Raw genomic sequence first — 56235 nt, 5'->3', positions numbered from 1 at the left:
ATCAGCATTACCACGCGCGCGGCGCTGAGCATGCCTGGCAGCAGCACGGCCGACAGCTGGTGGAGCGATACCCTGGGCAAGCTGGAAAACCAGCGCGCACTGGAAGACCGCGGCGCCTATTATTATGGTTTCGTGCCGAAAATGTCCTCCACGCGCGCCGCCGGCCTGGCCTACATCAACCAGCGCAGCAGCGGCAACGACTTCACGTCGGCCATCGGCCTGGACGCCAGGTTCAACAGCATTGCCTCCGTCGATCCATTCGGCAATCAATGGCCTGAATGGCTGACTACGCTGGTGCATGAGCTGGGTCACAACCACTCGTTGCAGCACGTTGCCTGTGGCGGTCCGTCCGGCGCCGCTGCCGACTACCCGTATGCGAATGGCGATCTGGGTCCGCAACCGCTGTACAACAGCAGCTATGCGGGCAGCATTGGCCAGTTGAGCAAAGCAGTCTATGGCAGCACGCCGATGAAAGACGTGATGAGCTATTGCAGCGGCGCCTGGTTCTCCGACTACAGCTATGTGCGCGTACAGCAATTCCTGGAGAAGCGCAGCACGCAGGTTACTGGCAGCAATGTGGTGGCCGCCAGCATGTCCGTGGCCGAGAATGGCTATCTGACGATTTCCGGCCGTATCACGCCATCTGGCGTGGGGCTGCGTCCCGCGGTTGCCTCGTCGGTGCGCATCGGCGCAGCGGCCAGCGGCAGCGGCCATGCTTATACCTTGCGTGTGCTGACGGCGTTGGGACAGACTATCGACTTGCCCTTCGATGCCGTCTCCGTGGCCGACCATGGCGGCAACGCCATGAGCCATTTCCGCGTCAGCTTCGCCAACCCGGGCGACATCAGCGACGTGCAAGTGCTGGCAAATGGCAAGGCTTTGGCCAAGCTGGAGCGCCCGGCGCGCCGCAGCAAGGTCGCCGCCAACGATGCCACGTTCGATGCGGTACAAAGCGGCGGCAAGCTGGCGCTGGTCTGGAATGCCGAGGCGGAACCGTACGCCGCCGTGCTGCACGTCGCCGCCGATGGCCGCAAGACGGTGGTCGCCAGTGACTTGACCGGTGGCAAAGCCAGCGTCGACGTCAGCGCCTTGCCGGCCGGTGGCCGCTTCGAGGTCAGCCTGTCGTCGTCCGTGGGCGCACGCCTGATGAAGGTGCAGCGCCGCTAAGCAAGGGCGGTCGATGCAACAAGGGCTTGCCGCGGCAAGCCCTTTTTTTATGCGCGCAGGCATTGGTGCATAAACTGCACAGATCCTGTGCCTGGCGGGGGCTGCCGTTTTATCTCCCGCCTGCCTAGAATGGGGCTTCATCCACTTGCGGAGCATCCCATGCCCATCCTGAACCTGCGTTTATCCACGCCACCCAAGGCGGGCCAGTCGGCCGCCATCGCCGCCACCCTGAGTCAATTGACGGCGCAACTGTTGCACAAGGCGCCCGAGCTGACGTCGGTGGCGATCAGCCATCTTGACGCAGCGCACTGGTTTGTCGGCGGGCCCTCGTTGCAAGCGCAAGGCAAGGCCAGCTTTTTCCTCGATATCCTGATCAGCGATGAAACGAATACGGCGGCGGAAAAGGCCGCGTATATCGCCGCCGTGTTTGCCGCCATGCACGAGTATCTCGGCGCCTTGCACGACGTCAGCTACATCCATGTGCACGATGCGCGCCAGGCGGCCTGGGGCTACGGCGGCTTGACGCAGCAGTTCCGCGCCGTGCGCAAGGCGCTGCAGCAGGCCTGATCAATCCCAGCGGCGATTTTGATAGTGTTGCACGGCGAAATCGATGAAGGCCCTGACCTTCGGCGACAACTGTCTGCTGTGCGGATACAGCGCGTACAAGGTGCGTGGACGCAAGGTGTAGCCGGGCAAGACTTCCACCAGCTGGCCGCTGCGCAGCGCATCGCGCACGATGAAGCCGGCCGCGGCGGCAATCCCCATGCCGCCCACGGCCGCTTCACGCAGGGCCACGCTCGTATTGGCTTGCAGGCTGCCGCGTACGGCCACCTTGTGGGCGGCGCCGTCACCATCGGTGAACGACCACTCCGCCGGCTTCTCGCCAGAGGTGTACATCAGGCAATTGTGCTGGACCAGGTCTTGCGGCGTGGCCGGATGGCCATGGCGGGCCAGGTAGGCGGGCGAGGCGACGGCCACCGTGCGGCTGCTGGCCAGCTGGCGCGCCACCAGGGTGGAGTCGGGCAAGCCGCGCGCCAGGCGCAGCGCCACGTCGAAGCCATCGTCGATCAGGTCGACGATGCGGTCATTGCAGACGAGATCGATGTGGATGTGCGGATATTGGCGGCTGAAATCGGGCAGCCAGGCAGCCAGTTCCAGGGTGCCGAAAGCCATCGGCGCATTGATGCGCAAGCTGCCGGACGGTTGCGCCTGGTGCATGGCGACGGCGCGGTCGGCCGCGTCAAGGGCGTCGAGGATATCGCGGCTGGCCAGGTAGTATTCCTGGCCAGCGGCCGTCAGGGCGAAGCGGCGCGTGGTGCGGTTGAGTAACTGGGCGCCCAGCTGGCTTTCCAGCTGGCGCACCTGGCGCGAGACGATGGAGTGGGAAATGCCCAGCGCGGCGCCGGCGGCCGTGAAGCTGCCCAGTTCCACGACGCGGCGCAGGGCGCGCAGGGCGGTCAGCTGGTCCATGGGCGCGTGCCGGTTTAAACGAAGCGCTTGCCTTCGAGGGGGAAGCCCTTGATGAACTCGGCCGCAGGCAGGCGCTTGCCGCCCGGCTTTTGCAGTTCCGTCAGGCGCAGCGAGCCATTGCCGCAAGCCACGACGATGCCGTGCTGGGCGTCGGCCGCCAGCACCTGGCCAGGCGCTTCCTTGCTGTCCGCTTCGATTACCTCGGCGGCCCAGATCTTGATGGTGACGCCGTCGACCTGGCCGCAGGCGCCGGGAAACGGATTGAAGGCGCGGATTTTCAGGCCCAGTTCCAGCGCCGGCAGGCTGAAGTCGAGCGCCGCTTCTTCCTTGGCGATTTTCGCCGCATAGGTGACGCCCGCTTCCGGCTGCGGCACGGCTTCGAGCGGCTGCTGCTGCATCTTGCGCAGGGTTTCGACGATCATCTTGCCGCCCAGGGTGGCCAGCTTGTCGTGCAAGGTGGCAGTGGAGTCGCCCGCCTCGATGGGCGTGCGCTCGATGGCCAGCATGGGGCCCGTATCGAGGCCTTCTTCCATCTGCATGATGGTCACGCCCGTTTCATCGTCGCCCGCTTCGATGGCGCGGTGGATCGGTGCGGCACCGCGCCAGCGCGGCAGCAGGGAACCGTGGATATTGATGCAGGGTTTGATGTCGAGGGTGCTGCGCGGCAAGATCAAGCCGTAGGCCGCCACCACCATCACGTCGTAGTCCGTCGCCAGCAGGCGCTCGTGGGCCGCTTTCGCTTCGGCGGCGCGCTGCGGGTCCTTGCTGTCCATGCGCAAGGACAACGGTTGCAGCACCTCGATGCCGTGCTGCTGGGCATATTGCTTGACGGCCGAGGCGTGCAGTTGCATGCCGCGTCCGGCAGGGCGGTCAGGCTGGGTCAGCACCAGCGGAATCTCGAAGCCCGCTTCATGCAAGTCTTTCAGGGCCGTGGCGGCGAATTCAGGCGTGCCTGCGAAGATCACTTTCATATGGTTCCTTGACGTGAGGTGCGCAGGCCCGCGCCGAAGGCGCCAGGCTGGCGTGGTGTAACGACTACTGTTGCTTAGTTTATCAGCTGTACTGCAAAAACTCCTTGAACACCTTACAAAACCGTAGCGAGCGGAAGCGAATTGTGGCTGAGAAGCGGAACTGTGCTTGAGCACAGTGAGCATCGCAGGCCGCAAGTCGCGACGCGCAGTAGGTTTGGTCAGGTGTTTTCAGAAACGGCGGTTCTGCGCACGCAGACTCGCTTCGCGCTCGAGACCACGGATTTCCTTGATCATCTTGGTCTTGATGCGGTTGCGCTTGAGCGGCGACAGGTATTCGACGAATACCTTGCCCAGCAAGTGATCCATCTCATGCTGGATGCAGACGGCCAGCAAGCCATCGGCTTCCAGTTCGTACTGCTTGCCGTGGCGGTCCATGGCGCGCACCTTGATGCGGGCCGGGCGCTCGACGCCATCGTAGACGCCAGGCACGGACAGACAGCCTTCGTCGTAGACCTGCTTTTCTTCGCTGGCCCAGGTGATTTCCGGGTTGATGAAGACTTGCAGCTGGTTTTTTTCTTCGGTGGTGTCGATCACCATCATCTGGATATGCTCGTCCACTTGCGACGCGGCCAGGCCGACGCCAGGGGCGTCGTACATGGTTTCGGCCATGTCGTCGATCAGGGTTTGCAGGCGCGCGTCAAATTCGGTGACGGGCTTGGCGATCGTGTGCAGGCGAGGATCGGGGTAACGCAGGATATTTAATATGGACATACGGATTCGACTGGTTAAGGTGGGCGCCGGTGCGCCGGATTATTCATGCCTGGGCCATGCGAACGATGGCAGGGCTATTTTATTTTTGAGTACGCTACGGTTGGGCGCGTGTGGCGCAACGGCGCGGCAGATGCGTTTGCCAGTGCGCTATTCGTTTGCTGCAAAGGGAAATTTTATCACAGACACCCATGGCCCTGTGGGCGGCGGGCCGTTTTGCAGCGCCATTGCACGCATTGTTGCGCGCGTCGGTATCGCGTCCGTGCCATGGCGCTAGCATGGGATGGCACAGTACACAGCGAGGTTGTCATGCATGCAATTGCAACGACGGCAGACACGGCCACGGAACTGGCGGGCTGGCTGCGCCTGCAGCACCTGCCCGGCGTGGGGCCGGTGGCGGCGCGCGCCCTGCTGGCCCGCTTCGGCCTGCCGCCGCAAATCTTTGCCACGCCATTCGAGGCCTTGCGCGAGGTGGTGCCGGCCAGCGTGGCGCGCGCCATCGTGCAGCCGTCCAAGCCGGTGGCCAACAGCCAGCTGGCGCTTACCTTGCAGTGGCTGGAGCGGCCCGGCAATGCCGTGCTGACCCTGGCCGATGCCGCGTATCCGCCGCTGCTGCTGGAAATCGCCGATCCGCCGCTCTTGTTATATGTGCGGGGACGGGCGGAACTGCTGTCGCGTCCCGGCGTGGCCATCATCGGCAGCCGCAATGCCAGCGCGCAAGGCATGCAGAATGCGGCCGCCTTCGCGCAAGCCCTCAGTGCGGCAGGTCTGACCATCATTTCCGGGCTGGCGCTGGGCATCGACACGCACGCGCACGAGGGCGGCTTGCGCGGCGCTGGCGCCACCCTCGCCGTGATCGGCACGGGCGCCGATCTGGTGTATCCACGCCGCAACCTGGATCTGGCGCAAAGAATCGCCGAACAAGGCTGCATCGTCAGCGAGTACGCGCTGGGCTTGCCGGCCATGCCCGGTAACTTTCCGCGCCGCAACCGCCTGATCAGCGGTCTGGCGCGCGGCGTGCTGGTGATCGAGGCGGCGGCCCAGTCGGGTTCATTGATCACGGCGCGCCTGGCCGGCGAGCAGGGCCGCGACGTGTATGCCTTGCCCGGTTCCATCCACGCCACGCTGGCCAAGGGCTGCCATGCGCTGATCAAGCAGGGCGCCAAGCTGGTCGAGTCTGCCGACGACGTGCTGCAAGAGCTGCAGTGGCTGGGTAGCGCCCCCGGCGTGCCGGCGGCGGTGGAAGACGAGACGCCGCTGCTGGCCGCGCTGGGCCACGATCCCGTCGATGCCGATACCCTGGCCGCGCGCAGCGGCCTGGCCATGGGCGCGCTGATGGGCGAATTGCTGGCGCTGGAGCTGGCGGGCCGGGTCGAACGCTTGCCGGGAGGACTGTTTCAACGCTGCAAATGACAGCTTGTCACTTGTGTGGCGGCCTTGCCGCACGGGCGCGCTTTGTCTGTGCGCACCCTTGTGTCTTAGCGAGCTTAGCTGCTAGAGTAGAGCCATGTTCGATATCCTGGTGTACCTCTACGAGACTTATTATCGCCCCGATGCCTGCCCCGAGCCGGCAGTCCTGGCGCGCAAACTGTCGGCCGTCGGTTTCGACGACGTGGAGATTTCCGAAGCGCTCGTGTGGCTGACGGACTTGAACGCCATGGCCGGCGTCGAACAGACCCTGACGGCCAGTTCCACGGGCACGCGCTTCTATGTGCAGCAGGAAAGCGACGTGCTGGGCACGGCCGCCATCGGTTTCATCCAGTTCCTCGAAAGCGCCAAGGTGCTTTCGCCGCTGCAACGCGAAATCGTCATCGAACGGGCGCTGGCGCTCGACGAGGCTCCCGTGTCGCTGGGCAAGCTGAAAGTCATCGTGCTGATGCTGCTGTGGAGCCAGGGCAAGGAACCGGATGCGCTGATGTTCGACGACCTGTTCGTCGACGATGAAGACCTCCCGCCGCGCTTGCTGCACTAATATATACCCATATTCTTCGCTGCCTGTCCGACCCTGGCGCCGCCGCCGCGCCATCCCCTTTACTATGTGCTGCGGCACCGCACACGCCAGGCCCATGTGTTTGCGCCTGCGCATTCTTGCTTGCAGATAACTTGCCGAATTCTTCAATAGGCGCTTATCATTGGCCGCTTGACAAGACCACAAGTCACTGTGCCTTGCGCAGACAAAAGCGTCGGCGCCTGGCAATGCACTGTATGATGCGCATGCTGAAACTATCCTAGAGCATTTTTCGAGACTAAAAAATATGACAAAAACCCTCATCATCGCCGAGAAGCCTTCTGTCGCGAACGATATCGCGAAGACGCTTGGCGGCTTTACCAAGCACGATGAGTACTTTGAATCGGATGAATACGTCCTGTCGTCGGCGGTCGGCCACCTGCTGGAGATCGCCGTACCGGAAGAATTCGACGTGAAGCGCGGCAAATGGAGTTTCGCGCACTTGCCGATGATTCCACCGTATTTCGCGCTGAACCCGATCGCCAAGACGGAAGCGCGCCTCAAAGTATTAAACAAGCTGATCAAACGCAAAGACGTCACCACCCTCATCAACGCATGCGATGCGGGGCGCGAAGGCGAGCTGATTTTCCGCCTGATCGCGCAAAACGCAAAAGCCAAGCAACCGGTCAAGCGCCTGTGGCTGCAGTCGATGACGCCCGGCGCCATTCGCGATGGTTTCTCGCACCTTCGCAGCGACGAAGAAATGCTGCCGCTGGCCGACGCGGCCCGCTGCCGTTCGGAAGCCGACTGGCTGATCGGTATCAATGGCACGCGCGCCATGACGGCGTTCAATTCGAAAGAAGGCGGCTTCTATCTGACGACCGTGGGCCGCGTGCAGACGCCGACCCTGTCCATCGTCGTCGAACGCGAAGACAAGATCAAAAAATTCGTACCGCGCGACTTCTGGGAAGTGCGCGCCGAATTCGTCTGCGCGGCCGGTATCTATGAAGGCCGCTGGCTCGACACGAAGTTCAAGAAGGACGAGAACGACCCCGAGAAGCGCGCCGAGCGCCTGTGGAGCAAGACGGCTGCCGACTCGATCGCCACCGCCTGCCGCGGCCGCCAAGGCATCGTCACGGAAGAATCGAAACCGACCACCTCGATGGCGCCGGGCCTGTTCGACCTGACCAGCCTGCAGCGCGAAGCAAACTCGCGTTTCGGCTTCTCCGCCAAGAATACCCTGGGCCTGGCCCAGGCGCTGTACGAAAAGCACAAGGTGCTCACGTATCCGCGTACCGATTCGCGCCACCTGCCGGAAGACTACATGCCGACCGTGCTGCAGGCGCTGGAAACGGTCAAGGAAAACAGCAACTACCACCAGTTCGCCAAGCAGATCATCGACAAGGGCTGGGTCAAGCCGAACAAGCGCATCTTCGACAACACCAAGATCTCGGATCACTTCGCGATCATCCCGACGACGATCGCGCCGAAGAATCTGTCCGAGCCGGAACAAAAATTGTACGACCTCGTCACGCGCCGCTTCATGGCCGTGTTCTTCCCGCCTGCGGAATTCCAGGTCACCACGCGCTACACGGAAGTGTCCGGCCATCAGTTCAAGACTGAAGGCAAGGTCATGACCAATCCGGGCTGGCTGGCCATCTACGGCAAGGAAGCATCGACGGACGCTGACAAGGAAAGCAATGGCAACGGCAACCTGGTGCCCGTCGCCAAGGGCGAGAAAGTGCAGACGGAAAGCGTCAGCGCCAACGGCCTGGTGACGAAACCGCCCGCGCGCTTCACGGAGGCGACGTTGCTGTCGGCCATGGAAGGCGCCGGCAAGCTGATCGACGACGACGAGCTGCGCGATGCAATGGCCGGCAAGGGCCTCGGCACGCCAGCGACGCGCGCGGCTACCATCGAGGGCTTGCTGACGGAACGCTATCTGATCCGCGAAGGCCGCGAACTGATTCCAACGGCCAAGGCGTCGCAGCTGATGACTTTGCTCAAAGGCCTGGGCGTCAATGAATTGACGGCGCCGGAGCTGACGGGCGAGTGGGAATACAAGCTGTCGCAGATGGAAAAAGGCAAGATTTCGCGTGAAGAGTTCATGCGCGAAATCGCGCAGATGACGCAAATCATCGTCAAGCGCGCCAAGGAATACGACAACGACACGATCCCCGGCGACTACGCGACGCTGGAAACGCCATGCCCGAATTGCGGCGGCGTGGTGAAGGAAAACTACCGCCGTTTCGCCTGTACCAAGTGCGAATTTTCGATGAGCAAGACGCCGGGCTCGCGCCAGTTTGAAATCGCCGAAGTGGAGCAATTGCTGAAGGACCGCACCATCGGCCCGCTGCAAGGCTTCCGTTCGAAGATGGGCCGTCCGTTCGCTGCCATCCTGCGCATCGTGCGCGATGAAGAGATCAAGAATTTCAAGCTGGAATTCGATTTCGGCCAGAACGACGAGAGCGAAGATGGCGAAGGCGTCGATTTCACGGGCCAGACGCCCGTGGGTCCTTGCCCCAAGTGCAACGCCGGCGTGTACGAAATGGGCCTGGCCTATGTGTGCGAGCACAGCGTCGCCAAGCCGAAGACGTGCGACTTCCGCAGCGGCCGCATCATCTTGCAGCAGGAAATCTTGCCGGAACAAATGGCAAAACTGCTCAACGATGGCAAGACGGACCTGTTGCCTGGGTTCGTATCCCAGCGCACGCGCCGCCCGTTCAAGGCATTCCTCGTGCGCGGCAAGGATGGCAAGGTGAGCTTCGAGTTTGAAGAGCGCAAGGCCAAGCCGGGCGCCAAGACGAAGGCGGCAGCCGCCGAGGTCGAAGGCGAAGAAGGCGCGGCGCCAGCGAAGAAAACGGCCGTCAAGAAAGCGGCAGCCGTGAAAAAGGCGCCAGCGAAGAAAGCTGCAGCCGTGAAAAAGCCGGCCGCCAAGAGGGCGCCGGCGAAGAAAGCGGCAGCGGCCGAGTAATCGGGCGCCAGCCAAACAAAAGCCAGGGATGTCCCTGGCTTTTTTTACGTCCCGATTTTCTTGGCGTTCGTCTGACGCTTAGTCGAGGTAGTCGGAATACTCGCGCTGCGCATAGTTCTGCAAATTCGCCCATGGCTGCGCCTTGCTGACGGTTGGCTGCAGCTTGACGTCGACCCGGCGGTAGAAGGTATTCGCGCGGTCGCCGCTTTCGATGATCAGCGGAATCTGCTTTTGCTCATCCCACAGAATGCGCTGGAACACGCCATTCTTTTCCACTTCGCGCCAGCGCGCGCCCGTCACGTTCGACGCCTGTTTCGACAGCGGCATGGCGGCCACCAGTTTCGGGTCCAGCAGATAAAAACTGTTTTCCCAGGAGCCGTCGAAATTGACGTTTTCGTACTCGGCTTTCGGGATGGAAACGACGATCTTGTCATGCGCATCAATGTATTCCACGCGCACGGTGTTCTTTTCCAGCATCACGTGGCGGGGGATCAGCACGGGATTGAAGTGCTTGTGCTCATGCTGCGTGGCCTTCAGTGCTACTTTCTTGTTCTCGCCGTGGTTGTGGCCCGCATGCGCGTCCGTCGACGGCGCCAGCACGCGCTCGACCCACACGTGGCCGGGGCGGCGCAGCATCTTTTCTTCGTAGCGGCTCTCGCGCGTCACGCCTTCCGGCGTCAGGACGCGGCTGTAATAGGTGATGCCCAGGTCCAGGTCGGCAGGAGCGGAAGGAGGAGCGGCTTGCGCGCTGGCGGCAAAGCCGGCGGCGAGGAGGACGGCGATCAGGGACGATTTCATGGTGTTGCCTTTACGTGCAGAGGGGCGGAGGGCCTACGCCATCCGCCCCGGTGGGGTTACCGTGTTGATGTGGATCAGAAACCGAACGCCGCCTTCAGCAAGTCAAACACCTTGGTGTTGTCCAGGGTGCCCTTGAAGGTCTTCGCGCCGGCGCCCGTGGCCAGCAGCTTGACGTCGCCGCCGCCGTGGGTTTCGCTGGCCAGGCGCACACCCGTTTCTTGCAGGTAGTTGTCTTTCAGGGCCGTGGCGCTGTCGACGTTGCTGCGCAGGGCAGGGCGGTTCGGGCCATTGCCGAACACCAGGGTGGTGTAGGTATTGCCATCGGCATCCTTGCTCGGCTGGTTATCCTTGTAGCCGCGATTGATGTCGAGGATATTGTTGCCGCGCTTGCCATAGCCGTTGAAGGCCAGGGTGTGGTCATGGTCGGCCGTGACGACGATCAGGGTATTGGCCAGGGTCGGATCGGTTTCCTTGATCTTGGCGATGGCGGCCTTGATGGCGTCGTCGAAGGCGACGGTGTCCGTCAGCGCGCGCTTGGCGTTGATGCCGTGCAAGGCGTGATCGATGCGGCCGCCTTCGACCATCAGGAAATAGCCGTTCGTGTTTTTCGACAGCAAGTCGATGGCCTTGAGGGTCATTTCCGACAGGCTAGGCTGGGTCGCGCCTTCACCCAGCGGTGGCGTGGCCGTACGGTCCAGTTCATATTCCAGGTGGCTGCGGGTGCTGTACAGGCCGATGAATTTCTTGCCGCTTGGCGCCGCCGCCATTTCCGCTTTCGTCGCGGCCACGGTGTAGCCCTTGGCGGCAAATTCTGTCAGCAGGTTGCGGCCGTCGACGCGGCCGTATTTGTTGCTGGTCGACCAAGGGGTGAAGTGGTTGCGGCCACCACCCATCAGCACGTCGACGCCATCGCCCAGGGCCGCGTTGTAGCCCGCGCCGCCTGGCGTCGCTTGCGCGGCGATCGCGTATTGCGCATTGCGGTTGCAGATGTGCGAGAACGTCGTCGCCGGCGTGGCGTGCGTCAGTTCCGTGGTGGTGATGGCGCCCACGGCCTTGCCCTTGGCTTTCGCCAGTTCCAGAATGGTCGGCACGCTCTTGCCGCCGGCCGGGCAATTGTCCACGCCCAGGTTGCCATTGGCGTCGCGGCCGGGTTCCTTGGCGATCGTGTCCTGGGCCATCGAGATGACTTCATTGTTCATCTTGACGCCGGTCATGTAGGCGGCCATCGATGGCGCGCTGTCCGTCGTTTGCGCATCGTTCGAGAACGTCTTGATGCGCGCCGTGCGCTCCAGCGTGTCCATCGTCAGGCTGCCGTCTTCGCCGTATTTGTAGATGCGCGACGCCGTCACGACGGACGGGCCCATGCCGTCGCCGAGGAAGAAGATGACGTTCTTGGCGTCGGCGGCGTAGGCGCTGGCAACGCTGGCGGCCACGAGCGTGGTCAGCAAGGAGAGTTTAAATGCAAGTTTCATGTGCTTGTCCAATGTTGATGTCTTGGGGATTACAGACCGCCGGCCGTCTTGACCAGGCCGAATACTTTGGTGTTGTCGATGGTGCCCAGGAAGGTTTCCGAACCCTTGCCGATGGCGCCCAGGAAGACGTCGGTGCCGCCGTGGGTTTCATTGCCGGCCGCCGTGCGGATTACCGCTTCCTGGTGGTAGGTGTTGGCGCTGGTGACGGTTTCATCGAGGCTGGCCATGGCGGCGCGGCTCGACTGGGTGCGGTTTTCGCCATTGCCGAAGCCGATGATCGAATACGGTGCGCCGTCCAGGTCTTTCTCGACCGCGCCGGTCACGTAGTTCTTCACTACGCCCAGTACGCCAGGGTTGCCGGCAGCCGTCTTGCCCGTGCGCTTGGCGTAGCCGTTCAGCACCAGGGTGTGGTCATGGTCGGCCGTGACGACGATCAGGGTATTGGCCAGGGTCGGGTCGGTGAGCTTGGCTTTGTCGATGGCGGCCTTGATGGCGTTGTCGAACGCGACGGTGTCTTGCAGCGCTTTCTTGGCTGTCGTTTCGTGCAGCGCATGGTCGATGCGGCCGCCTTCGACCATCAGGAAATAACCTTTCTTGTTCTTGGCCAGCACGTCCATGGCCTTGGTGGTCATGTCCGCCAGGCTAGGTTCCTTGGCCGCATCGCGGTCCAGGTCGTAGCTCATGTGGCTGGACGTGAACACGCCGAACAGGCGCTCCGTCTTGGCCGCATCGACGGCCTTGAAGTCGGTGGCGGTGTTGGCGACGGTGTAGCTTTTCGCTTTCAGTTCGGCCAGCAGGTCGCGCCCGTCGGAGCGCTTGCCGCCATCCTTGAACGGCTTGAAGAATTGCGCGCCGCCGCCGAGGACGACGTCCAGGCCAGCCGTGCCCAGCGCGCTGTTGTAGCCGGTGCCACCCGGCACCAGGGCCGCGGCGATATCGTTTTCCAGATCGCGGTGGCAGATGTGCGAATAGGTCGCGGCCGGCGTGGCGTGCGTCACGCGCGCCGTGCTGACGACGCCGGCGGCAAAGCCCTTGGCCTTGGCCAGTTCCAGCAAGGTGGTGGCGGGCGTGCCGTTGCCGGTGCCGCATTTGTTGACCAGCTTGTTGCCGTTCGCATCCGTGCCCGGATCGATGGCGACCGTGTTGGCCGACATCGAGATGACTTCATTGTTCATCTTGACGCCGGTCATGTAGGCGGCCATCGATGGCGCGCTGTCGGTCACTTGCGCGTCGTTCGAGAACGTCTTGACGAAGGCCGTTTCCGGCAGGGTGTCCATGGTCAGCGCACCTTCTTCGCCCACGGAATAGATGCGCGCGGCCGTCATGGTGGTCAGGCCCATGCCGTCGCCGAGGAAGAAGATGACGTTTTTCGGCGGGGCTTCAGCCACTGCCTCTTCTTTTTTTGCATCGCTGCCGCAGGCGGCCAGCATCAGGGTGATGGCGACGCTGCAGCCAGCGACGGAAATTTTTCTGCGTGTCATGTGGTTCATCCGGCTAGGTTTGAAAGAGCTAGCAAGATAACAATCCAATGTGACGCCATCATGACGCTGTGACACATTTGACACGTGGATGCGTGTCCGCCCGGCGTGTTGTTTTAGCGCACGTCCTCGGTGGAAAAGTACACCGTGCCGCGCAAGCGGGCCGTTTTTCCCGGTTGTGCGCGCAAGGCAGCTTGCAAGCTGGCGGCAGGAGTTTCCTGCACGCCGGTTTTCGCCACGACGACGTCGTCGTGCGGCGCATCCTGGGGGCTGGTCCAGGCGACGATATGCTCGAAATCGGGGCGGCTGTCGATACGCTTGACGAGGAAGCGCTGCGTGCCGTCGCCCACCTGCAGGTAGCGCGCGCTGGCGTGCGTGGCGGGGGCCGGCGACAGCTGGCGCATCAGCAGGACGCGCTCGACGATGATGGCGGCAGCGCCGTAGCCGGGTTCGGCTTTTCCATCCTTCTCGAAGTGTCCGCGCACCACCGTCGCCTGGAACTGGCGCAGCGGCAGCGGCGCGGCCGGCAGCAAGCGCGCCAGCTCGAAGTGTTCCGGTTCGAGGGTCCATAGTGCCGTATCGCCATCGAGCTGCTGGCGCAGCCGCGCATCGAGGACGGGGTCGGCCAGCCGCACTTGCAGCACCGCCTGGTAATCGTGCGGCGCATGGAACATCGGCAGGTGCGAGGCATACAGCCCTTGCTTGCCGCCAAACAGCACCATGCCATGCAAGCCCCAGGTCAGGGGCGCGGCGTGGGCGAGGCCGGAGGCGAGCAGGAACAGAGAAAGGAAGAGGGTGCGCAGCATGGGTTTCATCGATGAGTTGGAATGCAACGATGATAGGGGCGGTATCATGGACAGTACAGCAACCATTTTTCACTTTTTGTGTCCTGTCTGGAAATCATCATGAACATGAGCCTTGCCGACCTGCGCGTGTTTTGCAGCGCCGCGCGCCAGCCAACCCTGGGCGCGGCGGCGCTGGAATTACACCTGACGCCATCGGCCGTGTCGAAAGCCTTGCGCCGTCTGGAGGGGGACATGGGCGCGCCCCTGTTTGACCGGAGCGGCAAGCAATTGCTGCTCAACGACAGCGGCCGTTTGCTGCTCGAGCGTGCGCGCACCTTGCTGGCGCTGGCCGAACAGGCGCGCCTGGACGTGATGGGCGAGCGGGGCGCCATCGATGGCCGCATCGCCGGCCCCGCCCTGCTGCTGTGGCGCCACGCGGATACCCTGGCGGCGGCGCTGGACGCCTATCCGCAGGCCAGCGTGCGTTTGCAACCGGCTTTCGAGGATGCGGCGCTGGCGGCCCTGGCGCGTGGCGATTGCCATGCGGCACTGGTAACGCAGGACGCCATCGCCCAGCGCGGCGCCGACTGGCCCGCCACCTGGCACAGCACGGCGCTGGGCAGCATGCGCATGCTGCTGGCGGCCGGGCGCGGCCATGTGCTGGCGCGCGGCGTGCCGGCAGCCTGCGCCTCCGTGCGCTGCGGCATGCGGGACGTCTTGCCGCACGCCTTCGCCAGCCCGACGCACTCTTTGCTGTGCGGCGAGGAGCGTGGCCGCCATGCCGATGGCTGGCGCGGCGTGGCCGGGCGCACCATCCGCTACTGGAGCGACGATGTGCAGTTGCTGATGGGCTATGTGCAGTCCGGCCGGGCGCTGGCCTACCTGCCCGACTTCGCCGTGCGCGCGCACGATTTGCTGCAGGTCGAACTGGCTGGCAGCGTCGATTGCAGCGAACAAATCCTGCTCGTGTGGGATGGCGCGCTGGCGGGGCAGTGGCTGCACGCCTTGGCGCGGCAGTTGTCAATTCATCCGAATTGAGCAACAAACTATTGCGCTTTAACGGGTTTTTCTACCGAATCAAGCAACGTAAGATGCAGTCATCCCAATCATCTTGTGAAGGCAGATCATGTTCTCCAAAACCATCAGCAGCGTTCTTGTTTCCACCGTGTTTGCCGCCGGCGCCGCCTCGGCCGCCGCCAGCGCACCCCTGACCCTGGAAGTATTCAACCCGGGCGAAGAGGCCATCTTCCCCGTCGCTTCCGTATTGGTCGCGGGCAAGCATGACGCCGTGCTGATCGATGCGCAATTCTCGCGCGCCGAAGCGCAAAAGCTGGTGGAGAAGATCCGCGCCAGCGGCAAGAAACTGACGACCGTGTACATCAGCCACAGCGATCCCGATTTCTACTTTGGCCTCGACGTGATCAAGGCCGCGTTCCCGCAGGCGAAAATCGTTGCCACGCCGGAAACGGTCGCCGAGATCCGCCGCAAGGCTGACGCCAAGGTCGCCTACTGGGGCCCGATCCTGAAAGACAATGCGCCGAAAAGCATCGTCATTCCGGAAGCGTTGAAAGGCAAGCACATCGCCCTGGAAGGCCAGTCGCTGGACATCGCCGGCCCGACGCCAGCGCGCACCTATGTGTGGATTCCATCGATCAAGGCCGTCGTCGGCGGCGTAGTGCTGTTTGGTAACTTGCACGTGTGGACGGCCGATACGCAAAGCGCGCAATCGCGCCAGGATTGGCTCAAGACCCTGGACGGCATCGCCGCCCTGAAACCCGTCACCGTCGTGCCTGGCCACTTCAAGGTCGGCTCGCCCCTGACGCCGGACAGCATCGGTTTTACGCGCGACTACCTGGTGACGTTTGAAGAAGAAACGGCCAAGGCCGCCAATTCGGCCGCCCTGATCGAGGCGATGAAAATGCGCTATCCGAAGCTGGGCCTCGATGGCGCTTTAGAAACCAGCGCGAAGGTAGCCAAAGGCGAAATGAAATGGTAAGCGGCAACAAGGAGGCTCTCATGCCCACACTGCACTACATTTTCGACCCGCTGTGCGGCTGGTGTTACGGCGCCGCGCCGCTGGTCGAGGCGGCGCGCGCCGTGCCTGGCCTGACGGTGGCGTTCCACGGCGGCGGCATGATGACGGGCAGTAATCGCCGCCAGATCACGCCCGAATGGCGCGGCTATGTGCTGCCGCATGACCGGCGCATCGAGCAAATGTCTGGCCAGCCTTTCGGCGACGCCTACGTCAACGGTTTGCTGAACGACACGACGGCCATGATGGATTCCGAACCGCCGATCACGGCCATCCTGGCGGCTGAAGTCCTGGCCGGCAAGGGCTTGGACATGCTGCAGCGCGTGCAGCGCGCCCATTACGTGGACGGCTTGCGTATCGCCGACCTGCCCGTGCTGGTGACCTTGGCGCAAGAGCTGGGCATGGACGGGGCGGCATTCCAGGCCGAGTATGCGCGGCAGGCGGGCGCCGCCACGCAGCGGCATATCGATGCCAGCCGCGCCTTGCTGGCGCAGGTGGGCGGGCAGGGCTTTCCCACGTTCGTGCTCGACGATGGCAGCGGCAAGCTGTCCGTGATCGATATCGGCGGCTTCCTGGGCCAACCGGAGAAATTGCAGGCGCAACTGGGCGGCGTGTGCGATGCACAAGGGTGTGCATTGTAAATAGCTATCGATTCGATAAAATCAATTAGCTTTTCCTTTGTTGTTGACCTCGTTACACTGCTTCCATTAGTCAACAACGAAGGAAAAGCAGCCATGAGCCAACAGCCGCCATTCAGTACCGCCTCGGGCATCCCCGTCGCCGACAACCAGAATTCCATCAGCGCCGGCCCCCGCGGCCCGCTGCTGCTGCAAGACTTCCACCTGATCGAAAAACTCCAGCATTTCAACCGCGAGCGCATTCCCGAGCGCGTCGTGCACGCGAAAGGTTCGGGCGCCTACGGCACCTTTACCGTCACGCACGACATCTCGCGCTACACCAAGGCCAAATTGTTTGCCGAAGTAGGCAAGCAGACGGCCACCTTCGCGCGCTTTTCCACGGTCGGCGGCGAACGCGGCAGTGCCGACACGGAACGCGACCCGCGCGGTTTCGCCGTACGTTTCTACACGGAAGAAGGTAACTGGGATTTGGTTGGCAACAACACGCCGATGTTCTTCATCAAGGACCCGATCAAGTTCCCCGATTTCGTCCACACGCAAAAACGCGATCCGCAAAGCAATTTGAAATCGGCCGAAATGATGTTCGACTTCTGGAGCCATGCGCCGGAAAGCTTGCACCAGGTCACCATGCTGTTCTCGGACCGGGGCACGCCGGATGGCTACCGCCACATGGATGGCTTCGGCAGTCACACGTATAGTCTGATCAATGCCGACGGCCAGCGCGTGTACGTGAAATGGCATTTCAAGACGCGCCAGGGCATCAAGAATCTGCCTGCCGGGGAAGCGGGCCGCCTGGCCGGCGCTGACCCAGACTACGCGCAGCGCGACCTGTTCGGCGCCATCGCACGCGGCGATTTCCCTCAGTGGGAAGTCAAGCTGCAGGTGGCGACGCAGGAGCAACTTGATGCATGGGAACAGCGCACGGGCTGGAACCCGTTCGACCTGACGAAAGTGTGGCCGCACGCGGACTTCCCGCTGCTGCCGGTCGGTATTTTCGAGCTGAACCGCAACCCGGACAATTACCACGCGGAAGTCGAGCAAGCGGCGTTTTCGCCAGCCAATGCCGTGCCGGGCATGGGCTACTCGCCGGACAAGATGCTGCAAGGCCGGCTGTTCGCCTACCACGACGCCCAGCTGTACCGCGTCGGCACGAACCACCAGCATCTGCCCGTGAACGCTGCCCGCTGCCCCTTCCATAACCAGCAGCGCGACGGCGGCATGGCGATCCGCAATGGCGGCGCCACGCAGAATTACGCGAACGTGGCGGCGGCAGGCAGCGCGCCGCAAGGGCTGGGCCATGGCGAGGGGGCGCTGGCGCTCGACGGCGGTGCGGCGCGCTACGATGGGCGCGGCGTGGAAGATGACTTTACGCAAGCCGGCAATCTGTTCCGTCTGATGTCCGCGCAGGCGAAGCAAAACCTGTTCGACAATCTGGCCGGTCCCTTGAGTCTGGTGCGGCCGGAAACCTTGCAGCGTCAGCTGGGTCACTTCGACCGGGCCGATGCCGCCTACGGCGCCGGCGTGCGGGCCGCCTTGCAGGCGCGCGGCGTGGCGTTATAAGCGTGTGGCAGGCGGAACAAGCTTGTTCCGCCTGTTGTTGATGCAGCACAAATTAGAGACGGATACTAAATATTGCCGTATGGACATACTTGCCGTCCATGCGTAGACTTGTCGGTCTGATCTGACTAGAAAGTCTTGCAATATGAATATCGCGAAGCTGTCTGTGCATGGGGACGACCCCACGCTCAAATCCATCCTCGAAGTCTTGCCCACCGATCCGGAACGGCAATGGCGCAAGGGCGAGGCGAAGGGCGCGAATCGCGTGCATCTCGATTCCGGCTTTGAGGTGCTGATCGCGCAGGCGCCCAAATCGCAAGTGTTGCCCTCGCGCATACGCAGCTACCTGGCCGAATGCCGTTCGCGCGGCGTGACGTTCACGATGCCGCGCATCGTGGCCGAGCTGCAACTGGAGCTGAACGGCGACGACACGGTCGATGCGCCGCTCGACCTGTCGCTGGCCGACATGCAGCACCTGACGGAAATGGGCATCAGCCTGAGCCTGGTGACGCGCTCCGCCGCAGCCTGACTCCCCTGTGATACCGAAGTGGCCGCCTGTATGCACGGGCGGCCATTGTTCGTCACGGCTCTTCAAGCTCGACGGTGACCATATTGTCGTCCGGCTTGCGGTCGATCAGCTTGTTGTCGGGATCGATGCCCGCCTTGCCGGGGCGGCTGCCGACGATGACGGTGTAGCTCGCCTGGCGGGCCGTCATGCGCAGGCGCTCGCGCAGCAGCGGATGGCCATTCGCATCGTCGACGCCGATCTCGATCCAGTCGTGCAGCGGCGCGTCGTGTTCCTCTCCCTGTTCGCCGGCCGTCAATTTGCCCGCCTGCACCTTGATGGTGACGGCGTACTTGCCATCGCCGCGTTTGGTGGCCGTGGCCGACAGGGCGCGGTTGTCGAACAGTACGATTTTCTCGAACAGGTCGTCGATCAGATAAGCCTGTTCGGGTGGCGTGACCTGGCGCAAGCCGGCAATCAGGGCAGTCACGCTCGCATACGGCGGGCCTTTCTGGCCATGGGTTCTGAGCAGGTCGCGCAGTACGCCGTTGACCTTGTCTTCGCCGATGATATCTTGCAGCAAGTACATGGCCAGGCTGCCCTTGTGGTAGTGGATGTAGGCCTGGTTTTCATTCTCGGCCAGCGGCAATTCTTTCTTGCGCTCTTCGCTGCGCCCCATCAGGTATTGATTCAGGTCATAGCGCAGGAAGCGGCGCATCTTGGCCGGCCCCGCGGTTTTCTTCATCACCATCAGCGCCGAGTATTCGGCCAGGGTTTCGCTGAGCACGGTGGCGCCGCGCGTGTTGCCACCCACCAATTGATGCGCCCACCACTGGTGCGCCACTTCATGCGCCGTGACGTAGAACGGATAGTCGATGTCTTTCGGGTTCTTGTCGTCCACCTTGGCGATGAAACCGAGGCCTTCCGAGTACGGAATCGTGTTCGGGAACGATTGCGCGAACGTGGCGTAGCGGGGGAACTCGACGATGCGCAGGATCTTGTGCTGGTAGGGGCCGAAGTTCTTCGTGTAGTACTCGAGCGCTTCCTTGCTGCCGCGCACGAAACGATCGAGGTTGTATTCATGTCCCGGGTGGTAATACACGTCGATGGCCACGTCTTGCCAGCGCTCATGCTTGACGGCGTAGCGGGCCGACTGGAACGCGTAGAAATTCAGGATGGGCTGGTCCATCGTGTAGTGGAAGTAATGGCGGCCCTTGGCGATCCAGTCGTTGTCCAGCATGCCCGGCGCGATGGCCGTCTGGCCGTCGACGGTGCTGACGGTGGCGTCAAAGTTGATGCGGTCGGCGTCGTTGCTGACGTAATTGTCGGCCAAGCCCTTCGCATCGTCGCGCGGCAAGGCCCGTTCGCGCGCCGGCAAACCGTGTTTCTTGCGGTCGCGCGGGTCCGTCAATTCCTGCTGCGGCTGGTAGCCGATGTGCGGCAGCACGGCGTTCGTGAAGAAGGTGCCGTTGGCGACCACGGGTGTGTCCTGGCCCAGGCCGAAGATGCCGCGCGGCGCATAGCGGATGTCGAAATCGAGGCCCAGGGTGGCGCCCGGCGCCAGCGGCGCGGCCAGGCGGTAGCTGTAGAAGCCCAGCTTGCCGTCGTCGAGGCCGGGATGCACGCGCGCGTCAAAACGCAGGCGCATGGTGGCGGTCGGGTCTTGCTGCACAAAAATGTGGCTGATTGGCAGGCTGGTCTTGTTTTGCAACAGATAGCGGCCCGTGACGATGAGGCTGCGCTGTGCCGGGTAGATGGCCACGTCGAGTTTCACGTCGGTGATTCTCGGCTGCGGCGTGGCGGCAAACTTGCGGTACTGGCGTTCGATGCTGGCGCGGTCCGCATCGCGGGAAAACTCGGACTGGTAGTCGTTGGCCACGTGGAAAACATAGAACAGCACGCCGCCGGCGAAGACGAAGATCAGGGCGCCGCCGGCAAAGCTGGCCAGCACGCCATGCGTGAGGCCGTGGCGCGCCAGGCGCAGGCGGATGCGCCAGCTGTCCTGCGCGCCGCGGGGCCAGAACAGCAGCGACAGCACCGTCAGCATGACGGCCGCGCCGCTCCAGTACAGCAGGTACCAGCGCTCGCGCAACACAAAGTGGCCGGCGCCGTTCATGGCCGAATACACGACTTCCGGCGTGCTGCCGTACAGCAGCAGCGGGTCGCCCAGGCCCAGCGAAGAAAAACTGATGCTGGCGATGTGGTACAGAATCATGGCGAAATACGCGAGGTATTTCTGATTGATCAGCACCTGCACGAAGATGGCCAGCACGGCCACCAGCGCATAGTAGGGCAGGTGCGACAGGAACAGCGATTCCAGGTACAGGCCGGGGTCGAGGCGGTAATAGCCCTTGAAGACCTGGATCGACATGCCGCACAGCATGATGACCAGGCTCAGCAAGGCTTGCAGGCCGACCAGCGCCAACAGCTTCGACAGCAGGGGCAGCCAGTTCGGCACGGGCAGGGCGTCGAGCATCAGATACGTGCCCGCTTCCCGTTCACGCCACACCAGCTCGCCCGCGTAGAAGGTGGTAATGATCAGCATGAACAGGGCGAACGAGGCGCTGACCATGTCCAGCACCTTTTCCGTCACGGGATAGGTATTCGTGCCGTACATGGAACCCATGTCCAGCGCGCCCGCGTACATGGTCAGCACGCCGGCCAGCACGATGACGACAAAATAGATGTTCTTGATGGTTTCGCGCAGGTTCAGCCAGCTCATCTTGAGAAGCAGGGCGGCCAGGTTACGCTGCGCGAAGTCGGGCGTTTCCTGCGTGGACAGCGAGGCGTTCGACAGGCGCTGCGGCGCCTCGCCCTCGCTGCGGCGCCTGGCGGCGCCCGCGTCCGTCGTCGCGTGGAACTGGAAGCGCCAGTAGCCGAGCAGCAAGGCCACCAGGGCGAAGCCGGACCAGATGGCGCGGTTCAGCAGGTACACGCCTTCCAGGGTCACCAGGCGCGTGTTGCGCTCCGCGTTCGGCCAGTATTCCGTCAGGCGTATCAGCGCCGTCGTGCCGAAGGGGTCGATCAGTGCGGCCAGGGTCTTGTAGTCGAGGTCGCGCGCCAGCGACGGCGCCACCAGGTAGCCGATCAGCATCACCACCGAGCTGATGTACACCGGCAGCATGCGCCGCGTGAGTGCCGCGATGACGAAGAAGATGGCGCCGAAGATGAACAGGTTCGGCAGCAGGGTAAATACATACGGCATCAGGTAGGCGAGTGCCCGTTGCGGACCCAGCCGTTCCGGGTCGATGCCGGGCAGCCAGGCGCCCAGCCAGGCACCGATGACGATGCTGGAAAACACCACGGCCAGCACCAGATAGGCGCCGAGGAAGCGGCCGAATACGTACTGGTATTTCTTGATCGGCGCGCTGAAGAAGAAATGCTGCATGCCGTATTCGAAATCCTGCTGCACCGAGCGGCCCATCATGGCGGCCACCACCACGGCGCCGAAACAGCCGAGCAGGCTGCACGTGAACGCCAGCGAGCGCGGCGCGTTGATCAGGAACTTGCCGCCGAAACTGATGCTCGCTTCCTTGAAGACGCCGCCGGCCGCCGCCATCCACAGCATGGCCAGCGCCAGGAACATGGCGAAATACACCCAGGTGGACAGCAGCTTGAGCCGCTGTCGCGCTTCAAAGCGGGCGATGGCAAACATGGCCGTCCCCTCAGTCGCACTGCTGGGCGACGCGGTGGCGCCCGGCAATGGTGGCGAAATACAGGTCTTCGAGGTCGCCGATGGCTTCCTCGAAGCCGTCGCCCGGGTCGTCGTCGCTGTAGACGTGGATCAGGGTACGGCCCGACAGCAAACGCGTGGAAATGACGGCGTGGCGCTGCTGGAAGCTGGCCAGCTCTTTCTTGTCGACAAAGCGCGCCCAGATCTTGCAGCTGACTTCGTCGATCAGTTCCTGGGTCTTGCCGCACAGCAGCAAATGGCCCTTGTTGATGATGGCCATGTTGGCGCACAGGTCGGCCACGTCGGACACGATGTGGGTCGACAGGATCACCGTCTTGTCTTCACCGATGTCGGACAGCAAGTTGTGAAAGCGCACACGCTCCTGCGGGTCGAGGCCGGCCGTCGGCTCGTCGACGATGATCAGCTTCGGGTCGCCCAGCAGCGCTTGCGCGATGCCGAAGCGCTGGCGCATGCCGCCGGAAAAGCCGCCCAGGCGCTGGTGGCGCACGTCGAACAGATTGGTTTGCTGCAACAGCCCGTCGACGACTTCGCGCCGGCGCGCCCGCTGCGACAAGCCTTTTAACATGGCGAAGTGGTCGAGCAGCTCGTAGGCCGTCACTTTCGGGTACAGGCCGAAGTCTTGCGGCAGGTAGCCGAGCATGCGGCGGATCTCGTCCTTGTCGTCGAGCACGTCGTAGTCGCCGAAGAAGATCGAGCCGGAATCGCATTCCTGCAAGGTGGCCAGGGTGCGCATCAGGGTCGACTTGCCGGCGCCGTTCGGGCCCAGCAAGCCAAACATGCCTGGCGGTATCGTCAGCGAAACATTGTCCAGCGCCACCACGCCATTCGCGTAGGTCTTCGACAATTTGCGGATCTGCAATTCCATACAACTCCTAACTCATGCGTTGCTGCCCGGTGCGACAGGGCTACTCTATGCTGGCATTGTATTGAATTTAAGACGTACTGGGCAGTTGCATGCGATACACGGCATTTTCGCGTGCCCAGAGTGCAGCCGGGCGGGGTGGATGGCACCCCGCCGCGAGTCACATGGCAAGTTTAATTGCGGAATAACACCGATTCGCGATTGAACCACCAGCGGCACAGCATCAGCAGCGCGCCCGCGATCACCGTCGTCGACGCCAGGATCACGCCGAACATGCGGTAATCCATGGTGCCCTTGACCAGTTCCTTCATGGCCAGCGACACATTCGTCAGCGGCACCATGGCCCACATCCAGTTCAGCTCGACGCCGGGCAGCATGGCCGCCACCGTGGGCAGGATGACGAACAGCATCAACGGCGTGATCATGCCGGCCGCTTCCTTGTAGCTTTTCGCGTAGATCGAGATCGACAGCAGCAGCGAGGCAAAAATGGCGGCCGTCGGCACCAGCATCAGGGTCACCATGGCCAGGTCGGGCAAGCCGATGCTGCGTACCATGACGGCCATGTTGCCTTCGAGCGAACTGCCGAAGATGGCCAGCAGGGCGCCCATGCTGCCCACCATCAGCACGGCCGAGGTCATGCCGACGGTAAACAGCACGAGGAACTTGGCCACCACGATGGCGCTGCGCGGCACGGGCGCCAGCAGCAGGGTTTCCAGGGTGCCCCGTTCCTTTTCGCCCGCGCCCAGGTCGATGGCCGGATACATGGCCGCCGTCAGGCACACCATCAGCAGCAGATACGGCAGCATGCCGCCGACGATGGCGCCCATCTGCTCGCGCTCGTTGGCCGTCGATTGCTTGTCGAGCACGATGGGGTGCAGGGCAAAGGCCAGCTGGGCCGGGCTCAGGTTCAGGGCCGACAGTGCGCTTTCGCGCAGGCTGGCGTTGTAGGCCTCGACGATCTCGCGCACCCGCTGCTGGGTCACGTCGACCGTGCTGGCGCTGTTGTAGTGCAGGGTGACCTTGGCTTGCTGCTGTTGCTGCAGCGTCTCTTCAAACCGGGGCGGGATGACGACGGCGAACTTGATGCTGTCGTCGCCGATGGCGCGGCGGATGTCGCCCTCGCTGGCCAGCGGCACTTCGCGCAGGTTGTGCTGCTGCGCAAAACGCGCGCTCAAGCCCGGTGAATGGTCCTTGCCGAACAGCGCGTAGCGCATTTCCGCCGTTTTCGCGCTCTTGAACATATTGCTTGAAACATAAGCGAAGCCGCCAAAGATCAGCGGCATGGCAAAGATGGGGATGAGGATGGTGAAGATCAGCGTCTTGCGGTCGCGCGTGAGTTCCAGCAACTCTTTCAGATAAATGGTCCACATGGCTCAGGCTCCCTGGTTGATGACGCTGACAAAGGCGTCGTACAAGTCCGCGCTGCCGCCCAGGTGGCGCAGTTCGTTGACCGTGCCATTGAAGGCGGTGGTGCCGCGGTTGATGATGCAGACGCGGTCGCACAGCTTTTCCACCTCGTGCAGGTGGTGCGTGGAAAAGATCAGCGGCACGCGCAGCGCCTTGTAGCTGGTGATGAAGTCGAGCAGGATCTTGGCCGACATTACGTCGAGGCCCGTCGTCGGCTCGTCGAGGATCACCACCTGCGGCTCGTGCACGACGGTGCGGGCGATCGCGCATTTCTGCTTCATGCCCGTCGACAGCTGATCGGCCCGCTTGCCGCCGTACTCTTCCATTTGCAGCAGGGAAAACAGCTCGTCGCAGCGGCGTTTCAGCTTGTCGGCCGGCATGCCGTGCAGGCGACCAAAGTACTCGACGTTTTCGCGCGCCGTCAGGCGGCCGTACAAGCCCGTCGAACCGGACAGGAAGCCGATGCTCTGGCGCGCCACCAGCGGTTGCTGCAAGACATCGACGCCGTTGACGAGGGCGCTGCCCGCGTCCGCCTGCAAGGCCGTCGACAGCAGGCGCAGGGTGGTCGTCTTGCCAGCCCCATTCGGGCCCAGCAGGCCCAGCACTTCGCCGGGAGCGCAGCTGAAACTGACGTCGCGCACGGCGTGGAACCAACCCTCATGTTCGCGCGGATCGCTGACGTGCACGCCCTTGCCCTTGTGGGGCGGCATGCGGAAACGTTTTGCCAGGTGCTTGACCTCTATCATGTGCATCATCCATTCAATGGTGAAGAACGAGAGTAGCATGCAAAAAATGTAACTTGCAAGGTGGAAATATCGTTTGGTCTATTGAAAAAAACAGCATCTTCATGCAAGCTGGCCCGGTGGGCGCCGCAGACGGCGCGGGAGAGCGCAATGCAAACGATCGATCAGGCGATGCAGGACAAGGTACTGGCCGTGGCCCGTGCCGGCATGACCAGTGCCGAAGCCATCGGTTTCTTCCGCGTCAGCCTGGGGCTGTACTACCTGGCCGGCCTGATGACGGAGGAAACGCTCGATTTCAAGCAGATCGACGCGCAGTACAACCGTTTCATCTACCACTCCATAGGTGGCGGGCACAGCATCGCCAGCGTGCTGCAATTCATGAGTGGCGAGAAAGTCTTGCGCGTGCTGCAATCGGAGCGTTTTCTTGCCGCGTTCGCCCAGCACTGTCCGGATATTCCCGTCGACAGTATTTCTTTCCTGATCTCACTGAACCTGGGCGTGGCGAAAAGCCTGTCCGGCCTGGACGCCGTCGGCCCCGTGGTGGACTGGATCGAGCAGGAAAAAGCGCGCACAAGTCAATAAAGCCCCGATCACCCTGCGCGCGGCGTGGGGACGGCTGGCCGCTATCGTCCTATAATTCATGTTTTCCCTGACATGAATAGCCACGATGACCGCAAACCGCCATTTTGACCCCCTGGATCGTTTGATTGTTGGCGCCGACAAGGCCCTGCGCGTCATGGCGGGCGTGGCCTCGGCCTCGCGCCCCACGCCAGCCGCACATGCGCCCGATGCGGAGCTGAGCCCGGCCGAACAGCGCCACAGCGCCGGCTTGATGCGCGTCAACCATGTGGGCGAAGTGTGCGCGCAAGCCCTGTACAACTCGCAGGCGCGCTATGCGCACAGCCCGGCCATCCGCGCCCAGTTCGACGAAGCGGGACGCGAAGAGGAAGACCACCTGGCCTGGACGGCGCAGCGCCTGACGGAGCTGGGCTCGCGTCTGAGCCTGCTCAATCCCCTGTGGTATGCGGGTTCGTTTGCGCTGGGCACCATTGCCGCACGCATGGGCGACGGCCGCAGTCTGGGTTTTGTGGTGGAAACGGAACGCCAGGTGGAGGCGCACCTGGCCAGCCACTTGCAGGAATTGCCGCCGCAGGACGCGAAATCGCGCGCCATCGTCAAGCAGATGGCCATCGACGAAGTGGAACATGGCGCCGCCGCCCAGAGACTGGGCGCCATCGACACCCCGGCGCCCGTGAAGGCGCTGATGGGGTTGATGGGCAAAGTGATGACGAAAACCGCGTATTACATCTGATACTTCTGCGTAGATCGGGTAGGTCGGATTAGGCCGCAGGCCGTAATCCGACAACATTGTTGGCGCCGGTAGTGTCGTCGGATTACGCGGGGCCTTGCCCCGCTAATCCGACCTACTCCTCGATGATTTCGAAGGAGTGCGTAATTTCCGCCGTTTTCGCCAGCATGATCGACGCCGAGCAATATTTGTCATGCGACAAGGCCACGGCCCGTTCCACAGCGGTGGGTTTCAGGGCCTTGCCCCGCACGGTGAAGTGGAAGTGGATCTTGGTGAATACTTTGGGATCGGTGTCGGCGCGGTCGGCCTTCAGGGTCACTTCGCAGCCACTGACGGCTTCGCGGCCCCGTTTCAGGATCAGCACCACGTCATAGGCGGTGCAGCCGCCCGTGCCCAGCAAGACCATTTCCATGGGGCGTGGCGCCAGGTTGTGGCCGCCGCCATCGGGCGCGCCATCCATGGTCACCAGGTGGCCGGAACCCGTTTCTGCCCGAAAACTCATGCCCGACGGGCCATTCCAGCTGACTTTGCATTCCATCGTACTCTCCGAAAATTGTAAGCGTTTTGTATTGTAATAGAGGAATGCCCATCCATGTGCCGCCCGCCGGGCCGCAGCCGGCCTCGATTGCGGCTTGACGCGGCAAGGCAAAGCCGCTTATACTTGTCGGCTTTCCGTTCGCTCAGGAAAAGTAAATAAGGCAGAGTCCGAACAGCAACATCGTCGGAACCACCATTTGAGCGTGTAATCTATTAGGAAGTCAACATGAAAACATTTTCCGCTAAAGGACATGAAGTCCAGCGCGATTGGTTCGTGGTTGACGCGACGGACAAAGTCCTCGGACGTGTTGCCAGCGAAGTGGCACTCCGACTGCGCGGCAAACACAAACCAGAATTTACTCCTCACGTCGATACCGGCGACTTTATCGTCGTCATCAACGCAGGCAAACTGCGTGTGACCGGTACCAAAGCTACTGAGAAAATTTACTACCGTCACTCTGGCTATCCAGGCGGCATCTACGAAACCAACTTCCAGAAAATGCAACAGCGTTTTCCAGGTCGCGCGCTTGAGAAAGCGGTCAAAGGCATGCTGCCTAAAGGCCCACTCGGCTACGCAATGATCAAGAAGCTGAAAGTGTACGCGGAAGGTTCCCATCCGCACGCTGCTCAGCAACCTAAAGCACTTGTTCTCTAAGGAACTGACATGATCGGTAATTACAATTATGGAACCGGCCGTCGCAAAAGTGCAGTGGCTCGGGTTTTTATCAAAGTTGGCACAGGCTTGATCGTTGTTAACGGCAAACCAGCAAACGAATACTTTTCGCGCGAAACGGGTCTGATGGTCATCCGTCAACCACTGGAACTGACCGGCAATGTCGAGCGTTTCGACATCAAAGTCAACGTCCATGGCGGCGGTGAGTCGGGCCAGGCTGGTGCAGTTCGTCACGGCATCACCCGCGCTCTGATCGACTACGATGCAGCGTTGAAACCGGAACTGGCGAAAGCCGGCTTCGTTACCCGCGATGCACGTGAAGTCGAGCGTAAAAAAGTTGGTCTGCGCAAAGCACGTCGCGCAAAGCAATTCTCGAAGCGTTAATTTCTACGCTACAGCACCTTCCGGGGTGCTGGTCGAAAAGCCGCTGGACTTCGGTCCCGCGGCTTTTTTGCATTTCAGCGTGACTCGGCGTTGCGCTGTAAAATACGCGGAAAACCCGCAGGGGTAGCGTTTCCCCTCATCTTTATGCAATCTATACACAAGGAAAGAACATGATCAAAGTTGGCATCGTCGGCGGCACTGGATATACGGGCGTGGAATTGCTGCGCTTGCTCGCTACCCATCCAGATGTCGAGTTGACGGCGATTACCTCGCGCAAGGAAGATGGCTTGCCCGTTGCTGACATGTATCCTTCCCTGCGCGGCCATGTCAAACTGGCGTTTTCCTCGCCGGACAAGGCGAACCTGGAGCAGTGCGACGTGGTCTTCTTTGCGACCCCGCATGGTGTTGCCATGGCGCAAGCACCAGCCCTGCTGGCCGCTGGCGTGAAAGTCATCGACCTGGCCGCCGACTTCCGCCTGAAAGACCAGGCCAAGTTCGAGCAGTGGTACAAGATTCCCCACACGGCCCCCGAGTTGATCGAGCAGGCCGTGTACGGCTTGCCGGAACTGAACCGCGAAGACATCAAGCAAGCCACGCTGATCGCCAACCCCGGTTGCTACCCGACCACCATGCAGCTGGGCTTTTACCCGCTGCTGAAAGCTGGCCTGGTCAACGCGGGCGGCCTGATCGCCGACTGCAAGTCGGGCGTGTCCGGCGCCGGCCGCAAGGCGGAGATCGGCATCCTGTTCTCGGAAAGCAGCGACAGTTTCAAGGCCTACGGCGTGGCCGGTCACCGCCACCTGCCGGAAACGACGGCGCAACTGCAGCGTTTCACGGACGAGAAAGTGGCGCTGACCTTCACGCCGCACCTGGTGCCGATGATCCGCGGCATGCATTCGACCCTGTACGCGCAGCTGAACAAGGATGTCAGCAATGAAGAGCTGCAATCCTTGTTCGAAGAGCAATACAAGGATGAGCCTTTCGTCGACGTGATGCCATTCGGCTCGCACCCGGAAACCCGTTCTACGCGCGGCTCGAACATGCTGCGCCTGGCCTTGCACCGTCCCGAAGGCGGCAATACCGTCATCGTGCTGGTGGTGCAGGACAACCTGGTCAAGGGCGCATCGGGCCAGGCCGTGCAGTGCATGAACTTGATGTTTGGCTTGAAAGAAACGGCCGGTTTGCAACACATCGCCGTGATGCCGTAACGATAGGCGACTGTGCTTGCGCGGGTCCGGCGCCTTTTTGCCGGACCTGTGATAAATTGGACTGCCACCTACCCCGACAGGATGACGTTCATGTTCGAGCGCAACGCGAAAAATCCCATCGACACCTTGATCGGCGCTTCCACGCGGATCGAGGGCGACCTGCTGTTTTGCGGCGGCTTGCGCATCGATGGCCATGTGCGCGGCAACGTCACGGGCGAGCCGGGCGAGCCCACATATATAGTGCTGGGCGAAGCGGGCCGCATCGATGGCGAAGTGCGCTGCTCGAGCCTGGTCGTCAGCGGCGAGATCAATGGCCCCGTGTATGTGTCCGAAATGCTTGAAATCCAGCCAAAAGCCCGCATTGTAGGAGAGGTCTATTACAAGGTGCTGGAAATGCACAGCGGTGCATTGGTGCAAGGCAAGCTCAGTCGGCACGACAGCGCCGACCCCGTGCTGCACCTGGCCGTGTCGGAAATGTGAGCAGGAACAACACCGTCCAGCCGCATCAGCGGCGGCCGCAGCGCGACTTGCGCCAACAGTCTATAATGACTTAATGTTTTCTAGTAGGAGTGCCTGATATGAATGCCGTCGCTGAAATGCAAGATGTGATCCCTTCCCCTATTATCTTTACCGATAGCGCCGCTGAAAAAGTCGCGCAGCTGATCGAAGAAGAAGGCAATCCCGACCTGAAATTGCGCGTCTTCGTGCAGGGCGGCGGCTGCTCCGGTTTCCAGTATGGCTTCACCTTCGACGAAATCGTCAACGAAGATGACACCACCATGGTCAAGAACGGCGTCCAGCTGTTGATCGATTCCATGAGCTACCAGTACTTGGTCGGCGCGGAAATCGACTACAAGGATGACCTGGAAGGCGCACAGTTCGTGATCAAGAATCCTACCGCTACTTCTACCTGCGGTTGCGGTTCATCGTTCTCGGTATAAAGTAGTTTTATCGGAATGTAAAAATAGCGGATCATCGATCCGCTATTTGTGTTTCTGCGCTGGCTTAGCTCGGATATAAGGCGCCCAGTACCCTCAGCCCCTGCGCCCCCGTCACGGCCGGCAGATTGCCCGGCTTGCGCTGCGTAAAGCGCCAGGCCAGCCACGCAAAGGCCAGCGCCTCGACCTGACTGGGCGCCACGCCCAGCGCTTCTGTCGATTCCACCGCCATGCCCGGCAATGCACGGGCCAGCGCCGCCATCAGGCTGGCGTTCTGCGCGCCACCGCCACACACGTATACCGTTTCCGCCTGTGCCCCGTCGCGTAGGATGGCATGCGCCAGGCTGGCGGCCGTCAGCTGTGTCAGGGTCGCCTGCACGTCGGCAGGATTGGCTTGCGGGTAGTTGCTCAGCTTGTCCTGCAACCAGCCGGCATGGAACAGGTCGCGCCCCGTGCTTTTCGGCGCCGGCAAGTCAAAATACGGTTCATTGAGCAAGTCTGCCAGCAGGGTGGGGATGACCTGGCCTGTCGCTGCCCAGGCGCCGTTGGCGTCGTAGGGCTGGCCCAGGTGCCGCAGGGCCCAGCCATCCATCAGTGCATTGCCGGGGCCCGTGTCGTAGCCTGTCACGGTGCCGTCCGCGTGCAGCACGCTGATATTGCTGATGCCGCCGATATTGGCCAGCACGCGCGTGTGGCCGGGCAGATTGAAAACGGCCTGGTGAAAAGCGGGCACCAGGGGCGCGCCCTGGCCGCCGGCCGCCACGTCGCGGCTGCGCAAGTCGGCGATGACGTCGATGCCCGTCAGTTCGGCCAGCAAGGCGGGGTTGTTCAGCTGGCGCGTAAAGCCCAGCTCGGGGCGGTGGCGGATAGTCTGGCCATGCGCGCCGATGGCGGTGACGGCATCCGGGCCGATGCCCGCGTTGCTCAGGAGCTGGGCGACGCAGTCGGCGTAATGGCGCACGAGCTGGTTTGCCGCCAGCGCTTCGCGTTCGATTTCATTCTGGCCGGCACTTTGTAGCGCCATCAGATCGTCGCGCAGGCTGGCGGGGAAGGGAATGTAGGCATCGCCGAGGCTGCGTGTGCCGCCATCATCGGAAAAGTCGACCAGCGCGCCGTCAACGCCGTCCAGGCTGGTGCCAGACATCAGACCGATATACAGCATGGGTATTCCTTGAGTGCGTAAGTGATGGGGTGCATTGTGCCGCATTTTCCTGTTCAAAAAATAAAGGCACCGGCCATCTGCATGGGCGGTGCCTTTATATGTTGCCCGAAGGCAGTGGTACTTAGCGCGAAGCCAGTGCCGTGTCGTTCGGACGCAGCAGGGTGAAGCGGTGCATCATGTCGGCCGATACCATGCGGAAGCGGCTCAGCTCGGCGGCCGTCAATGGCGCCTGGGCTTGTACGTTCAGCTTGCTTGGATCTTGTGCCACGCCGCCGACGCGGAATTCATAGTGCAAATGCGCGCCCGTGGACCAGCCGGTGGTGCCGACGTAGCCGATCACATCGCCCTGGCTGACTTTTTGACCTTTTTTCAGACCCGAAGCGAAGCGGCTCATGTGGGCGTAGGCGGTGCTGTAGTTGGCCCAGTGTTTCAGGACAACAACATTGCCATAGCCATTTTGGCTGCCGACGGAATCGACCACGCCATCGCCCGAGGCGCGGATAGGCGTACCCGTTGCTGCGGCGAAATCGATGCCTTTGTGCGCTTTCCAGTTGCCGGAAATCGGGTGCACGCGCATGGAGAAGCCGGATGAGATGCGGGAGAATTCGAGGGGGGATTTCAGGAAGGCTTTTTTGAGGGACTTGCCGTCGAAACTGTAGTAACCGCCGCCTTGCTTGCTGGCTGGGTCTTCGAACCAAACGGACTGGTAAGTCGTGCCGCGATTGGTGAATTCACCGGCCAGGATGCGGCCCGCTCGGACAAATTCGCCATCTTGCCAGAATGTTTCGTAGACAACATTGAACGAGTCGCCGCGTTTCAGGTCGGAGCGGAAGTCGATATTGGTGGAGAACATTTCCACGATTTGCGCGGAAATCGAGTCTGGCAGGCGGGTGCCGTCCAGGCTGGAATCGGTAGCGGCAAACAGGGTGGAGGTAATCTTGCGCGCGTGCATTTCAACGCGGCGTTCCAGCTGGGCTGCCACTTCCGTAGCCACGAACTTGTCGCCCTTGCGGGTGATCAGGATGTTCTTGACCGATTTGTCCGTGCCGTCGACGAGGGTGGCGCGCATCCAGTTGAGGTCGCCGTTTTCGGTCGTTTGCGCTTGCACGCGCTTGCCCGATTTCAGCAACATCACGCCGCGCGCGATCTTGTCGGTTTTAATGAAATTGGCGGCCGCCTGATCATCCACGCCGAGACGGGTCAGCAGGGTGGCGAGGGTATCGCCAGCGCGGACTTTTTCTTCGTGGGTGAAATTCTGGTCTACCTGTTCCATCGCGGAAATTTGCGAGGCGAGATCAGGCATTTCCAGGTTTTGGGCGATGGACGTGACCGGCAAGTCCGATGCGTCGGGCGCCATGGGCGACACAGCGACCGCGCCGAAGGCGGCCACGGCGAGCAGCACCGCGGACGCACCAATAATGCGTGCCTTGCGGGTCGTCGTCAGCTGTGTGTACAAGCGTGAGCCTGTGATTTTATGTATAGGGTTCATGCAATCAGTTAAAATTTGCCCTTGAACGTGACCTGAGCTAGCGCTCTTTGTTATTGTTATTTTGATTCGTTTTCATACGGCAAGATTGATGGGATCGAGCATTATAACAAACTCCGCAAACCTACTACCATTTTGAGATCTACAGTCAAATTTTATGGAAATCAACACCACCGCATCGCCTACAAAGGCTAACGCCGCTCAGACCGCGCTTCCGCTGTCTGACAGAGTACAAGAAGCCCTCGCGATTACCAAGCGTGGCGTCGACGAACTATTGATCGAAAGCGAATTTGCGCAAAAATTAGCACGCTCCGAAAAAACCGGTGTTCCGCTGCGCATCAAACTGGGCCTGGACCCGACCGCACCCGACTTGCATCTGGGTCACACTGTCGTTCTGAACAAGATGCGCCAGCTGCAAAACCTCGGCCATCAAGTCATTTTCCTTATTGGCGACTTCACGTCCATGATCGGCGACCCTTCGGGCCGCAACGTCACACGCCCGCCGCTGACCAAGGAACAGATCGAGATTAACGCGATGACGTATTTCGCGCAAGCATCTTTAGTGTTGGACGCCAGCAAGACTGAAATCCGCTATAACTCCGAATGGTGCGATCCGCTGGGCGCGCGCGGCATCATCCAGCTCGCTTCCCACTACACGGTGGCGCGCATGATCGAGCGCGACGATTTCACCAAGCGCTTCCAGGGCGGCATTCCTATTTCCGTCCATGAATTCCTGTACCCGCTGATGCAAGGCTACGACTCGGTGGCCCTGAAATCGGACCTGGAACTGGGCGGCACGGACCAGAAGTTCAACCTGCTGGTGGGCCGCGAACTGCAAAAGCAGTACGGACAGGAGCAGCAGTGTATTTTGACCATGCCGCTGCTGGAAGGTTTGGACGGCGTGGAAAAAATGTCCAAGTCGAAGAATAACTACATCGGCATTACGGAACCGGGCAACACCATGTTCGCCAAGCTGATGAGCATTTCCGACGTCATGATGTGGCGCTACTACGAGCTGCTGTCGTGGCGCTCGATCGCCGAACTGGACCAGCTGAAGCGCGAAGTCGAGGAAGGCCGCAATCCGCGCGATGCCAAGGTTGCGCTGGCGCAAGAGATTGTCGCCCGCTTCCACTCGCAACAGGCGGCCGAAGATGCGCTGGCGGACTTCGTCAACCGCTCGAAGGGCGGCATTCCCGACGATATCCCGGAAGTGAGCCTGGCTGGCGCACCGCTGGGCATCCCGCAATTGCTCAAGCAAGCCGGTCTGTGCCCATCCACATCGGAAGCCATGCGCAAGATCGACCAGGGCGGCGTGCGCATCGACGGCACCGTCATCAGCGACAAGGGCTTGCAAGTGGAAGCCGGTCAGTTCGTGTTGCAAGTTGGCAAGCGCAGTTTTGCGCGCGTCACCTTGACGGCATGATCGCGCTGCTGCAGAGAGTTACGCAGGCCAAGGTGGATGTCGATGGCGCCACCATCGGCGCCATCGACGCCGGGCTGATGGTGCTCGTGTGCGCCGAGCGGGGCGATACGGAGAAGGAAGCGGACGCCTTGCTGACAAAACTGCTCGGCTACCGCGTGTTTGCCGACGAGGCGGGCAAGATGAACCGCAGCGTGACGGACGTGGCAGGCGGCTTGCTGCTGGTGCCGCAGTTTACGCTGGCGGCCGACACCAAGTCCGGCACGCGCCCGTCGTTTACGCCGGCCGCCGCGCCGCAGGATGGCTTGCGCCTGTTCACGCATTTCGTGGACCAGGCGCGTAGCCGCCATGCGGCCGTGCAAACGGGGCAGTTCGGCGCCGACATGCAGGTGTCGCTCACCAATGACGGCCCCGTCACGTTCTGGCTGCAGGTGAACGCCAAATAAGCGTCAAACAATAACTATAAAGAGGAGCAAGCGATGAAATTGTGGAGCGAGACGTTTCGTGATGGCGGCCTGATGCCGGCCGACTATGCTTTTGCCGAGATTGATCCGGCCAGCCGCGTGCGCCTCGCCGGCAACCGCAATCCCCATCTGGCCTGGGACGATGTGCCCAACGGCACCGAGTCGCTGGCCCTGTTCTGCATCGACCCCGATGCGCCGCAAGACGCCAGCCTGGCGAACCGCGATGACCAGGCCCTGTCGTTGACGGCGCTGCGCGGCGACTTTTATCACTGGAGCTTGCTCGACTTGCCACCGACCATACGGGTTATTGCCGCCGGAGAATTTTCCAGCGGCATCACGCCGCGTGGCAAGGCGGCCGCTCCTGGGCTGCGCCAAGGCATCAACGACTACACGGGCTGGTTTGCCGGCGATGCCGCCATGGCCGGCGATTACTACGGCTATGATGGTCCGTGCCCGCCGTGGAATGACGAGCGCATCCACCACTATCTTTTCCGCCTGTACGCGCTCGACGTGCCGCAGCTGGCTTTGCCCGAGCGTTTCACGGGGCAGCAAGCCCATGCCGCCCTGTACGGCCACATCCTCGATGAAGCCCAGCTCGTCGTCGCCTATTCGCTCAATCCCGAGTTGGCACTTACTCTGAAGAAATAACGCATGAGCACCACGATTTTATTGATACGCCATGGCGAGACGGCCTGGAATGCGGGCCGCCGCCTGCAGGGCCATATCGACATCGCCCTGAACGAGGCGGGCCTGGCGCAAGCGGCCGCGCTGGGACAGGCGCTGGCGGACGAACCGCTGGCCGCCATCATTGCCAGCGACCTGCAGCGCGCGCGGCAGACGGCGCAAGCCGTGGCCGACGTGAACAAGCTGCCAGTGCAGACTGACCCCTTGCTGCGCGAGCGCTGCTATGGCGCTTTCGAAGGCTTGTTGTATGCGGACATCGCCGCGCGCTATCCGCACGAGTATGCGCAATGGCAATCGCGCCAGATCGACGCCGTGATGCCGTCGGGCGAGCGCCAGGCCGAAAGTTTCCGCCAGTTCTATGCGCGCGCAAACGGCGCCATCGCCCGCTGGGCCGAGCAATATGACGGCCAGACGATTGCCATCGTGGCCCACGGCGGCGTACTCGAGTGCGCTTACCGCGAGGCGGTTGGCATGACGCTCGACAGTCCGCGCGACTTCCAGGTCAAGAATGCCAGCGTCAACCGGTTTTCTTACGCCGACGGCAAGCTGCATTTAGTGCACTGGGGAAATATCGAGCACTTGAGCGCGCCCGCGATGGACGAGCTGGGCTAAGCGGCCCCATCCTCACTCTGACGCACTGAGCTAAAAAAATAGTGCTTATTAAATAGGCAGGGAATCGGTTAAAATAGCAGGTTCCTCCGTCCATTCCAGGTTCCTCAGTGCAAATCGGCCCTCACATTCTGCGCAACAACGTTTTCGTCGCTCCCATGGCCGGCGTGACGGATCGGCCTTTCCGCCAGTTGTGCAAGCAGTTGGGTGCCGGTTACGCCGTGTCGGAGATGGCGGCGTCGAATCCGCGCCTGTGGGCGACGGAAAAAAGCGCGCGCCGCACGGACCACGAAGGTGAAATGGAGCCGAAAGCCGTGCAAATCGCCGGCGCCGATCCGCAAGACCTGGCCGATTGCGCCAAGTTCAACGTGGACCGGGGCGCGCAGATCATCGACATCAACATGGGTTGCCCCGTCAAAAAGGTGTGCAACAGCTGGTGCGGTTCGGCCCTGTTGCAAGATGAAAGCCTGGTCGAAAAGATATTGCACGCCGTCGTCAACGCCGTCGACGTGCCCGTCACCCTGAAATTTCGCACGGGCTGGAACCGTTCCAACAAGAATGCCCTGACGATCGCCCGCATCGCCGAGCAAGCCGGCATCCAGATGTTGACCTTGCACGGACGCACGCGTGCCGATGGCTACAAGGGCGATGCCGAATATGAAACCATTGCCGCCGTGAAAGCATCAGTGGGCATCCCCGTGGTGGCCAATGGCGACATTACCAGCCCGGAAAAGGCCCGCTTTGTGCTCGATCAAACGGGTGCCGATGCCGTCATGATCGGCCGCGCGGCACAGGGCCGGCCGTGGATTTGCCGCGAGATCGACCATTTTTTGCGCACCGGCACCTTGCTGCCGGCGCCGTACGTGGATGAAGTGCGCACGCTGATGGACGAGCATTTGCGCGCCCATTATGCGTTTTACGGGGAATTTCTCGGCGTGCGCACGGCGCGCAAGCACATTGGCTGGTACGTCAAGGATCTGGAGGGCGGCGAAGCGTTCCGCCAGCAAATGAACTTGCTGGAATCGACGGATGCGCAATTGCTGGCCGTCGATCAATTTTTTGAGTCGCAATGGAAATTTGGCGAACGGTTACAATACCGCCTCTCCGAATCCAGTGAAAGTGGCCTGATAGAAGCGGCCACGGCAGCATGAGCAGATAGCAAGGTAGTGGCATAAGTTATAAGCAATAGTGATCAGTACGAGTGATAAGAAGTACAAGGGCGAGCGCCTATATAGAGCGTCATGCAATATTAATTACAACACCGAGGCAAGAGGGCAGCACGCGGACCGCATGAGCGACGCGGCGCCGGATGGCCAGGTGTTCAGCCGGTTGAAGCATACAAATGAGCAAAGAAAGCATTCAGGAAGTCGTACAGAAAAGTCTAGAAGATTACTTCAATGACCTGGGCGAACAGCAAGCATCGAATATCTACGACATGGTCGTGTTGACCGTCGAAAAGCCCATCCTGGAAGTCGTGATGACACGCGCCGATGGCAACCAGTCGCACGCCGCGCAGATGCTGGGCATCAACCGCAATACCCTGCGCAAGAAATTGCAGGAGCACGGTTTGCTGTAATGCCGGCATGCAAGTGACGCCAAGATTTGAATCCGCCGCAGCGGGCCCAGCTTCATAGCTGACCGCTGCGCCATTCGCCAAGAACACTTAACCACCTAGCCACAGCCATGATCAAACAAGCTCTCCTCTCCGTTTCCGACAAGACCGGCGTTCTCGAATTCGCCCGCGCCCTGTCCGCCCTCGGCGTCAACCTCCTGTCCACGGGCGGCACCGCCAAACTGCTGGCAGACAACGGTGTTCCTGTCACGGAAGTGGCCGATTACACGGGTTTCCCGGAGATGCTCGATGGCCGTGTGAAAACCCTGCACCCGAAAGTGCACGGCGGTATCCTGGCGCGCCGCGATTTCCCTGAACACATGTCGAAACTGGTCGAGCACGACATGCCGACCATCGACATGGTGGTGGTCAACCTGTACCCGTTCCAGGGCACGGTCGCCAAAGCCGATTGCACCTTGGAAGACGCGATCGAAAACATCGATATCGGCGGCCCGACCATGCTGCGTTCGGCTGCCAAGAACCACAAGGACGTGGTCGTCATCTGCGATCCGACCGACTACGACGTGGTGCTGGCGGAAATGCGTGCGGCCGATGGCAAGGCAGGCGACGTCAGCTACGACACCAAATTCATGCTGGCGAAAAAAGTCTTTGCGCACACGGCGCAATACGACGGCGCCATCACCAACTACCTGACCAGTCTGGGCCCGACGAAAGTGCACGCCGAGCGCGGCGCCTATCCGCAAATCCTGAATGTGGCCTTTGAAAAAGTGCAAGACATGCGCTACGGTGAAAACCCGCACCAGAGCGCCGCCTTCTACCGCGACCTCGTCACCACCGACGGCGCGCTGGCCAACTACCGCCAGCTGCAAGGCAAGGAATTGTCGTACAACAACATCGCCGACGCCGATGCGGCCTGGGAATGCGTGAAGAGCATGGGCGGCTTCGAGCAAAGCGCCGCGTGCGTCATCGTCAAGCACGCGAACCCATGCGGCGTGGCCCTGGGCAAGAATGCGGCGGAAGCGTATGCGCGCGCCCTGCAGACGGACCCGACCTCGGCATTCGGCGGCATCATCGCCTTCAACACGGAACTCGACGGCGCCACCGCCGGCGAAATCGCCAAGCTGTTCGTCGAAGTGCTGATCGCCCCGTCGTTCTCCGCCGAAGCGAAACAGATTCTGTCGAGCAAGCAAAACGTGCGCATGCTGGAAATCCCGCTGGGCAGCGGCGTGCACGCCATGGACTTCAAGCGCGTCGGTGGCGGTCTGCTGGTGCAATCGCCTGACGCTAAAAACGTCGGTATCGGCGACTTGCGCGTGGTCAGCAAGCTGCAGCCAACGCCGCAGCAACTGGCCGACCTGATGTTCGCCTGGAAAGTGGCGAAATTCGTCAAGTCGAACGCCATCGTCTTCTGCGGCAATAACATGACCCTGGGCGTGGGCGCTGGCCAGATGAGCCGTATCGATTCGGCCCGCATCGCTTCCATCAAGGCGCAAAACGCGGGCCTGTCGCTGACGGGCTCCGTCGTGGCGTCGGACGCCTTCTTCCCGTTCCGCGACGGCCTCGACGTCGTCGTCGACGCGGGCGCGACCTGCGTCATCCACCCGGGCGGCTCGATGCGCGACCAGGAAGTGATCGATGCGGCGGACGAGCGCGGCGTCGTGATGCTGTACACGGGCACGCGTCACTTCCGTCATTGATATCGATAGAGAGAGTAGGTCGGATTAGCGGGGCCGAAGGCCGCGCGTAATCCGACAAGCGCAGTTGGCAACGCATGTCGGATTACGCGTACCGCTAATCCGACCTACAGCTACTCGATAAAGTACTCAGCGGCAGGCACCGGTTATTCACCGGTGCCTGCCGTATTCATTATAGAATCTGGCGATGATTATTCTTGGCATCGATCCTGGCCTGCGCACGACCGGCTTTGGGGTCATTGAAAAACACGGCAACAAGCTGCGCTATATCGCGTCGGGGACCGTCAAGACGGGTTCCGAAGGGGAATTGCCGCCGCGCCTGAAGGTCATCCTGCGGGGCGTGAGCGAAATCGTCGGCACCTACCAGCCCGATTGCGCGGCCATCGAAAAAGTGTTTGTCAACGTCAATCCCCAATCGACCTTGCTGCTGGGCCAGGCGCGCGGCGCGGCCATTTGCGCGCTCGTCCATGCCGATTTGTCGGTGGCCGAATACACGGCGCTGCAAGTGAAACAGGCTGTCACGGGCCACGGCAAGGCGGCCAAGGAGCAGGTGCAGGAAATGGTGTCGCGGCTGCTGTCCTTGCCCGGCTTGCCCGGCACGGATGCGGCCGACGCGCTGGGCGTGGCAATTTGCCATGCCAACAGCATCGACGCGCTGGCCATGATCGGCGCGCTGGCGCCCCAGCTACAGGGCTTGCGTATGAAGCGCGGCCGTTTAGTAGGGTAGGCGCATGGCCCTCATATCAATAGAAACAACGATACACAACATTAGGAACACGCGATGATAGGCCGTCTCTCCGGTATTTTGCTTGAAAAGAATCCGCCACAATTGCTGGTCGATTGCCAGGGCGTCGGCTATGAAGTCGACGTGCCGATGAGCACCTTTTACAACTTGCCTCACGTGGGTGAAAAAGTCGTGCTGTTCACGCACCAGGCCATCCGCGAAGACGCGCACCTGCTGTTTGGCTTCGGCAATGCGGCCGAGCGGGCCGTGTTCCGCCAGTTGATCAAGATCACGGGCGTGGGCGCGCGCATGGCGCTGTCGATTCTCTCGGGCATGACGATTGCCGATCTCGCGCAGGCGATTACCCTGCAGGATTCTGGCCGCCTCGTGAAAGTGCCGGGCATCGGCAAGAAGACGGCCGAGCGCCTGTTGCTGGAATTGAAGGGCAAGCTGGGAGCCGATATCGGCGCCGGCGGCGCGCACACGGCGCCCGACGCGCAATCGGATATCCTCAACGCCCTGGTCGCGCTCGGTTATTCGGACAAGGAAGCGCTGGCCGCCGTGAAGAACGTGCCGGCAGGTACCGGCGTATCGGACGGCATCAAACTGGCGCTGAAAGCGCTGTCGAAAGGCTGATAGGGCATGAGCATCCAGACCGACAGCTTCACGGAACAGCGCATCATCGACGCGGCGCCCATCTCGCACAACGAGGAGGCGATCGAACGGGCCTTGCGTCCCAAGCAGCTCGACGAGTATGTCGGGCAGGAAAAGATCCGCGACCAGCTGGAAATCTTCATCACGGCCGCGCGCCAGCGCAAGGAAGCGCTCGACCATACCTTGCTGTTCGGCCCGCCGGGGCTGGGCAAGACCACCCTGGCGCACATCATCGCGCGCGAAATGGGCGTCAATTTGCGTCAGACTTCCGGCCCCGTACTCGAGCGCCCGGGCGACCTGGCGGCGATCCTGACGAACCTGGAAGCGAACGACGTCCTGTTCATCGATGAAATCCACCGGCTGTCGCCGGTCGTCGAGGAAATTTTATATCCGGCGCTTGAGGATTATCAGATCGATATCATGATCGGCGAAGGCCCGGCCGCCCGTTCCGTGAAGCTCGATCTGCAGCCGTTTACCCTGGTCGGCGCCACCACGCGCGCCGGCATGCTGACCAATCCGCTGCGCGACCGCTTCGGCATCGTCGCGCGCCTCGAGTTCTACAACACGGGCGAACTGACGAAGATCGTCACGCGCAGCGCGGCCTTGCTGAAAGCCCCGATCGACCCGGAAGGTGCGCATGAAATCGCCCAGCGCGCCCGCGGCACGCCCCGTATCGCCAATCGCTTGCTGCGCCGCGTGCGTGATTTCGCGGAAGTCAAAAGCAATGGCGAGATCACCAAGGTGGTGGCCGACCGCGCGCTGGCCATGCTTGACGTCGATTCCGCCGGTTTCGACGTGATGGACCGCAAGCTGCTCGAAGCCGTGCTGTTCAAATTCGGCGGCGGCCCCGTCGGCATTGGCAACCTGGCGGCGGCCATCGGCGAAGCGGCCGATACCATCGAAGACGTGCTGGAACCGTATCTGATACAGCAAGGTTTCCTGCAGCGCACGCCCCGTGGCCGTGTCGCTACGCCGGCTGCCTACCTGCACTTCGGCGTCAGCGCGCCGCGCATGGGCCCGGGCGGCGAAGCGTGGGAACTGTGATGGCGCAGGAAGGTATGCCGGGTATGCAAATCTGGATCGACGCCGACGCCTGTCCCGTCGTCATCAAGGAAATTTTGTACCGCGTGGCCGACCGCCTGGAGCTGCCGCTCATCCTGGTCGCCAACCAGGGCTTGCGCGTGCCGCCCTCGCGTTTCATCCGCACCGTGCAAGTGCCGTCCGGCGCCGACGTGGCCGACCAGGAAATCGTGCGTTTGTTGAATCCCGGCGACCTCGTCATCACGGGCGACATCCCGCTGGCGGCCGACGTCCTGACCAAGGGCGGTTTCGCGCTGAACCCGCGCGGCGAGTTCTACACGAAGGATAATATCGCCCAGCAACTGACGATGCGCGCCTTCATGGAAGAATTGCGCAGTGGCGGCGTCGACACGGGCGGCCCGGCCGCCTTCAGCCAGTCCGACCGGCAACAGTTCGCCAATAGCCTGGACCGGCATTTGAGCAAGCATCACCGCAAGCCGGCCCCGGCGCAGTAATTCGCGGACGAAAAAAAACCGGCGCAAGCCGGTTTTTTACGTGCATGTAACTTAGCGTGCAACTTTGCGCGTGCCCACCACTTCCACCGTCACACGGCGGTTCTTGGCGCGCCCGGCGGCACTTGTGTTGTCGGCCACCGGCTGCGTTTCTCCCTTGCCTTCCGTGTAGACACGGTTCGTTTCCACGCCTTGCGCCACCAGATAGGCCTTGACGGCTTCGGCGCGGCGTTGCGACAGTTTCTGGTTGTAGGCGTCAGGGCCGACGGCATCCGTATGGCCGACCGTGACGATCACTTCCAGATCCATGCCCATCAATTGGCCCAGCAGCTGGTCCAGCGCGGCCTTGCCTTGCGGCTTGAGCGCCGATTGATCGAAATCAAACAACGCTTCCGAGGCAAACGACACTTTTTCCGACACGGGCGCTGGCGCCGGTGCGGCCACGATGACAGGCGCCGGCATCGCGACGACAGGGGCGACTTCTGGCGCCGGCTGGTAGGCGGGCGTGGCGCTGGCCGGGCGGCCCAGTTTATACACGAGGCTGACGGAATACAGGTCCGCATCGCCACGGTTGCCGACGGCGTCGTTCAAGCGATAACGCTCGACTTCGCCGCGCAGGGCCAGCGCTTCGCTGAACTTGTATTCGAGGCCCAGGCCCACCTTGGCATTGAGCTTGCGCTCGCTGGCATGGGTATTGGTCGAACCCAGCAGACGGTTGCCGCTGAATTCCGTGTTGGTCTTGGTGTAGTGCATGCCGACACGGCCCAGCAAGGACAGGCGCTGCGACAGCGGCAGCTGCCCCAGCAAGTCCAGGTTCACGCCGCGAAAGGCCGCTTGCCCGTTCAGTACGCCGTTGCCGCTGGTGGTCGACTTGAAATCGAACTTGCCCAGGTCAAAGTAACCGGCTTCCACGGCGACATACTGGTTCAGCTGGCGGCCGACAAACAGTTTATAGCCGGTGTCGCGCTGGTCCTTGCTGAAGCCGGTGACGCTTTCGCCGTTGGCGGCCAGGCTGGCGCGCAGGCGCGGCTCGTCGATGGTGGCGCGCGACTGGCCCACGCCCGCGCCAATGTACCAGGCGCTGTTGGCCCAGTCCGGGTTGATGAAGGTGTTGTCCTGCGCCTGCGCCGATTGTGCCGCCAGCAAGGCGCCGGTCATGACGCTCAGGGCGCCCAGTGTGTGTGCGATAGTCATGGTCATGTCCCGGTTATTTGGTGATCTGGTTGTTGCGCAGGGTAACGGCGGCGGCCGTCAGCACGCGGCCATTGAGCAGGGTCGTGTTGTCGCCCACCGTGATGGCGGCCGACTGGCCCAGGATATTGCCCTTGAAGACGCTGTTCGCGGCCAGGGTGGTCGGGCCGACGGGCAGCCAGCTGACGTTGTCGGCCGTGGCGCCATTGTTCAGGGCAACCACCGAGTTGACGGTCGAGTTCAAGGTCAGCGCCGTGCGGAAGATGTACACGCCGGGACCGTTCAGGGTCAAGGTACCCGTGATGCTGATGGCGCCCGCATAGCAATACACGCCGGGGCCGAAGGTCTGGCCGCCGAGGTCTATGCCGCCGGCAAAGCTGACGTCGCAAGTGCGGCTGTTGCCGTCCGTGATCGCCGTTTGCAAATCCGTCATCGCGCCGGCCAGGATGGCGCCCGACTTGTAGTTGGTAAAACCAGCTGCCTGGGTCGGATCGACCGTTTGCGAAGGCGAACCCACGTCGCCCGTGATCAGGGTCGTGCCGCCCGAATTGTTCGTGATCGAGGTGCCGGCCAGCACGCCGAACGATGCGGCGCGGCCCAGGATGATCGGATTGAGGACGGGCGGGATGGCGACGGCAGTGACGGTCAGCAGCGCGCTGCCCGACTGGCCGCCGGCCGTGGCCGTGATGCTGCTGGTGCCGGCGGCGATGCCGGTGGCGACGCCCGTGTTCAGCACGCTGGCATTGGCAACGGTGCCCGACGTCCAGGCGGCGCTGTTGGTGATGATGGCGTTCGAGCTGTCCGAGTACGTTGCGGTGGCAATGAATTGCTGCGTGGCACCGACAACGATGCTGGCGGTGGCCGGCGTGACGGCGATGCTGGCCAGGGTAATGGTCGGCACGGTGACGGTGGTGCTGGCCGTCTTGCCGTTGAAGCTGGCGTTCATGACGCTGGTACCAAAGGCAACGCCGGTGACGAGGCCACCGCTGGCGACAGTGGCCGAGGCTGGCGTGGCGGACACGAAGCTACTGCCGGACGTCACGTCAGCGCTGCTGCCATCCGAATACGTGGCAAGGACGGCCAACTGGCGCGTCGCGGCGACGGGGATGATCGGGTTTTGCGGCGTGACGGCGATCGACAACAAGGTCGCTGGCGTGACGGTCAGCACGGTGCTGGCCGTGAGCGCGCCCGTGGTGGCCGTAATCTGCGTCGTGCCGGCAACCTTGCCCAGCGCCAGGCCGCCAGCGGCGATGCTGGCCGTGGCGGGACTGGCCGAGGCAAAGGCCGACACGGCCGTGACGTCGTGCGTGGCGCCGTCGCTGAAGCTGCCCGTCACCGTGAATTGCTGCGTTGCTGCGATGGCGATCGATGGCGCGAGCGGCGTGATGGCAATTGCCGTCAAAGTGGCGGGCGAGACGGTCAACTGGGCCGCTGCGCTCTTGCCGCCAAATGCGGCGCTGATGCTGCTGCTGCCGGCAGCGATGCCGGTGCTCAAGCCTGTGGCGGCATTGACTGTCGCGCTGGCTGGCGTGGCCGACGTCCAGGCCGACTTGGCGCTGACATCTTGCGAGGAGCCGTCGCTATACGTGGCGATGGCCGTGAATTGCTGGCCCGCACCGATAGCAACCGTGGCCGTGGCTGGCGTGACGGCCAGGCTGGACAGGGTGGCAGCCGGCAAGCCGAGGATAGGATCGCGTCCCTGGTCGCCGCCGCCGCAGCCGGCCAGGGCGGTCATGGCCAGCAGGCCTGCCGAGACGATCAGCGGGTTCAGATATCGCTTGAAGAGATTCATAGTGTTCCTTTGTGCATGGCAGTCATTGCCGGTCATCCGCGGATGAGGTCATCCGGCAGAGCCATGCCGCCTGTCGCTACAGGGCGATGGCGTCACAGGCATGCACTATTTCATTTAGGAAACTTCAAGTATGTTCGGTGGCGCGCATAGGCCCCTGGCGTTCGGAGATAGGGTCAAAAAAACGCGATTCGGCCTGGAAAACAACGGCCGTGTGCGGAAAACAGACGCAAAAAAGCCGGCGCTAAGGCCGGCTTCATCAGGGCAGAGGGAGCTTACTCTTCGCGCACCCACGTCTGCGAGCGGCCAAACATCGGCACGCCGACATAGCCGCGCACTTGCAGCTTGGTGCCGCCTTCCGTCAATTCCGCCTTGCTCTTGTAGGTCTTGCCATTGGCCGGGTCCGTGATTTCGCCGCCAGTCCATTCCTTGCCGTCATATTTCAGGCCGGACAGGATCACCATGCCGACGATGGGCTGGTCTTTCTTGGCGCCCGTGCACTTGTCGCACTTGGGATTCTGGTCTTCGTCCGGGCCGCGGAACAGCTTGTCGATCTTGCCTTGCAAGACGCCGTTGCTTTCCGTGATGACGATGAGGGATTTCGGCTTGCCGCTGGCGTCGTCGATGGTTTTCCATGTGCCGACGGGGGTAAAGTTGCCGTCGCGCGCGGTGGCGCTGCCGGCGATGGCCAGGGCGGCCACCAGTACGCTTGCTTTGAATACTTTATGCATCGCTAGTCTCCATTGGTTTTTTGATCGTGTCACGAACAGTTATATACCAAGGCAAGACCAGCAGTGCTGCGCGGCGTCACGAATGACGCCGCGCAATCCTTCCAAACTTGCCTTATGCGCTGGCTAGTTTAGCAAACTGTTCGCGCAGTTTTTCAATTGTCGCCGAAAAACTGAGCAAGCGCTCGTTTTCTTGCGCAACGATGGCGGCAGGGGCGCGCGCGACAAAGCTTTCATTGCCCAATTTGCTGTTGACTTTGGCAATTTCCGCTTCGACGCGGGCGATTTCCTTGCCCAGACGCTCGCGTTCGGCAGCCACGTCGATTTCCACTTTCAGCATCAGCTTGGTGGTGCCGACGATGGCGACGGCCGCTGGCGAGTCCGGCAGCGCATCGACGATCTGCACGTCGGCCAGCTTGCCCAGCGACTGGATGTACGGTGCGTACGACGCCAGTGCTTCTTTCTCGCTGGCATTGCCCGCTTCGACGATCAGCGGCACGCGTACGGAAGGCGAGATCTGCATTTCGCCGCGCAGGTTGCGTGTCGCGTCCGTCAAGGCTTTCAGCTGCTGCATCCACGCTTCGGCCGACTCGTCGATCTTGTCGGTGTTGGCGATCGGGTACGGCTGCATCATGATGGAGTCACCCTCAGCTTTGAGCGTTTTGCCAGCCAATGGCGCCACCGTCTGCCACAGGGCTTCCGTGACGAATGGGATGATCGGATGGGCCAGGCGCAGCACCACTTCCAGTACGCGCAGCAGGGTGTGGCGGGTGGCGCGCTGCTGGCCTTCCGTTCCTTGCTGAACTTGCACCTTGGCCACTTCCAGGTACCAGTCGCAATACTCGTCCCACACGAATTTGTAGATGGTGGCGGCGATATTGTCGAAACGGAAGTCTTCAAAGCCCTTGGCCACGTCCAGTTCCGCCTTTTGCAGCAGCGAGATGATCCACTTGTCCGCTTGCGACAGGTCGGCGTCGTTTGCGGTGCAGTCCTTGCCTTCCGTATTCATCATGACGAAACGGGTGGCGTTCCACATCTTGTTGCAGAAGTTGCGGTAGCCTTCGCAGCGGCCCAGGTCGAAATTGATGTTGCGGCCCAGCGAAGCGTAGCTGGCCATGGTGAAGCGTACGGCGTCCGTGCCGTAGGCCGAAATGCCTTCCGGGAATTCCTTGCGCGTGGCCTTGGTGATCTTTTCCGCGTCGCGCGGGTTCATCAGGCCCGTCGTGCGCTTGACGATCAGGTTTTCCAGGTCGATGCCGTCGATCAGGTCGATCGGGTCCAGCGTGTTGCCTTTCGACTTCGACATTTTCTGTCCCGTCGAATCGCGCACGAGGCCGTGCACATAGACGGTTTCAAACGGCACCTTGCCCGTGAAGTGCGCCGTCATCATGACCATGCGCGCGACCCAGAAGAAGATGATGTCGAAACCGGTGACCAGCACGGACGATGGCAGGAAGGCCTTCATGTCCGGCGTTTCTTCCGGCCAACCCATGGTCGAGAACGGCACCAGGGCCGACGAGAACCACGTGTCGAGCACGTCGTCGTCGCGTTTCAAGGGGCCCGTGCTGCCGGCGGCTTGCGCCTTGGCGATGGCTTCCGCTTCCGTCTTGGCGACAAAAATATTGCCCGCGTCGTCATACCACGCCGGGATTTGATGGCCCCACCACAGCTGGCGCGAGATGCACCAGTCCTGGATGTTGTTGAGCCACTGGTTGTAGGTGGTGCTCCAGTTTTCCGGCACGAACTTGATTTCGCCGTTGGCGACCTTGTCCAGCGCCGTTTCGGCGATCGATTTGCCTGGGAAGAACGTGCCTTCCGGGGCTGGTTTGCTCATGGCGACAAACCACTGGTCCGTCAGCATCGGTTCGATGACGACGCCCGTGCGGTCGCCGCGCGGCACCATCAGCTTGTGCGGTTTGACCTGTTCCAGCAAACCTTGCGCGTCGAGGTCGGCGACGATCTGCTTGCGCGCGGCAAAGCGGTCCATGCCGCGGTAAGCTTCCGGCGCGTCGTCGGTGATCTTCGCGTCCAGCGTCAAAATGACGATCTGCGCCAGTTTATGGCGCTGGCCCACGGCGTAATCGTTCATGTCGTGCGCCGGGGTGATCTTGACGCACCCCGTGCCGAATTCCTTGTCGACGTATTCGTCGGCGATGATGGGGATTTCGCGGTCCGTCAACGGCAGTTTGAGCATCTTGCCCACCAGCGGCAGGTAGCGCTCGTCCGTCGGATCGACGGCCACGGCCACGTCGCCCAGCATGGTTTCAGGACGGGTGGTGGCCACCGTCAGGAAGCCGCTGCCATCGGCCAGCGGGTACTTGATGTACCACATGGAGCCGTCTTCTTCCTCGGACACCACTTCCAGGTCGGACACCGCCGTGCCCAGCACGGGGTCCCAGTTGACCAGGCGCTTGCCGCGGTAGATCAGGCCTTGCTCGAACAGGCGCACGAAGACGTCGGTGACGACTTTCGAGCGCGGCTCGTCCATCGTGAAGTATTCGCGCTGCCAGTCGGCCGAAGCGCCCAGGCGGCGCATCTGGCCGGTGATGATGGAACCGGATTTTTCTTTCCATTCCCACACTTTTTCCACGAATTTCTCGCGGCCCAGGTCATGGCGCGAAATCTTTTGCGCGTCCAGCTGGCGCTGCACGACGATTTGCGTGGCAATGCCCGCGTGGTCGGTGCCGGGAATCCAGGCTGTGTTGTGGCCCAGCATGCGGTGGTAGCGTGTCAGGCCATCCATGATGGTCTGGTTGAACGCATGGCCCATGTGCAGGGTGCCGGTGACGTTCGGCGGCGGCAACTGGATGCTGAAGGAAGGTTTTCCGGCATCGAGGGTGGCGGTGAAGTAACCGCGCTGTTCCCACTCGGTGCGCCAGAATTGTTCAATGTCGGCGGGCTCGAAAGACTTGGCTAATTCCATGATTTGGCGTGTGATTGGCAAAAGGAACCATTATAAGGGGTGCATAAAGCATGCGCAGCAAATAGCGGGCCTGGATGGCCCGAAAAGCCGCGCACGATTGCGCAATATTGCTTCATTGTATTTTTTCTAAGCTATCATCTTTGCAACATTATTTGAAAGCTTAGGCAATCATGAAAAAATTGTGGCAATTGGCCGTGCTCGGCGCTGGATGGGCTGCCGGAGGCGCGTGCGCCGGCGTTCCGGAGGGGATGGCGGCTCTGCAGGATGGACGCTGCAGCAAGGCCGTTGCGCAATTGCGCGGACCGGCGCAAGGTGGCCATGTCGAGGCGCAAAAAGTCCTCGCCGATATCTACATGGGCGAGAAAGGATGCCGGGACGTGGAGCGCAGCGAGGTCGAAGCGGAGCGCTGGTATCTGCTGGCGGCCAAGGGCGGCGATCGCGCCGCGCAGGAGGCGCTGGTTTTCATGTATGCATACGCGCCGGGCCGCATGCTCAATCCATCGCGCGCGCGGCCCTGGTTGGGCGTCATGGCCGCGCAGGGTGAGGGCAAGCCGCTGCAGGACCTGGCACAAATGTATGAGCGGGGCGAAGGCGGGCCGGTCGACAGGGTGCTGTCGTATGCACTTAACCTGCTGGCGCTGCAAGACAAGGAGTGGAGCGGTGCGGCCGCGATGGAGAAGTCCCTGCCGGCGCGCCGTGACAGGATGTCGCCGGACCAGGTCGACGAGGCCGTGCGCCTGGCCGGCCTTTGGCAGCGCGGCGCGCCCCTGCCGGCGGCGTCGCAGACGGGACAGCGTTCGCCGCAGGATTGGTACCGCCGCGCCGCCGAGGGTGGCGACATGGAAGCCGCTTACCAGCTGGGTTTGCTGTGCTGGAAAGGCACGGGCGGCCTGGATGAAAAGCAGGCTGCCCGCTGGCTGCGCAAGGCCGCCGAAAGCGGCATTGCCAAGGCCCAGCTGCAGCTGGCCGTGCTGTATGGCGAGGAGGCGGGCGTGCCGCAGGACTATGTGCTCGCTTCCATGCTGAGCCAGTTGGCGGCGGCGGGCGGCGCGGCGGACGCCGGCGACGCCGTGGCCCGCTGGACAAAGAAACTGAATGCGGCGCAACAGGCCGAGGCGCAGCAGCTGGCGCGGGCATGGAAAGTGGGCATGCCGTTGCCGCAGGTCTCGGTGCATGGCATGGAACGCTTGATCAATTATGTGCGCGAGGCACGCAACAAGCTGCCGCCGACGCCAGAGGTGACGGCGCTGTTCAAGGCTGCCAAAGAGGGCGACGAAGCTGCCTTTGGCAAGCTGCTGGCCGGCGTCGCCGAGCCGGGCGCCTATGCGCTCGACAGGAGTCCCTTGCTGAACTATTTGATTTCGCCTCCATCGAGCATGTACAAAGCCGAAGCGGCATGGCTGAATGCGCAAACCCGGCAGGACGACGATCAGCAGCGACTGGCGCAGGCGCCGCTGCAGGCGCGCCGCCAGGCGCTGCGTGAGCAGTACGCCGCGCTGTTGCCCGCCAAGCTGCGCATGATGACGCTGCTGTTGCAACGCGGCGTGCCGCTCGGCGAAGGCGATACGCTTTACCACGCCGCACCGCTGCATCTGGCTGCCCTGTACGGCAATGCCGCAATGGTGCGCCTGTTGCTGGCGCATGGCGCCGATGTGCGGCAATACGGCGGCGAAAACCACACGCAGGCGCCGCTGGAATACGCCTTGCAGCAGGAGGATGCGGGCATCTTGCCGGAATTGATCGACGCGAAAGAACGTACGGCCAGCATGATCGCCATGCTCGACGCAGGCGCGGGCCGGCCCTATTTGCTGGTAGACCAGTACCTGGCAGAGAAAAAGGCCAAGAAAGGCGGGGCTGCGCAGCCAGCGGAACGGCCGCTGGCCGATTCTTTGCTATGGGGGCCCTTGCTGCGCCTGACGCGCGGCACCGAAGTGCTCGATAAAATGCTGGCCACCGGCACCACGCCAAATACTGATGAGCAGGAAAAGTCGCTGTACGCCTATGCCGCCGAAGCGGGCAACGCCGGCGCGCTGGACTGGCTCAAGCAGCGCGTGCCCCGGCATGACGCGAAGGGAAATGACCGCTGGCTCGACGCTGCGATGCGCGCCATGTACAACTACCAGCCGGCGTCCGAGGACGTGCTGCGCCAACTGGTGGTGCCCGGCATGCCATGGCAGCAAGTCGGACCCGCCGCCGAAGTTTCTTACAAGGGACAGCAGGCGGCGCTCGATTCGCGGCGTCTGGAAAAGGAGACGCTGCTGTGGCATGCGGTGCGCAGCCAGCGGCACGACTGGGTCGCCCGCCTGGCCGCGATGGGCGCGCCCATCGTCACCGGCGGTTATCTGCCGCCCTTGCTGGCGGCCGTCGAAAATGGCGACGCGGCGATGGTCAAGCTGTTGCTGAGCCTGGGCGCCGATCCGCTGGGCGGCGAGTTCCCCGTGTTGAAGATGGCGCGGGACCGGGAACCGACGCCGGAAAATAAAGCGGTGCTGAGCTTGCTGAAGGCGGCCGCCGCAGCGCGCAAGCCTGCGGCAGCCGCACCGTTGCTGCAATAGCATTTGCCTGGTCGGCATGCGTCATCTTGCCCGGCGACAACGCCGTGTTTTGGCGGCCTGGCGAGTCGTTTTCCTGCAACAGAACGGGGGGTAGAGGTGCTGCCGATGCTATAATGCCGGCCTCGGCGCCTCCTGCCCCATCCTTGCGGACGGCGTCAGCAGACGCGGTTGTATCAACGTTTCATATCCAACACTCGTCCGCGTCTCAGGGCCAGCGCATCTGCGATGCCAGCCACTTTCAGCGCGTCCCCTTCGGGCCGGGCGCCTGAGCCACGCGCACCGCCAGCGGTGCACCATTCACGGCGGAATCAACGCGGCTCATTGCACGCCGCTGCCGCCACAGCTTAGCCAGGAATCTTGCTGCCTGGTCCGTCGTCTTTCGATACGGCACTCCCCAGCGCGCCTTGGCGCCTGTGGCCGCGCCATGGCCGCGCGCTTTCCTGGTTTCGCTTATACAAGGAAACCCGCATGAAAAAAATCTCGATCACCGTCGGCCTCGTTTCGACCATCGCCACCCTGGGCGCCTTGCCTGCCGCCCACGCCCAGTCGTCCGTTGACCCGTCTTCAGTCACCCCGTCGTCAGTCACCTTGTATGGATTGATGGACGCCGGCCTGGTGCAGGAAGGCGGCATCAGCAAGCTCACCAGCGGCATATCGGCCGGCTCGCGCCTGGGCTTGCGCGGCACCGAGTCCCTGGGTAATGGCTTGCAAGCCGTGTTCACGCTGGAAGCGGGTGTCCTGAGCGACACGGGCCGCTCCGACCAGGCGGGGCAATTGTTCGGCCGCCAGGCTTTCGTCGGCATCGACAGCCCGCTGGGCATGCTGACCGTGGGGCGCCAGTACAACCTGCAAAGCCAGGCGCTGACCGACGTGGCCGACCCGTTCGAAGGCGGCTTTGCCGGCGCGGCAACCAACCTGGCCGGCTATTCGGCCACGCGCATCGACAATACCGTGCGCTACACCTCGCCTGAAATGCGCGGCGTGACGGCCACCGTCATGTACGGCTTTGGCGAACACACGGGTGTGGCGGCCGACCAGCGCTCGCTGGGCCTGACCCTCGGCTATGTCAACGGTCCCTTGACCTTGCGCCTGGCGCGCCAGAGCCGTGCCGGCGAGCCGGGCAAGGCCGACGTGAACAACACGATTTTGGCCGGTAACTACAACTTCGGCGTGGCCACCGCGTTTGCCGGTTATGGCCGCAACACGGGCGACGGCAGCACCATGTTCTTCGGGGAAAACCCGTATGGCGCGGCGCAGGCGCCGGCCCAGTCGACGGACAGCCGCGACGCCATCGTCGGCGTATCCGTGCCGCTCGGCGCGACGACCTTGCTGGCTTCGTACGTGCACAAGGATGACCGCGACGCCGCCAACCGCGATGCGCGGCAGCTGGCCATCGGCGCCACGTATGCCTTGTCCAAGCGCAGCAAAGTGTATGTTGCTTACGCGCACATCCGCAACCGCAACGACGCCGCCTACATGGTGGGCAATGCCACGGAAGTGGGCACGGGCAACCGCGCCTTCAACGTCGGCCTGCGCCACGCGTTTTAAACCTTTGCGCTAAGCGGGCAGCATGCTGCCTTCGAGCAGCAGTGTCTCGAAGGCGGCGGCGGCCAGCGGGCGGCTGAACAGGTAGCCCTGCATCTGGTCGCAGCCGTGCCGGCGCAGGAAGGCCAGCTGCTGTTCCGTTTCCACGCCTTCCGCGATGACTTTCAGGCGCAGGCTGTGCGCCAGCGAAATGATGGCGTGCACGATGGCCGCGTCGTCCATGCTGTGCGTGATGTCGCTGACGAAGGTTTTGTCGATTTTCAGCACGTCGATGGGGAAGTGGCGCAGGTAGGCCAGGCTGGAATAGCCGGTGCCGAAGTCGTCGATCGACAGTTGCACGCCCAGCGCCTTCAGCTTGGCCATGATGGCCGTGGCTTGCTCCACGTCATGCATGACCATGCTTTCCGTCAATTCCAATTCGAGGTGGGCCGCGGCGAGTCCCGTGTCCGCCAGCACCTGCGCCACCGCGTGCAGCAAATTCTTTTGCTTGAATTGCCGCGCCGACAGGTTGACGGCCAGGCGCAGCGGGCCATGGCCGGCCAGTTGCCACGCGCGCGCCTGGGCGCATGCCGTGCGCAGCACCCAGTCGCCGATGGGGGTGATCAAGCCCATTTCCTCAGCCAGTCCGATGAAGCTGGCAGGGGGAACACGCCCCAGCTGCGGATGTTGCCAGCGCAGCAGCGCTTCCATGCCGACCACGGCGCCGCTGGCCAGGTCCAGCTGGGGCTGGTATTCGAGGTGGAACTGCCCCCGTTCCAGGGCGTGGCGCAACTCGCTCTCCAGTTCCAGCCGCTCCAGGGTGCCCGCATTCATGCTCGAGGCATAGAACTGCCAGTGGCCGCGTCCCTGTTCCTTGGCGCGGTACATGGCGATGTCGGCATGCTTGATCAGGGTGTCGGCATTTTGGCCATCGTCGGGATACACGGCCACGCCCATGCAGCAGCTGAGAAAAAATTCATATTCGCCCAGTTGCAGCGGCTGCGCCACGGCATCCTGGATGCGCTGCAGGATGGCGGCGCCCGGTTCGCCATTACCATGCTGGGGCAGCAGCAGCACGAATTCGTCGCCGCCCAGGCGCGCCACCGTGTCGACTTCGCGCGTGGCGTCGCGCAGGCGCTCGGCCACGTTTTTCAGCACCAGGTCGCCCGCGTCGTGGCCCAGGGTATCGTTGACGAATTTAAAGCGGTCGAGGTCGATGAAGACCACCCACAGGGGCTGGCCGCTGCGCCGTGTCACGGCCATCGCCTGTTCCAGCCGTTCGCGCAGCAGGGCACGGTTGGCCAGGCCCGTCAGGATATCGTGCCTGGCCTGGAATTCCAGTTCCTGTTCGAAACGCATGACGCTGCTGATGTCGTATTGCGCCACGACAAAGTGGCTGACGGGGCCATCGCCATCGTCGCGCACGGGCGCGACGAACAGCTCGCTCCAGTAGCAGCTGCCATCCTTGCGGAAATTGCGCACGATAGCCTTGCCTTCGCGCTGTTCGCGCAGGGCCGCCGTAATGGCGTGCATGTCTTGCCGCCCTTGTTCCGGCCCCTGCAAGTCTTCCAGGCGCTGGCCGATGACTTCGCCGGCCGCATAGCCGGTGATGCGTTCGAAGGCGGGGTTGACGTACTCGATCAGGTAGCCGGGCGCGTCGGCGCTGCACAGGATGATGGCGTTGGCCGACACTTCGATGATGCGTTCGCGCAGCCGTAGCGACTTTTCATTGTGCATGCGCGCGGCGATGTCTTCGGACAGGCGCAAATTGGCGAACTGCAGCGCCGCCGTGCGTTCGCCCGTGATGCGGGCAATCACGGAATTGCGCGAGACCAGCTGATACACGTATGCGGCCGCCAGCAGGCTCGACAGCATTCCACCGAGCAGCACGTACAGCGAACCGCGATGGCTGGCGTCCAGGCCCATGCCTTTGGCCGGCAGCAGGGCGGCGCCCAAGGTGTGGCCGCTGGCGTGGTACTGCAGCAGCAACCGGGCGCTCTCCGCCTCGATCTGGCGCGCCGAGGCGTAGCACAGGGCCGTCAGGCACAGTCCGAACGCCAGCGTGAGCAGGGCCGAGGTGGAAACGGAAATGGAGATGCGTTTGAAGAATGATTGCATGGTGGTCCCGTGGCAGCGCCGGTGCCGATCCATGATCAGGCAGGCCGGGCAGTGACTGACTGTAGGGGGCGCGACGAAATGCCGTCCGTTCGCTACCGAACGGACGGCAATGCCGACAAGAAATATAGTCGGGTCACTGTGCCAGCGCTGTGTTACGCTGCACCACATGGCGCCCCTCGTTCGGACGCCTTTCATCGATCCCCTAGCTGACGACTGGAAAACAGGAAACCTGCCCATGTCGAGTCCGCATGCCCAGCTGCACAACCCGAATCAAAACCATTTGCTCGCCGCCATGCTCGACGCTGATTTCGCGCGCCTGGCCCCTCACCTGGAGCAAGTGCCGATGCTGCTCGGTGACGTGATCTACGATTCGGGCGACAAGCTGCAGCATGTGTATTTCCCCACCACGGCCATCGTTTCCATTCACTACCTGCTGGAAAACGGCGGCTCGTCGGAAATTGCCGGCGTCGGCAATGAGGGTGTCGTGGGCGTGTCGCTGTTCATGGGCGGCAATTCGACGCCGAGCCGCGCCGTCGTGCAGACGGGCGGCGTCGGCTACCGGCTGAAGGCGCATTTGCTGATGGAGGAATTCGACCGCGCCGGTCCCGTCATGCGCTTGCTGCTGCGCTATACGCAAGCGCTGATCACGCAAATGTCGCAGACGGCCGTGTGCAACCGCCACCATACGGTGGAACAGCAGCTGTGCCGCTGGCTGCTGCTGACCATGGACCGCCTGCCGAACCGCGAGTTGACGATGACACAGGAGTTGATTGCCAACATGCTGGGCGTGCGCCGCGAAGGCGTGACGGAAGCGGCCGGGCGTTTGCAGACGCGGGGCTTCATCAGCTACCGACGTGGCCATATTTCCGTGCTGGACCGCGCCGGTCTCGAAGGCCATGTGTGCGAATGCTATGGCGTGGTGAAGAAGGAATTCACGCGCCTGCTGTCGGACGTGCGCCAGCGCCAGGCGCTTTGAACACCGCATCCTCTCTTTTATCGTTGTCACAGCCCGGGCTATCCCATGCAATCTGTTGAAAACATTCCCCCGCGCGCACCGTCGCGCTGGCCCATGGCGCTGGCGTTTTCG

Annotated in this window: 51 protein-coding genes (2 of these 51 only partly in view); 32 read left to right on the top strand and 19 right to left on the bottom strand. The window is 62.4% G+C overall.

Features of this window, described 5'->3' with window-relative positions; genetic code table 11:
- Both SKZ59_RS26570 and SKZ59_RS26565 read left to right on the top strand, forming a co-directional pair.
- Positions 1-1167, top strand: the 3' end of a protein-coding gene (locus tag SKZ59_RS26570; protein ID WP_319993435.1) for an IPT/TIG domain-containing protein. It extends 1311 nt beyond the left edge of the window; only the last 1167 of its 2478 coding nucleotides appear in the window; its start codon lies off the left edge, out of view; its stop codon occupies positions 1165-1167.
- A 159-nt stretch (positions 1168-1326) separates the two neighbouring features.
- On the top strand, positions 1327-1734 hold the full coding sequence (locus SKZ59_RS26565; RefSeq protein ID WP_072456698.1) for a tautomerase family protein: 408 nt from the start codon (positions 1327-1329) through the stop codon (positions 1732-1734).
- Here the strand turns inward: SKZ59_RS26565 and SKZ59_RS26560 are convergent, their stop codons facing one another.
- The 3 genes from SKZ59_RS26560 to def all read right to left on the bottom strand — a co-directional run bounded on the left by SKZ59_RS26560 (position 1735) and on the right by def (position 4379).
- A complete protein-coding gene (locus SKZ59_RS26560; protein ID WP_072456701.1) occupies positions 1735-2637 on the bottom strand; it encodes a LysR family transcriptional regulator in 903 nt (300 codons plus the stop codon).
- Positions 2638-2651: 14 nt separating this feature from the next.
- Positions 2652-3608 (bottom strand): methionyl-tRNA formyltransferase, encoded by a 957-nt coding sequence (fmt, locus tag SKZ59_RS26555; RefSeq protein WP_058050246.1) that lies wholly within the window; start codon positions 3606-3608, stop codon positions 2652-2654.
- Between the two features lie 228 nt (positions 3609-3836).
- Positions 3837-4379 carry a peptide deformylase gene (gene def, locus SKZ59_RS26550; protein WP_219330023.1) on the bottom strand — a complete coding sequence of 181 codons (543 nt, stop codon included), beginning with the start codon at positions 4377-4379 and terminating at the stop codon, positions 3837-3839.
- 306 nt (positions 4380-4685) lie between these two features.
- Between def and dprA the strand changes: the two genes are divergently transcribed.
- The 3 genes from dprA to SKZ59_RS26535 all read left to right on the top strand — a co-directional run bounded on the left by dprA (position 4686) and on the right by SKZ59_RS26535 (position 9298).
- The gene (dprA, locus tag SKZ59_RS26545; RefSeq protein WP_319993434.1) at positions 4686-5789 is read left to right on the top strand and encodes a DNA-processing protein DprA; all 1104 of its coding nucleotides are present in this window, start codon (positions 4686-4688) and stop codon (positions 5787-5789) included.
- A gap of 94 nt (positions 5790-5883) precedes the next feature.
- Positions 5884-6348, top strand: coding sequence for a DUF494 family protein (locus tag SKZ59_RS26540; protein WP_034749287.1), 465 nt, complete (start codon positions 5884-5886; stop codon positions 6346-6348).
- A gap of 283 nt (positions 6349-6631) precedes the next feature.
- Positions 6632-9298, top strand: a complete 2667-nt coding sequence (locus SKZ59_RS26535; RefSeq protein WP_319993433.1) for a DNA topoisomerase III — start codon at positions 6632-6634, stop codon at positions 9296-9298.
- A gap of 78 nt (positions 9299-9376) precedes the next feature.
- Here the strand turns inward: SKZ59_RS26535 and SKZ59_RS26530 are convergent, their stop codons facing one another.
- The 4 genes from SKZ59_RS26530 to SKZ59_RS26515 form a co-directional block, all read right to left on the bottom strand.
- On the bottom strand, positions 9377-10096 hold the full coding sequence (locus SKZ59_RS26530; protein ID WP_070301619.1) for a hypothetical protein: 720 nt from the start codon (positions 10094-10096) through the stop codon (positions 9377-9379).
- A gap of 74 nt (positions 10097-10170) precedes the next feature.
- Positions 10171-11568 (bottom strand): alkaline phosphatase, encoded by a 1398-nt coding sequence (locus tag SKZ59_RS26525; protein WP_319993432.1) that lies wholly within the window; start codon positions 11566-11568, stop codon positions 10171-10173.
- A gap of 29 nt (positions 11569-11597) precedes the next feature.
- Positions 11598-13049 carry an alkaline phosphatase gene (locus tag SKZ59_RS26520; protein ID WP_413774605.1) on the bottom strand — a complete coding sequence of 484 codons (1452 nt, stop codon included), beginning with the start codon at positions 13047-13049 and terminating at the stop codon, positions 11598-11600.
- 113 nt (positions 13050-13162) lie between these two features.
- Entirely contained in the window at positions 13163-13852 is a 690-nt protein-coding gene (locus SKZ59_RS26515; protein WP_319993431.1) for a hypothetical protein, read from the bottom strand.
- Between the two features lie 99 nt (positions 13853-13951).
- Here SKZ59_RS26515 and SKZ59_RS26510 point away from each other — a divergent pair, with 99 nt between their 5' ends.
- The 5 genes from SKZ59_RS26510 to SKZ59_RS26490 all read left to right on the top strand — a co-directional run bounded on the left by SKZ59_RS26510 (position 13952) and on the right by SKZ59_RS26490 (position 18587).
- A complete protein-coding gene (locus SKZ59_RS26510; protein ID WP_319993430.1) occupies positions 13952-14869 on the top strand; it encodes a LysR family transcriptional regulator in 918 nt (305 codons plus the stop codon).
- A gap of 88 nt (positions 14870-14957) precedes the next feature.
- Entirely contained in the window at positions 14958-15827 is an 870-nt protein-coding gene (locus tag SKZ59_RS26505) for an MBL fold metallo-hydrolase (RefSeq protein ID WP_034749273.1), read from the top strand.
- Positions 15828-15847: 20 nt separating this feature from the next.
- Positions 15848-16504 carry a DsbA family protein gene (locus tag SKZ59_RS26500; protein WP_319993429.1) on the top strand — a complete coding sequence of 219 codons (657 nt, stop codon included), beginning with the start codon at positions 15848-15850 and terminating at the stop codon, positions 16502-16504.
- 93 nt (positions 16505-16597) lie between these two features.
- Complete coding sequence (locus SKZ59_RS26495) at positions 16598-18061, top strand: catalase (protein WP_319993428.1); 1464 nt, start codon at positions 16598-16600, stop codon at positions 18059-18061.
- 142 nt (positions 18062-18203) lie between these two features.
- The gene (locus tag SKZ59_RS26490) at positions 18204-18587 is read left to right on the top strand and encodes a hypothetical protein (protein ID WP_072456723.1); all 384 of its coding nucleotides are present in this window, start codon (positions 18204-18206) and stop codon (positions 18585-18587) included.
- A 52-nt stretch (positions 18588-18639) separates the two neighbouring features.
- Here SKZ59_RS26490 and SKZ59_RS26485 read toward each other — a convergent pair whose 3' ends face one another.
- The 4 genes from SKZ59_RS26485 to SKZ59_RS26470 all read right to left on the bottom strand — a co-directional run bounded on the left by SKZ59_RS26485 (position 18640) and on the right by SKZ59_RS26470 (position 25272).
- Complete coding sequence (locus SKZ59_RS26485; RefSeq protein WP_319993427.1) at positions 18640-22218, bottom strand: ABC transporter permease/M1 family aminopeptidase; 3579 nt, start codon at positions 22216-22218, stop codon at positions 18640-18642.
- Positions 22219-22228: 10 nt separating this feature from the next.
- Positions 22229-23122 (bottom strand): ABC transporter ATP-binding protein, encoded by an 894-nt coding sequence (locus tag SKZ59_RS26480; RefSeq protein WP_034749256.1) that lies wholly within the window; start codon positions 23120-23122, stop codon positions 22229-22231.
- Between the two features lie 170 nt (positions 23123-23292).
- Positions 23293-24489, bottom strand: a complete 1197-nt coding sequence (locus SKZ59_RS26475; RefSeq protein ID WP_319993426.1) for an ABC transporter permease — start codon at positions 24487-24489, stop codon at positions 23293-23295.
- A 3-nt stretch (positions 24490-24492) separates the two neighbouring features.
- On the bottom strand, positions 24493-25272 hold the full coding sequence (locus tag SKZ59_RS26470) for an ATP-binding cassette domain-containing protein (RefSeq protein WP_319993425.1): 780 nt from the start codon (positions 25270-25272) through the stop codon (positions 24493-24495).
- Between the two features lie 147 nt (positions 25273-25419).
- On the opposite strand from SKZ59_RS26470, the gene SKZ59_RS26465 reads away from it, so the two are divergent.
- On the top strand, positions 25420-25851 hold the full coding sequence (locus SKZ59_RS26465) for a hypothetical protein (RefSeq protein WP_319993424.1): 432 nt from the start codon (positions 25420-25422) through the stop codon (positions 25849-25851).
- Between the two features lie 85 nt (positions 25852-25936).
- The gene (gene coq7 / locus SKZ59_RS26460) at positions 25937-26581 is read left to right on the top strand and encodes a 2-polyprenyl-3-methyl-6-methoxy-1,4-benzoquinone monooxygenase (RefSeq protein ID WP_077399524.1); all 645 of its coding nucleotides are present in this window, start codon (positions 25937-25939) and stop codon (positions 26579-26581) included.
- 112 nt (positions 26582-26693) lie between these two features.
- Here coq7 and SKZ59_RS26455 read toward each other — a convergent pair whose 3' ends face one another.
- On the bottom strand, positions 26694-27116 hold the full coding sequence (locus SKZ59_RS26455) for an OsmC family protein (RefSeq protein WP_034749235.1): 423 nt from the start codon (positions 27114-27116) through the stop codon (positions 26694-26696).
- A gap of 225 nt (positions 27117-27341) precedes the next feature.
- Between SKZ59_RS26455 and rplM the strand changes: the two genes are divergently transcribed.
- The 5 genes from rplM (at position 27342) to erpA (ending at position 30321) form a co-directional block, all read left to right on the top strand.
- Positions 27342-27770 (top strand): 50S ribosomal protein L13, encoded by a 429-nt coding sequence (gene rplM, locus SKZ59_RS26450; RefSeq protein WP_010393282.1) that lies wholly within the window; start codon positions 27342-27344, stop codon positions 27768-27770.
- Positions 27771-27779: 9 nt separating this feature from the next.
- Complete coding sequence (gene rpsI, locus SKZ59_RS26445) at positions 27780-28172, top strand: 30S ribosomal protein S9 (RefSeq protein WP_010393285.1); 393 nt, start codon at positions 27780-27782, stop codon at positions 28170-28172.
- Between the two features lie 170 nt (positions 28173-28342).
- The gene (gene argC, locus SKZ59_RS26440; RefSeq protein WP_072456735.1) at positions 28343-29380 is read left to right on the top strand and encodes an N-acetyl-gamma-glutamyl-phosphate reductase; all 1038 of its coding nucleotides are present in this window, start codon (positions 28343-28345) and stop codon (positions 29378-29380) included.
- A gap of 90 nt (positions 29381-29470) precedes the next feature.
- Entirely contained in the window at positions 29471-29860 is a 390-nt protein-coding gene (locus SKZ59_RS26435; protein ID WP_034749532.1) for a bactofilin family protein, read from the top strand.
- 98 nt (positions 29861-29958) lie between these two features.
- Positions 29959-30321 carry an iron-sulfur cluster insertion protein ErpA gene (gene erpA / locus SKZ59_RS26430; protein WP_029496047.1) on the top strand — a complete coding sequence of 121 codons (363 nt, stop codon included), beginning with the start codon at positions 29959-29961 and terminating at the stop codon, positions 30319-30321.
- A gap of 64 nt (positions 30322-30385) precedes the next feature.
- On the opposite strand, the gene SKZ59_RS26425 is transcribed toward erpA, so the two are convergent.
- Positions 30386-31480, bottom strand: coding sequence for an anhydro-N-acetylmuramic acid kinase (locus tag SKZ59_RS26425; RefSeq protein WP_319993423.1), 1095 nt, complete (start codon positions 31478-31480; stop codon positions 30386-30388).
- Between the two features lie 121 nt (positions 31481-31601).
- On the bottom strand, positions 31602-32969 hold the full coding sequence (locus tag SKZ59_RS26420; RefSeq protein WP_034749221.1) for a M23 family metallopeptidase: 1368 nt from the start codon (positions 32967-32969) through the stop codon (positions 31602-31604).
- Between the two features lie 154 nt (positions 32970-33123).
- Between SKZ59_RS26420 and tyrS the strand changes: the two genes are divergently transcribed.
- The 11 genes from tyrS to SKZ59_RS26365 all read left to right on the top strand — a co-directional run bounded on the left by tyrS (position 33124) and on the right by SKZ59_RS26365 (position 42323).
- On the top strand, positions 33124-34389 hold the full coding sequence (gene tyrS / locus SKZ59_RS26415; protein WP_319993422.1) for a tyrosine--tRNA ligase: 1266 nt from the start codon (positions 33124-33126) through the stop codon (positions 34387-34389).
- A complete protein-coding gene (gene dtd / locus SKZ59_RS26410) occupies positions 34386-34832 on the top strand; it encodes a D-aminoacyl-tRNA deacylase (protein WP_319993421.1) in 447 nt (148 codons plus the stop codon). The genes tyrS and dtd overlap by 4 nt, the downstream gene beginning before the upstream one ends.
- 33 nt (positions 34833-34865) lie before the next feature.
- Positions 34866-35498, top strand: coding sequence for a YbhB/YbcL family Raf kinase inhibitor-like protein (locus SKZ59_RS26405; RefSeq protein WP_319993420.1), 633 nt, complete (start codon positions 34866-34868; stop codon positions 35496-35498).
- A 3-nt stretch (positions 35499-35501) separates the two neighbouring features.
- Entirely contained in the window at positions 35502-36146 is a 645-nt protein-coding gene (locus tag SKZ59_RS26400) for a histidine phosphatase family protein (protein ID WP_319993419.1), read from the top strand.
- Positions 36147-36253: 107 nt separating this feature from the next.
- The gene (dusB, locus tag SKZ59_RS26395) at positions 36254-37294 is read left to right on the top strand and encodes a tRNA dihydrouridine synthase DusB (protein WP_072456748.1); all 1041 of its coding nucleotides are present in this window, start codon (positions 36254-36256) and stop codon (positions 37292-37294) included.
- Between the two features lie 191 nt (positions 37295-37485).
- The gene (locus SKZ59_RS26390; protein WP_008445162.1) at positions 37486-37719 is read left to right on the top strand and encodes a helix-turn-helix domain-containing protein; all 234 of its coding nucleotides are present in this window, start codon (positions 37486-37488) and stop codon (positions 37717-37719) included.
- 107 nt (positions 37720-37826) lie between these two features.
- On the top strand, positions 37827-39413 hold the full coding sequence (gene purH / locus SKZ59_RS26385) for a bifunctional phosphoribosylaminoimidazolecarboxamide formyltransferase/IMP cyclohydrolase (protein ID WP_139091735.1): 1587 nt from the start codon (positions 37827-37829) through the stop codon (positions 39411-39413).
- Positions 39414-39597: 184 nt separating this feature from the next.
- Positions 39598-40137: a crossover junction endodeoxyribonuclease RuvC gene (gene ruvC, locus SKZ59_RS26380; protein WP_034749205.1), complete on the top strand. Its 540-nt coding sequence runs from the start codon at positions 39598-39600 to the stop codon at positions 40135-40137.
- 54 nt (positions 40138-40191) lie between these two features.
- Entirely contained in the window at positions 40192-40770 is a 579-nt protein-coding gene (gene ruvA / locus SKZ59_RS26375) for a Holliday junction branch migration protein RuvA (RefSeq protein WP_319993418.1), read from the top strand.
- A 6-nt stretch (positions 40771-40776) separates the two neighbouring features.
- Positions 40777-41832, top strand: coding sequence for a Holliday junction branch migration DNA helicase RuvB (gene ruvB / locus SKZ59_RS26370; RefSeq protein WP_034749202.1), 1056 nt, complete (start codon positions 40777-40779; stop codon positions 41830-41832).
- 23 nt (positions 41833-41855) lie between these two features.
- A complete protein-coding gene (locus SKZ59_RS26365) occupies positions 41856-42323 on the top strand; it encodes a YaiI/YqxD family protein (RefSeq protein ID WP_034749529.1) in 468 nt (155 codons plus the stop codon).
- A gap of 51 nt (positions 42324-42374) precedes the next feature.
- Here SKZ59_RS26365 and SKZ59_RS26360 read toward each other — a convergent pair whose 3' ends face one another.
- The 4 genes from SKZ59_RS26360 to SKZ59_RS26345 all read right to left on the bottom strand — a co-directional run bounded on the left by SKZ59_RS26360 (position 42375) and on the right by SKZ59_RS26345 (position 48951).
- Entirely contained in the window at positions 42375-43514 is a 1140-nt protein-coding gene (locus SKZ59_RS26360) for an OmpA family protein (protein ID WP_319993417.1), read from the bottom strand.
- Positions 43515-43527: 13 nt separating this feature from the next.
- Positions 43528-45303 (bottom strand): ice-binding family protein, encoded by a 1776-nt coding sequence (locus tag SKZ59_RS26355; protein WP_070305818.1) that lies wholly within the window; start codon positions 45301-45303, stop codon positions 43528-43530.
- A gap of 272 nt (positions 45304-45575) precedes the next feature.
- Entirely contained in the window at positions 45576-46031 is a 456-nt protein-coding gene (locus SKZ59_RS26350) for a DUF2147 domain-containing protein (protein WP_034749198.1), read from the bottom strand.
- A gap of 112 nt (positions 46032-46143) precedes the next feature.
- On the bottom strand, positions 46144-48951 hold the full coding sequence (locus SKZ59_RS26345; protein ID WP_319993416.1) for a valine--tRNA ligase: 2808 nt from the start codon (positions 48949-48951) through the stop codon (positions 46144-46146).
- Between the two features lie 248 nt (positions 48952-49199).
- On the opposite strand from SKZ59_RS26345, the gene SKZ59_RS26340 reads away from it, so the two are divergent.
- Positions 49200-51506, top strand: coding sequence for an ankyrin repeat domain-containing protein (locus SKZ59_RS26340; RefSeq protein ID WP_319993415.1), 2307 nt, complete (start codon positions 49200-49202; stop codon positions 51504-51506).
- Between the two features lie 468 nt (positions 51507-51974).
- The gene (locus tag SKZ59_RS26335; RefSeq protein WP_319993414.1) at positions 51975-53054 is read left to right on the top strand and encodes a porin; all 1080 of its coding nucleotides are present in this window, start codon (positions 51975-51977) and stop codon (positions 53052-53054) included.
- A gap of 9 nt (positions 53055-53063) precedes the next feature.
- Here SKZ59_RS26335 and SKZ59_RS26330 read toward each other — a convergent pair whose 3' ends face one another.
- Entirely contained in the window at positions 53064-55148 is a 2085-nt protein-coding gene (locus SKZ59_RS26330) for a putative bifunctional diguanylate cyclase/phosphodiesterase (RefSeq protein WP_070305807.1), read from the bottom strand.
- A 235-nt stretch (positions 55149-55383) separates the two neighbouring features.
- Here SKZ59_RS26330 and SKZ59_RS26325 point away from each other — a divergent pair, with 235 nt between their 5' ends.
- Both SKZ59_RS26325 and SKZ59_RS26320 read left to right on the top strand, forming a co-directional pair.
- Positions 55384-56124 (top strand): Crp/Fnr family transcriptional regulator, encoded by a 741-nt coding sequence (locus SKZ59_RS26325; protein ID WP_319993413.1) that lies wholly within the window; start codon positions 55384-55386, stop codon positions 56122-56124.
- A gap of 45 nt (positions 56125-56169) precedes the next feature.
- A protein-coding gene (locus SKZ59_RS26320; RefSeq protein WP_254798660.1) for an ATP-binding protein crosses the window boundary here: on the top strand, positions 56170-56235 show its 5' end (the start). 1839 nt of this gene lie beyond the right edge of the window; 66 of the gene's 1905 nt are visible here — the first part of the coding sequence; it begins with the start codon at positions 56170-56172; its stop codon lies beyond the right edge, outside the window.

Source organism: Janthinobacterium sp. GMG2 (genome assembly GCF_033949445.1).
Taxonomy (GTDB): domain Bacteria; phylum Pseudomonadota; class Gammaproteobacteria; order Burkholderiales; family Burkholderiaceae_D; genus Janthinobacterium; species Janthinobacterium aestuarii.
Note: the sequence above shows the minus strand (reverse complement) of the source record. Positions and strands in the feature narration are given on the sequence as shown.

What these genes read in the sequence shown, in the direction of transcription:
- SKZ59_RS26565 (WP_072456698.1), top strand. Translation starts at nt 1,327, where the DNA reads ATGCCCATCCTGAACCTGCGTTTATCCACGCCACCCAAGGCGGGCCAG.
- SKZ59_RS26560 (WP_072456701.1), bottom strand. Translation starts at nt 2,637, where the DNA reads ATGGACCAGCTGACCGCCCTGCGCGCCCTGCGCCGCGTCGTGGAACTG.
- fmt (WP_058050246.1), bottom strand. Translation starts at nt 3,608, where the DNA reads ATGAAAGTGATCTTCGCAGGCACGCCTGAATTCGCCGCCACGGCCCTG.
- def (WP_219330023.1), bottom strand. Translation starts at nt 4,379, where the DNA reads ATGTCCATATTAAATATCCTGCGTTACCCCGATCCTCGCCTGCACACG.
- dprA (WP_319993434.1), top strand. Translation starts at nt 4,686, where the DNA reads ATGCATGCAATTGCAACGACGGCAGACACGGCCACGGAACTGGCGGGC.
- SKZ59_RS26540 (WP_034749287.1), top strand. Translation starts at nt 5,884, where the DNA reads ATGTTCGATATCCTGGTGTACCTCTACGAGACTTATTATCGCCCCGAT.
- SKZ59_RS26535 (WP_319993433.1), top strand. Translation starts at nt 6,632, where the DNA reads ATGACAAAAACCCTCATCATCGCCGAGAAGCCTTCTGTCGCGAACGAT.
- SKZ59_RS26530 (WP_070301619.1), bottom strand. Translation starts at nt 10,096, where the DNA reads ATGAAATCGTCCCTGATCGCCGTCCTCCTCGCCGCCGGCTTTGCCGCC.
- SKZ59_RS26525 (WP_319993432.1), bottom strand. Translation starts at nt 11,568, where the DNA reads ATGAAACTTGCATTTAAACTCTCCTTGCTGACCACGCTCGTGGCCGCC.
- SKZ59_RS26520 (WP_413774605.1), bottom strand. Translation starts at nt 13,049, where the DNA reads ATGACACGCAGAAAAATTTCCGTCGCTGGCTGCAGCGTCGCCATCACC.
- SKZ59_RS26515 (WP_319993431.1), bottom strand. Translation starts at nt 13,852, where the DNA reads ATGCTGCGCACCCTCTTCCTTTCTCTGTTCCTGCTCGCCTCCGGCCTC.
- SKZ59_RS26510 (WP_319993430.1), top strand. Translation starts at nt 13,952, where the DNA reads ATGAACATGAGCCTTGCCGACCTGCGCGTGTTTTGCAGCGCCGCGCGC.
- SKZ59_RS26505 (WP_034749273.1), top strand. Translation starts at nt 14,958, where the DNA reads ATGTTCTCCAAAACCATCAGCAGCGTTCTTGTTTCCACCGTGTTTGCC.
- SKZ59_RS26500 (WP_319993429.1), top strand. Translation starts at nt 15,848, where the DNA reads ATGCCCACACTGCACTACATTTTCGACCCGCTGTGCGGCTGGTGTTAC.
- SKZ59_RS26495 (WP_319993428.1), top strand. Translation starts at nt 16,598, where the DNA reads ATGAGCCAACAGCCGCCATTCAGTACCGCCTCGGGCATCCCCGTCGCC.
- SKZ59_RS26490 (WP_072456723.1), top strand. Translation starts at nt 18,204, where the DNA reads ATGAATATCGCGAAGCTGTCTGTGCATGGGGACGACCCCACGCTCAAA.
- SKZ59_RS26485 (WP_319993427.1), bottom strand. Translation starts at nt 22,218, where the DNA reads ATGTTTGCCATCGCCCGCTTTGAAGCGCGACAGCGGCTCAAGCTGCTG.
- SKZ59_RS26480 (WP_034749256.1), bottom strand. Translation starts at nt 23,122, where the DNA reads ATGGAATTGCAGATCCGCAAATTGTCGAAGACCTACGCGAATGGCGTG.
- SKZ59_RS26475 (WP_319993426.1), bottom strand. Translation starts at nt 24,489, where the DNA reads ATGTGGACCATTTATCTGAAAGAGTTGCTGGAACTCACGCGCGACCGC.
- SKZ59_RS26470 (WP_319993425.1), bottom strand. Translation starts at nt 25,272, where the DNA reads ATGATAGAGGTCAAGCACCTGGCAAAACGTTTCCGCATGCCGCCCCAC.
- SKZ59_RS26465 (WP_319993424.1), top strand. Translation starts at nt 25,420, where the DNA reads ATGCAAACGATCGATCAGGCGATGCAGGACAAGGTACTGGCCGTGGCC.
- coq7 (WP_077399524.1), top strand. Translation starts at nt 25,937, where the DNA reads ATGACCGCAAACCGCCATTTTGACCCCCTGGATCGTTTGATTGTTGGC.
- SKZ59_RS26455 (WP_034749235.1), bottom strand. Translation starts at nt 27,116, where the DNA reads ATGGAATGCAAAGTCAGCTGGAATGGCCCGTCGGGCATGAGTTTTCGG.
- rplM (WP_010393282.1), top strand. Translation starts at nt 27,342, where the DNA reads ATGAAAACATTTTCCGCTAAAGGACATGAAGTCCAGCGCGATTGGTTC.
- rpsI (WP_010393285.1), top strand. Translation starts at nt 27,780, where the DNA reads ATGATCGGTAATTACAATTATGGAACCGGCCGTCGCAAAAGTGCAGTG.
- argC (WP_072456735.1), top strand. Translation starts at nt 28,343, where the DNA reads ATGATCAAAGTTGGCATCGTCGGCGGCACTGGATATACGGGCGTGGAA.
- SKZ59_RS26435 (WP_034749532.1), top strand. Translation starts at nt 29,471, where the DNA reads ATGTTCGAGCGCAACGCGAAAAATCCCATCGACACCTTGATCGGCGCT.
- erpA (WP_029496047.1), top strand. Translation starts at nt 29,959, where the DNA reads ATGAATGCCGTCGCTGAAATGCAAGATGTGATCCCTTCCCCTATTATC.
- SKZ59_RS26425 (WP_319993423.1), bottom strand. Translation starts at nt 31,480, where the DNA reads ATGCTGTATATCGGTCTGATGTCTGGCACCAGCCTGGACGGCGTTGAC.
- SKZ59_RS26420 (WP_034749221.1), bottom strand. Translation starts at nt 32,969, where the DNA reads ATGAACCCTATACATAAAATCACAGGCTCACGCTTGTACACACAGCTG.
- tyrS (WP_319993422.1), top strand. Translation starts at nt 33,124, where the DNA reads ATGGAAATCAACACCACCGCATCGCCTACAAAGGCTAACGCCGCTCAG.
- dtd (WP_319993421.1), top strand. Translation starts at nt 34,386, where the DNA reads ATGATCGCGCTGCTGCAGAGAGTTACGCAGGCCAAGGTGGATGTCGAT.
- SKZ59_RS26405 (WP_319993420.1), top strand. Translation starts at nt 34,866, where the DNA reads ATGAAATTGTGGAGCGAGACGTTTCGTGATGGCGGCCTGATGCCGGCC.
- SKZ59_RS26400 (WP_319993419.1), top strand. Translation starts at nt 35,502, where the DNA reads ATGAGCACCACGATTTTATTGATACGCCATGGCGAGACGGCCTGGAAT.
- SKZ59_RS26390 (WP_008445162.1), top strand. Translation starts at nt 37,486, where the DNA reads ATGAGCAAAGAAAGCATTCAGGAAGTCGTACAGAAAAGTCTAGAAGAT.
- purH (WP_139091735.1), top strand. Translation starts at nt 37,827, where the DNA reads ATGATCAAACAAGCTCTCCTCTCCGTTTCCGACAAGACCGGCGTTCTC.
- ruvC (WP_034749205.1), top strand. Translation starts at nt 39,598, where the DNA reads ATGATTATTCTTGGCATCGATCCTGGCCTGCGCACGACCGGCTTTGGG.
- ruvA (WP_319993418.1), top strand. Translation starts at nt 40,192, where the DNA reads ATGATAGGCCGTCTCTCCGGTATTTTGCTTGAAAAGAATCCGCCACAA.
- ruvB (WP_034749202.1), top strand. Translation starts at nt 40,777, where the DNA reads ATGAGCATCCAGACCGACAGCTTCACGGAACAGCGCATCATCGACGCG.
- SKZ59_RS26365 (WP_034749529.1), top strand. Translation starts at nt 41,856, where the DNA reads ATGCAAATCTGGATCGACGCCGACGCCTGTCCCGTCGTCATCAAGGAA.
- SKZ59_RS26360 (WP_319993417.1), bottom strand. Translation starts at nt 43,514, where the DNA reads ATGACTATCGCACACACACTGGGCGCCCTGAGCGTCATGACCGGCGCC.
- SKZ59_RS26355 (WP_070305818.1), bottom strand. Translation starts at nt 45,303, where the DNA reads ATGAATCTCTTCAAGCGATATCTGAACCCGCTGATCGTCTCGGCAGGC.
- SKZ59_RS26350 (WP_034749198.1), bottom strand. Translation starts at nt 46,031, where the DNA reads ATGCATAAAGTATTCAAAGCAAGCGTACTGGTGGCCGCCCTGGCCATC.
- SKZ59_RS26345 (WP_319993416.1), bottom strand. Translation starts at nt 48,951, where the DNA reads ATGGAATTAGCCAAGTCTTTCGAGCCCGCCGACATTGAACAATTCTGG.
- SKZ59_RS26340 (WP_319993415.1), top strand. Translation starts at nt 49,200, where the DNA reads ATGGCGGCTCTGCAGGATGGACGCTGCAGCAAGGCCGTTGCGCAATTG.
- SKZ59_RS26335 (WP_319993414.1), top strand. Translation starts at nt 51,975, where the DNA reads ATGAAAAAAATCTCGATCACCGTCGGCCTCGTTTCGACCATCGCCACC.
- SKZ59_RS26330 (WP_070305807.1), bottom strand. Translation starts at nt 55,148, where the DNA reads ATGCAATCATTCTTCAAACGCATCTCCATTTCCGTTTCCACCTCGGCC.
- SKZ59_RS26325 (WP_319993413.1), top strand. Translation starts at nt 55,384, where the DNA reads ATGTCGAGTCCGCATGCCCAGCTGCACAACCCGAATCAAAACCATTTG.